Consider the following 57,671-nt stretch of genomic DNA (forward strand, 5'->3'; position numbering starts at 1 on the left):
TATATTAATAATCATATTATACTATATTAACGCGGTAATTTATAAAAGTAATCCGAACTAAAAAAAGGTTGCCGATACTTTCTCGACAACCTGAAAACCACCTTTAATAGGTGGTTTCATTTGTGTATTTGGTAAAGGGGGATTGTGTCCGGCCAGCGTCCAGTTTCCCTAGTTAATCAAGCTATTTTCCGGCGTAACGGCGAAATCATAGAAGACTCCTTTATGGTTGATCGATGCCGTAACAGTCGGATTCCCCTTTTTCGTAAACGTATATACGTTATATTTGGACGAAACATTGTATCCGGTCAAATCGAGGTTGAAAACCTTTTTCATCAGCGGGTTGGCAGCAGCAATCGCCCTTTCTTTTGTAAAGAACGGTTTGGCAAACACCTTGGGAATATCTTCGTCCGCGGTATAGTTCCCATCTCTGAACTCACTGATCATGGTCGCTGCCACTACTTTCCCTGTTTTCGCCCCTATGACGATTCTGTATTTTCGTTCGGTATCCATGAAAATCCATACTTGATCCAAGCGTTCTTGCGATTCTTTCACTAGTGTTACGTCAGGGAGCAGAGCCGATGTTTTACCGCTGGAAAGAGACTTCAGCGTCTTTTGCGCTGTATCGACCACATTGGGGTTCATTTGCTCGTTTGTATAATTCAATGTCGCAGCGTTGACCTTCCCAGTGGCAGCGTCAATGCTGACCGATGCATTTTGCCCTTTGAACAGCCAAATGTTTTCTTTTTCCAAATTGATCCGTTCTACCCAATCAATTGTAAAGGTATGCTGATTATCCATTCCTTTTAACGTGCTCGTAGCTGTATTTTGCAAATCAGCAGCTACTTCGCTCCATTTTAATTTCACGGATACGGATACAACCTTACCCTCCTGCTTGGTAACGAGCACCTCACCTCTGTTGTTTTTGGCCGCAATCACCCAGCAATCTGCCGTTTCTCCCATAATCTCGTCCAGTTCGATCGGCACGCCACCAGCCTGTTTTTGCATCGCTTGTTTCGCCGCTTCTACGACATTTTTGTTTAACTGAGCAAGGGTTTTCATTTCTGGCTCTACTGCTGGCGTCTGACCAGCTGCATATGCTGGCGCTTGTGTGTTTGTAAATGGAGATGCAACGGATAACAGCAAGGCAATCATACTTGTCACCGCTAGTGTTTGTTTTTTCATAGGTCATGCTCCCTTTCTGCATTCAAATCACTTATTTGATCCAGCTAAAGAGATTTTGTGACAGTCACCCGAGTGTCAAACAGTCTGTAGTTGAATAACGTAACAGTGTTATGTTACATTGTTTTTGGAGGTGCTTCACTTGGACACAAATCATATCTCGAAGAAGGACCTGCTGGAGCTAACTGGCATTTCGTACGGACAATTGTACCGTTGGAAACGAAAGAACTTGATTCCAGAGGAGTGGTTCATTCGCCGAGCGACTTTTACAGGGCAAGAAACCTTTTTCCCACGTGAACAGATTTTGGCTCGAATCGACAAGATTCTGAACATGAAAGACGACCTATCGCTGGATGAATTGGCGGACATGTTTTCACCAAGTATGAGTGGAACGTCGTTGACCGCAGATGAATTATTGGCACGAAACATTGTTTCAACTACTTCTTTAGAAGTGTTTAACGTTTTTCTCGGGAGCTTACGGACCTTTACCTTCCAGCAGGCACTATACGCCTATGTGTTGGAAAAGCTTTTGGCAGCTGGAGACTTGAGTGTAGAAGAAGGCGGCGGATTGCTACAGGTACTGGCTAGCCACTATCCCAAATTCGAAGGGAAGCCGTGTGAGCTGATCTTTATGCGCAAGATGGGGATTTCCACGTTCGTGTTGGTGTCTGGCTCTACCGAATTGTATTTTGATAGCGGAGTAAAGGTAGTGACGCGGCTCATTCTAGCCAATTGCATCGAGGAATTAAAAGGAAAATATTTGTAGGGGGAGACCATACCATGCAGAACGAGAACAATAACAAGCCAGATTTGATCTTTCATGGAGCAGTGAATGCTACGGGTGGCGTTTACAACAAAGTAGATGTGCAGGGTTACGGCAAGATTAATGGCGACGTAGAGTGCGAGTCGCTTCATTGTGCGGGACATGTCAGTATCACGGGAGATCTCACTGGATCATCGGCAAGAGTAGAGGGCAACGCGACGATTAAAGGCAAAGTGAAAATGGATACGTTATCCGTATATGGTCAGCTTGATGTTGCGGACGACTTGAATTTTACGAGTCTAAAGGTCGGTGGCAATGTCAAAGTACAGGGCAATATGGCAGGCGAGGATGTAAAGGTTCTCGGATCATTGAAAACCGCAGGGGATTGCGAAGCGGAAGTATTTCGGGCAAACGGTGCGTTTAGTATCGGAGGACTGCTGAATGCAGGGCGAATCGAGGTACTTCTGCATGGCAGCTGTGAAGCAAAAGAAATGGGCGGAGAGCACATCGAGGTACGTCGAACAGGGAATAGCACCTTGGGCAAGTTATTAAAGCATTTTCTCAACAATACCTTGTCCGTAGAGACGATTGAAGGTGACGAAATCTATTTGGAAAACACAAAGGCCAAGGTCGTTCGCGGCAACAAGATCGAGATTGGACCAGACTGCGAAATCGACCTGGTCGAATACAGCACAGAATGTAAGCAAGACCCGAGCTCACAGATTAAGACTAAGACACAACGGTAAGGCTGACAAGGAAAAATTAACATTTGGAACTGCATGCAAGTGTTTACATACATGCAGTTCCTATTTATAATGAGGTTGGAAAAAAATGATAATGCAAGTAATTGCTTGCTTGGCACGGAGGTGCGTTATGGATCACCCAGATATAGAACAGAAGCTGGGGGGGAGAGGCGAAGAGGAACAGGAAACCCGTGAGCGAATTTTATCAGCCGCACGTCAGCTAATGGCACAAAAGGGATACAAGGGAGCGACTACACGCAAGATTTCTGAGCTTGCAGGGGTGAATGAGGTGACGGTATTTCGTCACTTCAAGAACAAGGTAGGCATCTTGACAGAGCTCCTGAAAGAAATCATGGATGTCCGGGAGCAGCTGGAGCAAGGGTTGCAAGGCGAGTTTTCTGATCTCAAGCAAATGCTAGTCAGCTACGCACGTACGTATTACGGCTTATTGGTCGAGCGCAAAGAAATTTTCATGATCTGCATGATTGAAGCGGATAACCACCCGGAAGTCGTGCAGATGTTCAGCAGCCTGCCGATGACCGCAGTCGAGGTATTGTCCAACAAGCTCCTAGCGTTTCAGGAGCAAGGGCATTTGCCAAAGGCAGATCCGTTCACGGCAGCTCTTATGTTCGTCTCCACTTTCTTCTATGCCTTCATGGCGAAGTATCGGGTCAATCTCGATATCGGAAGGGCAGAAGAAGAGCTTTTTGAAAATGCTTCTGAAATCTTGCTACAAGGCATCAAGCGATAAAAAACAGCATAGCTACATAGGGGCGGAGGAAGTCATGAAGAGAAGATGGCTTGTATCTGTAATGATGATCGGACTATTGGCAACGACGGCTTGCAGCGAGCAACAACCTGCTTCGGCACCTCAGAAGGAAGTGAAGAATGTCGTCGTTGCACAAGTGAAGAAGGAGCAGGCTGTAACCGTCACGGAGTTGTCTGGTACACTGGCTCCTTTGGAGGAAGCACTCGTCTCTTTTGAAGTAGGCGGTCGTATCGTGGAGATGAACCGGAAAGAAGGAGATACGGTTAAAGCAGGAGATGTGCTTGCCCGTGTGAACGCCCAGGATTACTCGCTCCAAGTCGCCTCTTCAAACGCTGCTATGCAGCAGAGTGCGGCAAATCTTAGCAAGGTAACGAATGGAGCGAGAGAGCAAGAAGTGACGCAGGCGCGATTACTGGTGGAGAAGGCAACAGTCGCTCTGCAAAAAATGCAGGATGATTTCAACCGGATTGAAAAGCTCTACCAGCAAAACGCCATCTCCAAAAGCGAGTTTGAAAGTGCACAAAATGGACTGACGATTGCGCAAAAGGATTTGCAAAACGCACAGCAGTCCTATTCGCTGGTTACTCAAGGGGCTCGTGTAGAAGACAAACAGCTGAGTCAGGCTGTTTTCAACCAGGCGGTCATCGCCAAAGAAGTGGCAGCCAATACGCTTGCCAAAACGCAGCTTCGCTCGCCGATTAACGGGACGATCATCGCCAAGCTCTCGTCTGCGGGTAATTTGGTCGGTTCAGGTAGCCCGGTCTATCAAGTCGGCAACATCGACACATTAAAAGTCGTATTGCCTGTTCCTGACCGTGAGATTTCTGCCTGGAAAGTAAGCGATACGATCTCCTTAGACCTGTATGGACAAAAACGGGATGGCAAAGTGACAAAAATATTTCCTGCCACGAACCAAAATACCGGAACGATTGGCGTAGAGGTCCAAATCGCCAACCAAGCTCGTGACTGGTTTGCTGGTCAGGTGGTGAAAGCGACCAAAACGGTAACGGGGCAGGAAGGTGTCTACGTACCAGTAGAAGCAGTCATCAGTAGAGGAAAAGATGACGCGCATGTCTTCGTCAATGCCGGCGGCAAGGCTGTCAAAACAAGCGTAGTCATCGGGCAGATTGTAAGTGACAAGCTCGAGATCAAGAACGGATTAAAAGAAGGAGACCAACTGATCGTCAAAGGGGTGGACCGTTTGTTTGATGGTGACCCAATCGAGGCGGCAGGAGGTACACAACCGTGATCAAGTACATCGTACAAAAGCGCAAAATCACGCTCCTGTTTTTCAGCATGATTGTACTTGTAGGCTCCCTCAGCTTTTTTCAACTGCCTAAGCAAGAGATGCCGGATATTATCGTGAACATGGCGACGATCACGACCGTTTACCCGGGAGCTTCGCCGGAAAAGGTCGAGCAGGCTGTTACGAAAAAGCTGGAAGAGAAAATCAATGAATTACAGGGACTTAACTATATATCTTCCTCATCTTCCCTCGGAGTTTCTTTTATCATGGTGGAAGCAAAGAGTGACGTAGACCCGAAGCAAAAATGGGATGAATTGCGGAAGAAGGTAAAGGACGCAGAGGCTGATCTGCCAGCCGATGCGAAACAACCGATCATCAATGATGATTTGAACCGTACGTTTGTCCAATCGTTTGCGGTCACTGCTGACACACGTGAGGAATTGTACAGCATGCGTACCATGCTAAAATCGTGGAAAGAACAGCTGCGTACCATTCCAAACGTAGCGGATGTACTGGTGGAAGGTCTACCGGAGCAGGAAGTCCACATCGAGGTTGATACGCAAAAGCTGAGCCAGTACGGGCTCACGTGGAGTCAGGTGATGATGGCTGTCAAAAAGGAAAATGAAAAAATCCCGCTTGGCGACCTGACCACAGAAAAACGAACCTACCAGCTCAAGCTGGCGGAAAATACAGATGTCGAAGAACTGAACAAAGTCATTATCTCCCGTTCAAAAGAGGGCTTCCCGATCTATCTGAAGGACATCGGATCGGTCAAAATGACGACGGAGACGGTGAAAACGACTTCGTATTTCAATGGGAAGCCTTCGATCACAATCAGCGTCAATGCAGAGACGGGAAGTGATGTGCCGTCCTTGCAGAAGCGCGTAGACGAGATGATGGTGACTCTGGATAAAACACTTCCGGCAGGGTCCGAGAGACACTCGATTTATAGTCAAAATGAACGCGTCGATGAGCTTTTTAGCGACTTAACCCGGGAAATGATGATTGCCATCGTTGCTGTTTTGGTGGTGTGTGCACTCGGATTGAACCTGATCACATCGTTGGTAGTAGCGATGGCGATTCCAATTTCCTTGGCTGTGGGGCTTATGTTCCTGCCATCTCTAGGTATTTCACTCAATATGATCTCGATCGTTTCCTTGATTATTGTGCTGGGGATCTTGGTCGATGACGCCGTGGTGGTCAATGACAATATCGAGCGGAGACTGTCTGTCCTGGGCGAAAAACCAATGGCTGCGGCGGTTAATGGTGCCAAGGAAGTATCGATTTCGATCACGACCGCTACGCTGGCTACGATTGCGTCGTTTGCGCCCTTGATGTTTTTGAGTGGCAACGTCGGGCAGTTCATTCGACCGGTTCCCGTAATTATTTCGATGACGATGCTGGCGTCGATGGTCATGTCGCTGACGATCATCCCGATCTTTCGCCAATGGTATGAGCAACGTAGAAAGGCTGGCGTAGAAGGGTATCGTAAGCCCGCTGGACTGTTGGGGAAACAATTGTTACAGCTGACCAAGTGGTATGCGAGCAAGTTCATGCCGAAAATTTTGAAGCGACCGCTTTTGGCAGGAATGATTGGCGTATTGATTGGAACGGCAGCATATGGATTGATACCGCTCACTCCGGTGGAATTGTTCCCGAACGATGATCGCCCGCAGTTTCTCATCGATATCCGTCTCCCCGTAGGCAACAGTCTGGAAGAAACAGACCGAGTGGTGCGTGGGACGGCAGACTGGGTGTTGAAGCAGCCTGGTATCGAGACAGTATCTGCGTACGCGGGAGGTAGTGCACCGAAAATGTTCGGTGGAGATACAGCTGCCGGAAGCGGCATTACCGTCGGACAGCTAGTGGTTCGTTATAATGAAAAAGAGACCCATCTCGAGAACATGCTGGAGCCGTGGACGGAGGAATTCAAAAAGCTGTATCCGGAAGCGAGTATCTTAACGAAGCAGCTGGAGGCAGGTCCTCCGGTTGGAAAACCAGTCGTGATTCGTTTTTATGGAGAGGATATTGAGACGCTGCGCTCTCTTTCTGCACAAGCAAAAGAAAAGGTTGCTGGATTAGAGGGAACGTACAATGTGCAAGACGATTTCGGGGTAGAACGCTACACCTTGGAATTTGTCGTCAATAAAGAGCTGATGGAGCAAAAGCTCGTCAACTACACGGACTTGTCCACGACATTGCGTCTGGTGAGCGAAGGCATTACCGTCAGCGAGTTTGATACGGGCTCAGACCTGATAGATATGAAGCTGTTCTTGCAAAAAGGCGAGGAAGACCCTGCATTGCTGTTCCAACGACTCAGCATCGCCAATGCGCGTGGAGAACTGATTCCGTTGTCACAGCTCGCGGAAGTAAAACCGACTTTTAGTACACAGACGATCCCGCATCGCGATTTGTCGCGGAGCGTGACAGTTACCAGTGATCTGAAAGGTAGAACGGCGACAGAAGTAATGGCAGAGATCAAACCGATGCTCGATAGTTTGTCCTTGCCTGAAGGATACCGCTATGAGATTGGCGGCGAGACTTCTGAGCAGACTGATATTTTTATCGACATGGGCAAACTCTCGATTCTTGTCGTTTTCCTGATTCTGATTTTGATCGCGATGCAATTCTATTCCTTGACCATTCCTGTACTGGTTACCAGTACGATTTACCTCGCTGTATCGGGGAGCTTGATCGGCTTGTTCGTGACCCAGACGCCACTAGGCTTTATGACGATGATGGGGATTATTGCTTTGGCGGGTATCGTGGTGCGTAACGGGATCGTTTTGATCGAGTTCATCGAGGAGGCACGTCATACAGGCATGGAGCTGAAGCAGGCGGTTATTTCTGCGTGTGAGGCACGACTACGGCCTATTCTTATAACCTCGCTTACAGCGATTGCAGGTATGATGCCGTTAGCTATTTCAGGTGACGTTTTATTCAAACCGCTTGCGGTCACTATTATTTCCGGCTTGGCGTTCTCGACACTTTTGACCTTGATCGTCGTACCGTCCTTCTATACGGTTCTGACGCAGCACAAGATCAAAAAGCTGGCGAAAAAGGCCGCGAAGCGTCCGGATTTGTATGGGCCTGAGGCAGAGACATTATAATGCATGCAGCAGCGGCAAACTCTCCGATTCATTTCGTTCGGGAGTTTGTCGCTGTTTGTTTTAGTAAGCTTTTCTTGCTTTTCGCCAGCCGATGATCAAAAGAGCAAGGACCAGTATGAGAAAAACGAGTACACCTAAAGCCCAGATCGACTGTAGCAGCATGCTGTGGTTGACCAGCCAGGGAATCTCCTCCAGAGGCATGTTTTTCATTTTGGGGAGAGAAGGGATGATCATCGCGTCTGCATAAATGTGCAGGACGATCGGAGCTAGCAGTCCCCAGCGAAGTGCTGCCCATGCCCACAAAACACCAATGAGAAACGATTCCAAAAGAGCTCCTAGACCATGCCCGGGTACGTGATAGTAGGCGAAAATCATCGAAGGAATGAGAAGATAGCTCAACCTCGCACCAGTGGGCAGGTCTGTGCTCCTTCGATAGATGAGTGTTAGCAAGAGAAACGGGATGCCGCGAAAGACAAGCTCCTCCCACAAAGGATTATGCCAGGTGGCAAACACAAGCAGATTTGCTTTGCCAGCGAGTGATTGTGCGCCGATTTGCTGCGTGGTAGACCATCCGCTAATCGCCTGAAAGGCAGCGCCGGCCGCTTTTGCCAATAAGAGACCGACAAGGATGAACAGAAATGCTTGGCCCAATTTTTTCTTTTGTACAAGCCATAAGATTCCGCAAGCGTAAATCAGAGAGATAACACCAAAAATGAGCCAGCCAGGAAGCGGGACAGCGACCTTCCAATCGGTTTTCGGCCAGAATAGTAGAGATACAGAAACAGTTTGTCCTAAAAAACCTGAGGCGAGAAATTGTCCCCAGGAGGCAAGTAGGGGCAGAAAGAGTAGAATCATCAATAAAAGGAGTAAAAGTGGGTTTTTGGTTATGTATCGAAATGTATTTGTCCACATTTGCGAAAAACCTCTCATTCCAACCATTTTTTTCTATATAATCCTACATGCCATTTACTCGGTCTAGATTGATATGGCATTCTTCAGATTTTTGTAAGAGTTTGATTGAGCAAGAAAAGGTATCGGACGTATGATATGATAGTGTCAAATTCACTGTCAGTAATAGATAGAAAGCAGTACAGGAAGGGAGTGTCCAGGATGCAACAGCCCCAGCTTCTTCATGAAGAAAAGGTATTCAAAGACCCTGTTCACCGCTACGTCCACGTGCGGGACAAATTCATTTGGGATTTGATCAACTCGGCAGAATTCCAACGTTTGCGCCGAGTCAGGCAACTGGGCACCAGTTTTTTTACCTTTCATGGTGGAGAGCATAGCCGCTTTAACCACTCGCTTGGTGTATATGAACTGATGCGCAGAATTTTGGAGACGTTCGAAGGACGAATCCAGTTAACCTATGAAGAAAAGTTATTATGCCTATGTGCGGCTTTGCTCCACGATGTGGGCCACGGTCCGTTTTCCCATTCGTTTGAAAAGGTGTTCAAGTATCACCACGAGGATTGGACGCGTGCCATTTTGCTTGGAGATACGCAAATCAACCGAATTCTTCGTCGGTTTGATGATAGCTTCCCGAAGAAATTGGCAGAAGTGATTAATAAGACATATGACAATAAACTGATCGTAAGCCTCATCTCCAGCCAGCTCGATGCCGATCGGATGGATTACTTGCTGCGTGATGCCTACTATACGGGCGTCAATTACGGCAATTTCGAGATTGAGCGAATCTTGCGTGTCATGCGGCCGCAGGAGGATGGCATTGTCTTTAAATTCAGCGGGATGCATGCTGTCGAAGACTACATCATGTCTCGCTATCAAATGTACTGGCAGGTCTATTTCCATCCCGTGACACGGAGTGCCGAAGTAATCTTGTGCAAAATTTTTCAACGGGCGAAGCTCTTATTCTCCCAAGGCTATCCGTTCATGCAGGAGCCTGTCATGTTGCTGCCTTTCTTGCAGGAGAAGGTAGAGCTCGCTGACTATTTGGCGCTGGATGAGTCCATTATTCTTTTCTATATGCAGCTCTGGCGCAGAGAGCAAGACCCTGTGTTGAAAGATTTGTGCGCCCGTTTTTTGGACAGGAATCTCTTTAAATACGTCGAATATAATCCGAGGGATTTCCGCTTGCTGTCTGAGTTGAAAGAACTATTTCAATCTGCCGGAATTGATCCGATGTATTATTTGGAGGTAGACACGACCTCCGATCTTCCGTATGATTTTTACCGTGCCGGAGAAGAAGAGGAGCGCATTCCGATTATGCTCCAAATGCCTTCAGGCGAACTGGTCGAGCTGTCACAGAAGTCAGAAATTGTACAGGCCATTAGCGGAAAGCGGCGCTTTGATTACAAGCTGTACTTTCCATTGGATAAAGTCATGGCTTTGCCGGGGGATCTCTCCCGTAAGATTCGAGAACGTCTGGGAGTGATGGAGGATGCTTAATCGTCACGCCAAGATCATACGCCTGATTGAGATAGTCGGCGAAGTGAGCGGGCGAAAAAAATTGCAAAAGATGGTGTACATAGGAAAACATCTGGAGATGGATTTCGATGAGCGCTACGAGTTTCATATGTACGGTCCATATTCGGAAGAGCTGACGCTCAGAGTAGATGAGCTGTGCAACATGGGGCTTCTGGATGAGCAAATGGAGAGTAAAGGTGCTATTCATATGTATCGTTACTCTTTGAACGAAACCGGTCATGATTTTCTCAAGTTTCATGAGGTTGACTTCGGTAGTGGAGAACGTGCGATTTTGCGTATGAACGAGGAGAATTCCCGTTTTCTCGAGCTGGTTTCTACGATTCTGTATTTCAACCATCTGCCCTATGAGGAAATGAAGGGCAAAATCTTTACGTTTAAGAGCAAGCAGCGCTACACCGAAGAAGAGATTCAAAAAGGGCAGGCGTTTATTGAAGAACTGCGTGCGCTGATGAAGGAAGACGGCGGCAGTTCACTTATGCAATAGAGAACATCATACGAGGAAAAGCACGGCGTACGAACTTGCAAGAGTTGTGGTACGTCTTTTTTTTATACATGTCAGCCAGTCCAATGGGGCTGGCTTTTTTTGTCTCAGTTCGGAGCTGCATAATACGGGCATCGTTCTTTGACAAGTGTATACGTATGAAACATTTTGATTCGCGAAAGGGTGATGGACGTGAGTAGAAGCAAGCAATGGTGGCTGTGGATCGTGCTCGGTGTTGTTATGCTTGCCGTCGGTATAAGTGCGTGGGGTACAGCCAGTGCACAAGAAGTAAGAGTGGTGTACGTCTATAGTGATAGCTGCGGATATTGTACGGAGTTCGGGCCGACATTCGAGAGAGTTGTGAAGGCATATCCACCCGAAATGATCCAACGACTGGATATCCATAAGCAGAAAGAGCTGGATGAAGCGTCGCGACTAGGTGCAGAGGCAACCCCCACTGTTTTTGTCGTCGAACAAGGTAAGGTGGTTGATAAGCTGGAAGGGGCGGTGCCCGAGAATACGTTGCGAAGCTTTTTGCAAAGGAGCATCAAACAGACTCTTTCTAAAAATGGATAATATAGGTAAAATATCCGGTAAAGAGGGGGGCGTTCCATGAACAAACGTGCAATGATGTCGTACCTACTAGCATCTGTCCTTGTAACGGCAGGGTTTACTGGAGTTGCTGACAGTCTTACCGTACAAGCTGCTGCGCCAGCGAAGGATTACGCTTCACATACAGCAAAGGCAGCTATTGATTTCGGTGTACAGAAGAAATACTTATGGCTGGATAGCAAGGGGAACTTTTATCCGAATAGTCAAATCACGCAGGGGCAGTTTATCGCGAGTTTAGTAGCCATTCGCGAATTGAAGGAGGTAGCACCCGTGCCGCAGCTCCCAGCAGGGCACTGGGCGAAGATGAGCTATGAGAAGGCGCAGAAGGCGGGGATTTTGGATAATGTGAAGATTGACCCAAACCGTTTACTGACTAAAGAAGAAACAGCATTGCTTGTTTTTAATACATGGGAGCCATTTCGAGGTGAAAAAAGCCCGAATCTAACTAATACTGGTGCATTGGTTACTTGGGGATGGATGAAGCCAGCACCAAATGGACAACCAAAGTTCCGCGAGGATCTGCCAGTGCTTCGAAGTGATGCTGCTGAAATTTTACAATTTATGTGGCAGGATAAATGGCAACTCGAGCAAGGCAGAAAATATGCAGATGAATTCCATAAAAGTTTGAAAGTAGTTAATGGGAAGATTACCGGAAAAGTCCCGAAAGGGGACGGTAACTTTTTGATCAGAGCAATGTTTATCACTATCGGTGATGGAAGAAATGGATTTTTAAATAATGAGTCGTTCTCAGTTTCTGTCAGTACAGTGAATTCCCTTTCTTTCGAAGTAATCAACTCAAAAGACTCAGGAATAGCAGGTGGGTATTGGTATCCCAAACTCCCTAAGCTTGACCGTGAAAATCGAACACAAAAATTCTATCGCTAGTTGAGGATACTAATATGAATAATAAAATGTACAAGCACAGAAAAGCTCTTTTTTCTGTGCTCTCTTTCTGCTTTTTGATAGGATTGATCGGTATGCATCCACCGACGACTGAGGCAGCACCCAATTTACATGGAATCAAAGTCGCGAGTATTGATTCCTACAAGCGACTTGCGCCCAAAAACGGTTTCGACACAGTTTATATCCAAACGATACCTGGAAGACTTGGGGCGTCAATAGCCCAGATAGAGGTTGATAGAAGTGTTGATGGACAGCAAGTATTGTTATTTTCTGATGTAGATGAAAATGCAGATAAAGGGTGGTACTTCGTAGATGAGTCCGAGGCTTATTATTGGATCAATCGTTTTGGAGGAAACCCCAACTTTATTCTCGGTGGTTCTGCTAATGTCTATAGTAAAGAAGTTGCTAATCTAACGAATCATAAATATCCGCCATACCAAGCCTACAATCTCGCAGAATTGGCTGCCACATCAGGAGGTGCAGGTTATACAAAAGGAGACAACCTCGTCCCAGACGGCAAAGGCGGATACATCTCAGTAGGCCACTTCCGAACAACCCCACAACCCAGCGGCAGCATAACCACCGACAAAACCAAATACAACCTCAACGAAACAGTTGAGATCCATGCAAATGCCACGGACTTTTCTTACTATGACCGCGGCATTTTTGTATGGTCTTTAAATGTGATCAACAAGTCAACAGGACGTGGATACAAGAGCATCTTATCTAATCAAGAATTCAACGATCCAAGCACGGCTATCCCCTCAGTAAACGAGACAAGCAGTCCCCCAGGCTACAAGTGGACCTATAAAAATACCGAATATAAGCCTACCGAGCCAGGCGTGTATGAAGTATCGCTAACAATTACCGACCTGCATCAAAGAAGCCGTCAAGGATCAAGCAGCATAAGCGTTTCGAAACCTTACACAGCACAATTCACAGTAGGTGATGTAACTCCACCGGAAAAACCCGATCCCGAAAAGCCTGACCCAGGTCCAGCCTGCTCGATCGGATCAACAAAAACCAAACTGAACATTCAAGTCGTTGGCGACAAGGACATAAAAGACCACAATGCTGTTGCAAGCGGCGGCTCAGATATTGCTGTCGAAAAAAATGCCGATATCACCCTATCTGCCAATAAACCAGGAAAATACACAATGAATGGTTATGACATGAAGCCTGGAGCGAATGGGAATCGGAAGGTCGCAACAGGTAGAGTGGGTAGCTCTGGACGGGTAAAAGTCGTCTACATCAGTGATGATGGAACAGAGTGCTGGGAGAAATATTTGAGAGTAGAGTCGCCAGATGGCGAGGATTCATGCCCTATTGTTACGCTGTCGGCATCGGCAGTAAGAAACGGTGAAACGATTGAGATTATGCCGTTCGATACGCTTACGTTCCAAGCCAAATACACGACCAAACACGGAGATAGCTCGGAGGCATCGCTCAAGTGGGATGTATCACTTCCAAACGGAAAAATCTATACCTTGCCAGTCAAGGAAAATGACAATGGCAGATGGGGACCCTATGATTCCTCTAGTTTAAAGCTTCCGTACGGGAATGTTCATGACCCGTACTATTTTCCATTCGAGCGAGGGAAAACGTACAAACTGAAGCTAAACTTTGATGGGACAAAGTGGGGGGAGCGACCTGAATGCAATTGGGAAATAACGATCGTCGTAAAAGATGCTTCCTGCACAATCGCTGATCAAAAAAAGGTTGCGTTTTTAGTGCATAGCGAACCACCTCTGCCATTTTCTCCTGAAGGGGAAAGCATGAATGGATCAGTCAGCTCAGGCTTTACATTGAAAGACCCCGTATACATCAAGTACTTTACGGAGGCTGGTGATCAATACGATACCAATCTATCGTTTTCCTCGAAGGTATCTGGTACTTGGTATTGGAAGAGCCCCGGAGGAAAAACGGCGTTAACAGACAAGCTTTCGGCGGACGAGCCATTCAAACTCATGTTACCGGCAAGCGTAGATGTTGGCGATGAAATCGTACTGCTGTTCGAGTCCGAGACAGGCTGCACGGGTGAGGTGCGATTCACCATTGAATCTGACCAAAAATGCTGGGATATTCTAGCGTCAGTAGAAATCGATCGAAACAACCAAAAGTGGAGCAAGGATATTCAACGTGGAGAGACCATTGAAATAGCAGCAGATGAGATTCCAGACAAGTATCGATTTCGTATGTTTTTGTCAGACGATAGTCACTTTTCTATGAGATGGTTCGATCCTGCTTCAGGCTCTTGGGAAAGAAAGCGAAACGGAAAATCACTCGATAGCTCAAACACCTCCACAAATAGCCACTGGGTGTATTTCCCGAAGGATGAAAATGGTCTTCTTTTAGAAGGGCTGTACAAGGTGCAATTTTATTCAACCCAGAGTGATGGCTGCGACGGTCATTTTTTTGTGCAAATCGGCAAAGGCGCTCCAAAACCGGATGGAGAGAATTTGCTTATTGTGAAATCGAGCTTTCAAATTGATCCGAAGAGCCCTCGAGCAGCAGGAACCGATGCGACAATTACATTCAACGTGAAGAATGCCGGGAAATTAACGCATGATACGAAATTGGCTGTTCGGTGGGCTAGCTCAGAAAAGGAAACCAGCTTGGATGTGAAGGAATTCAAGCCGGGTGAGGTGCGTAAGATCACGGTTCCGACGAAGTATCCGCAAAAATCCGAGGATTTTATTGCCCATATCAACCCTGCGAAATCCATGCCGGAAAACGAGACGATCTGGACGGACAATCGTGCGACTTGGCCAGTGAAAATAATTGGTGGGGAAGTTCCCGAGCCGCCTGATGGTGGAGACGATTTTGATGGCGGTGAAATTGGCTTAGAGATTTATGACAGTGATGGTCGACAGCTACAAAAACTGCCGCTACATACAGACGGCGTGTGGGAACGTGAGCCTGCTACGATTCGCGTGATCATTGATCAGTCGAAAATAAACGAAGGCTTCCAAAAAACAGAGCAGGAGATCAATCAGAAAATCACGCAATTTAAAGCACAATTGGAGAGTTCAGTCAGTGGGGACGATTTCAAAAACGTAACCGTCACTGCGAGTCCCGGGTGGATTTCAGATGCCAAGGGCATGGCAGTTTATACACCATCGCAGCTTGATCTGAAGCTGACAGGCCCCGGAGCGCCGATGCAATGGCAGGTAAGCAGTGCATCTACAGGCACAGAGGTCGTGTACACAGGAACCACGGTCCCAACGCAGACGACTTGGCGCCAAGTACTCCAATCGCAAAAGTACAAAGCAGAAATCAACGGCTTTGTCATCGTGATGGATTATCAGGTCGATTTTGAACTGTCCTACGAGAGCTGCGCGACGAACGACGAAGATGAAGAGATGTGTGAACCACAGAATGTATCCAAAACAATGACAGGACGCTATACCATTACGGTAAAAGGGGGAGAGCGCTCCTTTGAAGTCTTTGAGCCGAATGCAACAGGCTCGATTCGCCATACAGCCGAATGGGCAGCGTATCATGCCAGAGACCGGTATCCAAATAGCCAGCCACATGATTACTACGCGGGGGAGCGCATTTTGACACAAGTGGAGCTGCAGGATCGACACCGCCATCCTGTGAGCAACCAGTTTCCTGTCGTGACATCTGCGCGGGCGTGGATTTCAGAAACTGGCTTACGCCAAACGCCGTTACAGTCGTTGTTAGCCTTGCAACAAGCGACTCCCCAGCTCTGGAGAGGACCCTCCTATTCCGCTTCCAAGCTAGGAGCTCGTGAAGTGGGCGTAGATACGCCTTTGATGGGGGATAAACAGCATGGCTTCCAAAAGGATGCGAGCTACGCCGTTTATTACACCGTGTCCTTTCGTTTTGACGTAAACAAGGGCTTCTCCTACCAAAATAAAGCCTCCGGGCAAGGGCACGAACTAAAAGATTATCAACTACCCTTCCGTATCATTGCAAATGCATGGGAACGACAAGGAATCCGAAACCATACGACTCAGTAAAAATATTTGCACCCCCTCTCTGTCTTTTTCTACTGTAAAGCTAGAAAAAGGATGAGGGGGATTTTTGTGGGAATAATCACGCGGCGCTTGCTATGTGTACTTCTCCTATTCGCTTTATGCTTGGGAAATACAGTGGAACAGGGCTGGGCAAAAGAACGGGAGATATTCGTAGAGGAAGCGTGGGCATGGATCGACGAAGGAGAGGTGCGTTTTCAGGCACTATTATCGCGCACTCCGGATAAAGTCGAGCTGTCTGTTAATCAGGACAGCGACAGCAAAACCCGTTCTTTTCACGAGGAGTCTCAGATTTCCCTCGCCGTAATGCCTATGGATGATCGTCCTATCCAGGTAACGATGTTCATCGATGATTCAGAAGAGCCGTTACGTAGCTGGGAGATATCGTTGCCTGAACACATAGAGCCGACCGTAGAAAAAATAAAAATCAAAAAGGCGCCTTGGGATGAAATGGCTGCCAATCAGGAAGAACCGTTAGAATTGATCGAAATAGAGCTCGAAGACCAAAACGAAGCTCCGCCAGAAGAGGAAGAACAAGAACAGGAGCAGGAGCAGGATCCCACCGATGAAGAGCTTTCGCGGCTGGCAGAGGAATTTTATGCGCATTTTTCAGGCGAGAATAAGCCAGAAGAGGCGGAACTACGCAATAGAGAAGCTCGCTTTGAGGTAGAGCCGAATGATAGCTTAGGCAGCAAATCGGATTGGCTATTTGATGGAAAGGACAGTCATGGAAAGATTAGCAGCAAAGATGATGTGGATTTTTGGAAAATCAGAGGAACAACAAATGGACAGATGAATATTTCCCTCACAGATATTCAGGCAAACGAAGACTACGATTTGTATGTGTATGATGAGGAGGAGCGGGAGCTTGCTCGTTCAGAGCAGCATGGAAATGAGCCTGAACTAATCGAGGGACTGGCACTGGAAAAAGACAAATGGTACTACATCAAGATCGTTGGAAAGCAGGGCTCGTTTTCGAAAGATTACTACTACCGCTTGCGAGCTGATTTTTTCGCGGATCAAGGAGGGGACAAGGCAGATGGATACGAGCCGAATGACACAATAGAAGCGGCCTACGAGCTAGATGCGTATAAACGAAATATCGTAGGAAATCTTCATTCAAAGACGGATGTGGATTTTTACAGCGTATCTTTTAAGCTCTCCTCTACTGTGGAGGTCTCCCTCAAGGATATCCCTACTGGAATGGATATGGACGTATTTCTGCTCGACGAGGCTGGAAAAGTAGTCGCTAAATCCGAGAAAGCGAAGAATTCGGATGAACATATGATCTTCAATGCCTATCATGGAACCTACAAAGTCAAGGTCATGGCCAGCAAACGCTCGGGATTTACCGCTAACTCGTACAGTCTTTATATAGGAGACAGAACGATTCCGGTTATCTTAATCCCGGGAGTAGGTGGATCGCGACTCGAAGTGGAGCAGAATGGAAAGAGATCAGAAATATGGTTGGGACTTGGCGATAGTCTCATTGGTATTAATGATCCCAAACACCGCAAGCTACTCTCTCTGGAGCCGATCAAGCCAAATAGTGTAGATGTACAGCCAGTCGTCCGTGACGCGACGATCCATCCGGAAAAAGACGATTTTTACGCCATCGAATATCTTTCCTATGCGCCGTTTTTAAAAGAGCTTACCGAACAGTATTACAGCATGGTAAAGGAACTGGAGAAGCAGGGATACAAGAAGCACCGAACCTTATTTGCACTGCCGTACGATTGGCGATACAGCAGCACCCAAAATGCCAAACTTCTAAAAGAAGAAATCGATGCTGCACTAAAGGCAAGTGGGGCAAATCAGGTGCATTTGGTGGCACATAGCATGGGTGGGCTCTTGGTAAAAGAAACACTTCTATCCAATGTGTCCTACCAGCGCAAAGTGAATCGTGTCGTGTATATGGGCACACCCTTCCTTGGCTCTCCACGGGCATATCAGGCCCTTAAGCACGGATACAATTTTTCGATCCCTTGGCTGGATGAGGAAACAGGGAAAGTGATTTCCTCTTATGCACCTGCCGTTTACGAGCTGTTACCCTCCAAAAAATACTTTGAAACAGTTGGCTTCCTGAAAAAGAGTAACATTCAGTACTACACCTACGACGAATTTTTAAAGGACAAAAATATTCGCCTAGACTATGCGCCGCTCGTCAGGCATGGCGGCAGGATGCATGAAAAGTGGGATAACAAAACGATCAATGTTCCACAGTATTCCATTGTGGGTACAGGCCAAGTAACACTGCTCGGTTACTTTTATGATTCTTTTTACAACGAATGGTCCCCGATTCTCGATCCTGGCGTTGGGGACGGTACTGTTCCGTATATGAGTGCCAATTACGCCCAGAAGGATATGAAAAAACGTTACTACGTGAAAGGCGAACATGCCAAGCTGCCAACCATACCAGAGGTCATCGACCAAGTAACGAGATTGCTACAGGGAGATGAGGAATTACAATCAGGATTGCGCAATGCTCCGGATCAAAATGCTGACTACCTGTATTACATCATTGCACAAGATGACAAAAGCTTTCCTGAAGTGACGATACACAAATCCGGCCAGACCTTTACGCTCGACGCCAATAAAAAAGAAGTACGGGAAGACTTGTCTATTGAATATCACGATCGCATCGTTGTCATCCATGTTCGAGATGGTGAAGACCTGGAATTCCAGCCTCCTGTAGCTGTAGAGGGAGAAGAGTCAGCGCGCTTTCTGATTAAACGCTTCTCGTCAGATGATTCGGATCGTTACAAAGAAACAGGCAGACATTACGTGCTCGATGAGAGTGGACTGAAAGAGGTAGAACAGTCTACGGATTCCAATGATGTGTAGCCATCAAAAGCAAAGGGTGTAAGACAATGGATGATAATTGGTTTGTCTGGTTCATACTCGGCCCTTTCGTATTTTCATTGATGTTTGCAGGGCCTTTGCTCGGTTTGCTCATCGCCGCTTTCATTCGCTTCACGCTAGGCTTTCGCGGCTGGTTGATCTTTCTAAGTGTTCTTTTTATCAGCTTTGTGTACTACTTGTTTATTGTTCCCTCTGACACGATGCTAGGTGAACTGTTTGTCATGAAGGTTGCCATGGCGGTCCATACAGCTATCGTGACGATCCTGATCATATGGGGCATCGAAAAAATCATCCAGCTCGTAAACAAAAAACGAAACACCCAAAAGCCCATGGATAAATAACTGGGCACATACGCAAATTGCGTCACAGCACGTTTTTCGAGTAGAATAAAAGGAAGGAGAATGATTGTCTGGAGGGTATTCAAATGGATATTTTTGATAATAAAAAAGGCGGCTTTACCATTATGAGTGGAAAAACCGATGTACACGGAGGTTTTGGTCAAGGTGTACTCGACCTGAATGCTGTGTCCTCGGTCATTATCGATGGGGACGAAGCGTACATTGACATGGGTGCCTTGCATGCCAAAAGTTCTGTAGAAAAGGGCATCAAATGGACGATGAATAAAGAAGAAGTACCAAATGGAAAGCCTTATTGGCTCGTTTGGGTAACAGTCGATCGCAATGAAGCTGGTCCTTATTATGCAGGGGCAACCGCGTGCTATATGGAAATCGATAGGGAAGCGCGTCGGGGCTACAAAATTTTGGCAGATCACGTGAATCGCATGGATTACTCCATGAAGAGACGTATTATGCTGTCCGATCTATCCGAGAAGGAAAAAGCCGCTCTGAAAAAGCTTTTGATTGATAATAACGCGGATATGTTTGAGAATTCCACTGAGGAATTAAAGCAAAATTTGTCCTAAAGTTGGAAATCGTGAACGGTCTGTGAACAAATCGTGAAATCAATTGTTCACACAATTGAAGTCAGGTAAACTTATTTCCATATCTGTGTACATGTACACTAGGTCAACAAACAGGGAGAGAGCCGTCACTCTTTCCCTGTTTGTGTATATAATTTCTTTGATTGATCATAGTTTTTGGGATATCGCGGAACACTAATGAGGATTGAACCAAACTGTTTTGACGGAAGGGGCGGTACCCATTGGGAGAAGATCTCCGTGGTAATGAACAATCGCATGATCATTTTGTGAAGCACGGTGGCGTCCATTTCCGCACACACGTGACTCCGACCGAGATAAACAACTTTGTGCGCAAGCTCCCTGCTGGAAAAAGGGACAGCTTGTTTGAAGTACTGGAACAGCTTGATCATGCCGGTCTGATTACGATCGTCAACGACCATGTTTTTGCCGATGGAGATGGAGTTGTGGGCGGCGGGGACAATCAGAGCACGCAAGGATAATAGGCATACCAAAAAGGACGTACTCGATGAAGAGGAACGTCCTTTTTTTCTTTATTGATTCGGTTTCCACCAACTGCCCATACGCTGCCAGAAGGTCGAAGAATCTGGCGGTTTTAAAGGTGTCGGTGTTTCATTCTTCGGGATGTGATCCGTGCAGTAATCTTGAGGCTCTGTTCCGCTGGCGAAATAAAAGAGCTGTGGATTCGGACAATGCTCGGTCGCCAGTTTTCCAGAAGCGGGATCGATATAGACAGAAACAACACCAGCTGGCATGTCAAAGAGTGCAGGGGGCTGACCTTTGAGCGCACTTTCCATGAACTGGGCCCAGATTTTTTTGGACAGATAGCCTTCCTTTACGTCATCGACCTTTTGGTTTTTGTCGTAACCCACCCATACGGTCGAAACCAGCTGCGGAGTGAATCCGCTCAGCCAAGCGTCATAATCCGTAGAACCTGTTTTCCCTGCTACAGGTCGGTTCATTTCACCAGCAACGCGATATCCGGTACCACCTTGTTCAAAAACACTTTGCATCATATTCACTAAGAGAGCAGACGCGACAGGATCGGCTACCTGTGTTTTCTCTGGTTTTTCTTCGACTAAAATGTTGCCCTCGCTGTCCTCGATAGAGGTAATGGCAATAGGCTTCACTGCCTGTCCCTTGTTGACGATTGCTGCATAAGCTGCGTTTAACTCTAAGGGAGAGACAGGTGAAGTTCCAAGTGCCAGAGAGGGAACTGCTTGCATCGAGCTGGAGATGCCTAATTGCTTTGCCTGATCGACTACTTTTTGCGGCCCGAGAAAATCAATGGTCTTGACGGCATAAATGTTGTCGGAGGTTTTGATTGCTTCACGCATGTTGATCAGTGCGTTTGGATATTTTCCACCAAAATTGCCGGGGATGTACTGCTTATTGTTATCGTAGGTAAAAACGGTCGGTTCGCTCTTCATCAAAGTGAGCGGTGTATAGCCGTTTTGCAAGGCTGACAAATACATGATCGGCTTGAAGGAGGAACCGGGCTGCCTCTTGCCAAGCACGCGATTGAACTGACTCACCTTGTAGTCACGTCCACCTACCATTGCTTTGATATAGCCGGTAGCAGGGTCCATGGCGACAAGGGCTACCTGCAAATTCGTATTGTTCTTCGGTAAGACGGAGGCGACAATATCCTCGGCCTTTTTTTGTACGACTGGATCAAGGGTCGTATGGATTTTCAGACCGCCATGAATAAATTTTTCTTCGTCAATGCCGTATTTATTTTTGACCAAATTGGCGATGTAATCGCGAAAATAAGGTGCTGGCTCAGTTACATTCTCGTTTGTCCGCTGTTTCAGGTTGATTGGTTCCGCGTAGGCTTTCTCTACTTCCTTCGATGTCAGTAGATTGTCACGCTCCATGGCATTCAAAATGAGCTTTTGTCTGGCTTTGGCGCGTTCCAAATCGACAAATGGTGAATAATAAGTAGGACCCTTAGGGATGCCTGCCAGCATGGCGCTCTCTGCGACCGTCAAATCTTTGGCGTCCTTGCCGAAATAGGTTTGGGCAGCAGCTTGTACGCCATAAGCTGAATGACCATAATAAATCTGGTTCACGTACATTTCTAATATTTCATCCTTGCTGTAATTCAGTTCAAGCTGAATCGAAAGCAAGGCTTCTTTGATTTTTCGCTCCCATGTTTTGTCCAAGCTGAGGTACAGATTTCTTGCCAATTGTTGAGTGATGGTGCTGGCACCTTGACGCTTGTCCATGTTAATGACATCGACATAAGCGGCCATAGCTAATCTTTTCCAATCAAAACCGAAATGTTCGCGGAACGAACGGTCCTCGATCGCAATGGTCGCATCAAGCAATGCGGGTGAAATTTCTGCAAGTGGCACAGAAATCCGGTTCTCGCCACGGTGCATCGTATCCAAAACCTCTCCATCGGAAGCGTAAATCGTTGTGGTTTGCTTCACAAACGTTTCCGGGAGTGGTTGTGAGCGTAAGTACAAAATGAGTAGCAAGATGGCAAAAGAGAAACATAATAGGCTGAGAATGGTAAATTTTACAAATTTCTTAGCCCAACGCAAATAGCGCAGCAATGGGGCTTCGCGAATGACTTCCATGTGTGCCTCTCCTCCTTTCTGCGGTTGAATCAATAAAATAGGACATACTACGTTACTAGTAGTATGGGTTGCTTGCAAGCTGGTTAAACTTTCCTCGTTAGAAAAATATCTTGCAATTTGGAAGACAGCTACTATAATTTTCTTGTTATATTGTATTTTCATGCGGTTAATTGAAGGAGGTTACATAGCCATGAATATGGAATTGTGGTACACCGAAAAACAGACGGAAAATCACGGGATAACAACGAAAATTACAGAGACCCTATACAGTGAGAAATCCGAGTTTCAACAAATCGACGTAATTAATACGAAGCAGTTTGGTCGCATGTTAGTGCTCGACGGCATGGTTATGACTACCGATGTCGATGAGTTTGTCTACCATGAAATGATTTCTCATATCGCGTTGAATACGCATCCAAACCCGAAAAAGGTTCTGGTTGTGGGCGGCGGCGATGGCGGTGCTATTCGTGAAATCGTAAAGCACGCGTCTGTAGAAAAAGCAGTTCTGGCTGAAATCGACGGTGGCGTCATTGAGTCTTGCAAAAAATATTTCCCTGAGATTGCGAGTGCATTGACAGGCAATCCGCGTGTAGATGTACAAGTAATCGATGGTATTAAACATATTCATGACCACAAAGGTGAGTATGATGTGATCATGGTTGACTCTACAGAGCCAGTTGGCCCGGCTGTAGGTTTGTTCGAAAAAGGTTTCTACCAAGGCATTCACGATGCTTTGAAACCAGACGGTATCATGGTTGCTCAAACGGAATCTCCTTGGTTCAACCGTGAACTGATCAAGCGCGTGTTCAAAGACTTGAAATCGATCTTCCCGGTTACTCGTCTCTACACTTGCAGCATCCCTACTTATCCATCCGGACTGTGGAGCTTCACCATCGCTTCCAAGCAACACGATCCGTTGGAAGTAGATCCAGCGAAAATCAAAGATTTGGGCACTAAATACTACAATGCGGAAGTTCACCACGCTGCTTTCAAACTGCCTAACTTTGTGGCTGAGCTGACCCGCGACTAATCGGGGGAGAACTACACCTATGCGTTTTGACGAAGCATACTCTGGAAATGTCTTTATCCGTAGTCACGGGAATTACGAAGAAAGCCAAGCGGTTATTTACGGTATGCCGATGGACTGGACAGTGAGCTTCCGTCCGGGCTCTCGTTTTGGCCCTTCTCGTATTCGTGAGGTTTCCGTTGGTCTGGAAGAGTACAGCCCGTACTTGGACAGGCTGTTGGAAGACATCAAATACTTTGATGCTGGCGATATTCCCCTTCCTTTCGGAAACGTGGAAGGTAGCCTGGATGCGATCCGTACATTCGTGGCAAAAGTATTGGCAGATGGCAAATTCCCATTGGGTCTGGGCGGAGAGCACTTGGTTTCCTGGCCAGTATTCCAAGCGGTTTATGAAAAGTACAAGGATATGGTCGTATTCCACTTTGACGCGCATACAGACCTGCGTGACAACTACGAGGGATACGAATACTCTCACTCCACTCCGATCAAAAAGGTATGCAACCTGATCGGCGGTAAAAATGTATATTCGTTCGGAATCCGCAGCGGGATGAAGGACGAGTTTGAGTGGGCAAAAGAAAACATGCATCTGTATAAATACGATGTACTGGAGCCAGTGAAGCAAGTGCTGCCTACCATCGGCAACCGTCCGATCTACCTGACGATTGACATCGATGTATTGGACCCTGCGCACGCTCCAGGAACAGGTACAACAGAAGCAGGTGGCATCACGTCTCGTGAGCTGCTCGATACCATCCACTTCATGGCAAACAACGGTGCGAATGTCATCGGTTGTGACTTGGTGGAGGTTGCTCCTGTGTATGACCACAGTGAAATGACGCAAATCGCGGCGTCCAAATTCGTTCGCGAGCTGCTCTTGAGCTTTGTAAAATAAGATATCCGCTAAATAAGCCCTCGGTTTTGCAAAAAGACCGGGGGCTTTTCTTATTGGTGGTAGACGTTCAGTTTTATTAATAAACATTTTTGTTTGCAAAGTATGTAATTGTCAGTACAATCATAATAGTGAGATGATTTAGTTCGACGGAGGTTTTCTTACAAAGGAGTTGTTTGCATGAGAGAAGTATTTGCCTACGCACCATTTCGAAAGCTGTTCTTTTCCAATCTATTCTCCGGCTTTGGGCAAGGCATGACGATGATCGGGATTGCCTGGTTCCTCGTGGAAACGACAGGCTCTGCTCAACTTTTGGGCTCCACCATGTTTACTTCTGCCGTACTAATGTTTTTCATTGGGCCGTATATCGGGACGCTCATCGATCGATATTCCCGCAAAAAAATGCTGCTGGTAGAAAACTTGATCGGATTTAGCGTACTTGGCATGCTTGCGATCTGGGGCTTTTTCGGAGAGTACACCGAATGGATGCTGATTGTTATCTATTTGACGACGACCTTTATGTACCAAATTCATTACCCGACGCAGTCCGCACTGGTTCAGGAGACATTTGAGCCCAAGCACTACAACAGCATCAACAGTCTGCTCGAGATCGAAGGACAGACTGCATCCGTTCTTGCTGGCGCGTTTGCGGGGATTTTGCTTAGCTCCTACGGGCTGCATGTGGTGATTATTTTCAATGCGATTACCTACTTGTTCGCCTTTACCTTGCTGTCTAGCATGACGTATACCTTCACGCTGGAAAAAGAAGCGAAGCAAAACCAGGGGGTCGGGTGGACAGAGCAGCTGATGGAAAGCTGGCGGTACATCCGGCAAAAGAAAGGATTCCTGTTGTTTGGGATATCCGCACTCATGCCCTTCATTGCTGTTATGGCGACGAATTTATTGAAGCCTGTTTACATAAGCCAAACGCTGCAGGAGGGTGTCTCGGTTTATTCGCTAGGAGAGGTCACGTATGCAACGGGTGCCGTGGCAGCAGGTTTACTCGTTGCTATCGTCGTTCGCAAGATGGGGCAGCTGGCAGCTATGATCGGCAATACGTTGTTGTTCGCGATTGCCATTGTCGTCATGATTGCTTTACCGTATGGCTGGGCGCTGATTGCGGCGTACACGTTTTACGGGTGGAGTAACGCTTCTGTGCGCTTGATTCGGCAATCGCTCTATATGACAGTTGTGCCGAAGCATCAGATGGGGCGGGTTATGAGCTTTTTCAACTCAATCGGCATGATGATGCGTTTGATCCTTATCGGTTTGTTTACGGCTATGATCGATTACACGGGGGCAGGAGTCGGGTACTTGGTGTTGGCGGGTCTACTGTTGCTTGCGGCGATCGGGATTGCTGCTACCATGAGATACCTGCTGGCGGATGCCAAAGCAGAGGCGGCGGTTGCCACACAGGAGCGATGAAGGGTAGAATGTAGGGATAAATGGGAAGCGAAAGAAAGTGGAGTGTGGAAGCAGCATGCAAGACATACAAGTGAAGTTGACGGCACGGCATCATGTCGAAGGAAACTGGGAAGAAACGACCCACAGCTACGAAGGTAAGAGCGTACAAAAAGCATCCGCGTGGTACTTGACCTACAAAGAGCAGATGGAAGGCGTAGGCGAAGTAAGCACGACATTGAAGCTGACAGATACGTCCATTACGCTGGTTCGTCAGGGCGGGGTTTCAACCAGACAGCAATTCGAAAAAGGAGCCAGCACCCATTCTACCTATCAAAGTCCCTATGGTCCGTTTGCCATGGAGACGCATACGAACAAGCTGCGAATCCGCTACGAAGCAGAGGTTCCTGTACAGGTAGAAATCGCGTACCAGCTATGGATGAATGAGCAGTACGCTGGTGAGCATGAGCTGAAAATAGAGCTAGGAAAATAAGCCGCCCTTTGCAAGGGCGGTTTTTTGCACGTACAATAGGATTACTTGCGGCTGAAGTGAAAGGGGGATACAGCATGTTTGTACTCGCAAATGGACTAATAGCCGGTCTGGGTCTTGCTGCTTTTTTGGCGCTCGGAGATGGTTTGTTTGATACCAATACCTTTCCCGTTTTAATTGATGTCAGCTATGTACCGGGTATGGAAAACCTGCCCTCTATTGTAGAACTATTGATTCATCTGCTGATTAGTGTGATCGTCGCCTTTTTTCTCATGTACTTTTACCCGCGGGAACGAAAAGCCCGATCGGTACGATACTTGCTGTACTGGATGCTCGGTTTTTCTATCGCGTTTTTCCCATTTAGCCTGTTGAGTCAATCTGCGATGAGTTTGACAGCGTTTTTCATCTGGATATTGGGACATCTATTGTATACCGCAATGCTTGCCATTCAGGTAGGGCGTAATCGATAACATTGTAAAAGTGCCGAATATTCGGCGAAGTGATGATTTTTTGGCAGCATGGATGGAAGGAAGGAGTGAAAGCCAGAATGCCGTTGTCAGATACGGTAGAAATGTTGCAGGCGATCTTGGGTGCTATCGATGAAGGAATTCACGTTGTGGACGCAAATGGCATTACGATTTTCTACAATCACGTCGCAGCCAAGCTCGATGGGCTGACCTCAGAAGAGGTGTTGGGGAAGCCATTGTTGGAGGTTTTTCCTTCGCTTGATCGACAGTCGAGTACCCTGCTTCGTGTCATCGATAGTGGCGAATCAATCTACAACCAGACACAGACATATAAGAACTGGAAGGGAATGCGTGTGGAGACAATCAACACGACACTTCCGGTGAGAGTAGGCAAACGGTTAGTCGGGGCAGTCGAGGTGGCGAAGGATATCGGCAAGCTAAAAGAACTTTCGGAGCGCTTGGTCGATCTTCAGGCCAAGATTAGCAAGCCGAAACGAACAAAACACTCGGTGGATGAAACGACTTTCCATTTCGAAGATATTTTGACGATGAGTGAAAAAATGAAGCGCCTCAAAGAACGCGCTCGAAAAGCTGCGCGGACAACTTCTCCCGTGTTGATATACGGCGAAACAGGGACGGGAAAAGAACTGTTTGTCCAATCCATTCACCACGCGTCTGTCCGCAGCAGCAAGCCGTTTATCGCGCAAAACTGTGCCGCGCTGCCGGCCGCGCTGCTCGAAAGCTTGCTGTTTGGCACGACAAAAGGAAGCTTCACGGGAGCCGATGATCGGCCAGGGTTATTCGAGCTGGCGGACGGCGGTACTTTATTTCTGGATGAACTGAACAGCATGCCGCTCGATTTACAAGCAAAGCTGCTACGAGTACTCCAAGACGGTCAGATTAGACGGATCGGTGGGAGCCAATCGACCAAAGTGGACGTACGGGTAATCGCCGCAGTCAACGAAGCACCTCAGTCGCTCGTGGAGCGAGGAGTCATGCGAACCGACCTGTATTACCGGATCAACGTCGTCTCTTTTGAGCTGCCGCCACTACGCGAGCGCAGAGAAGATGTGGATATGCTGATTGATCATTTCTTGCAAAAGTTCAACCGGATCTTCGGTATGAATGTGCGTGGAATCAGCAGTGAAGTGGCACGTTTGTTTGCTGCATATGATTGGCCGGGGAACGTACGTGAACTGGAACATGTCATAGAAGCAGCCATGAATATGGTGGAGTCGGACATCATTTTGTTGGATCATCTTCCGGCTCATTTGCTGGAACGCTCACAGTCTGAGAAAGATGAAGCGCCAATTTCGGCACAACTCCTGTCAAAGGAAGGCTTTACGCTGCCCGAGATTTTGCGTGAGGTAGAGGAGAAAGTGATCAAAGATGCGATGCAGCAAACAGACGGCAATGTACTTCGTGCTGCCAAGCTCTTGGGCATCCCAAGACAGACGCTGCAATACAAGCTCTCGCAGCGGATGATCCCTCCCTGTTGAGTGCCGAAAATTCGGCAGACTCGTGAAGGATCAAATGGATAAGAAGCGCTCACGAAACGCTCTATTCCTTATTTTCTAAATCTTTTGATTTGTTGGCATGGCACTTGCATCTCTTGTTGGTTGAGTGAAACGAAGAGGTTCACCATAAGACGAGAGGAGACGGGATGCACATGACAGTAGCGACAAAACGTGATTGGCGTTCGATAGAACTTTGGAAGGATGTCACGGACGAGCAATGGAATGACTGGATGTGGCAGCTTACGCACACCATCAAGACGGTCGATGATTTGAAGCAGGTAATCAACCTGACACCTGAAGAGGAAGAGGGCGTACGTATTTCTACGCAAACGATTCCACTCAACATCACACCGTACTATGCTCATCTGATGGATCCAGACGATCCAAGCGATCCGGTTCGCATGCAGTCTGTACCTTTGTCCTCTGAGATGGTTCGTACAAAATACGACATGGAAGACCCACTCCACGAGGATACGGATTCTCCTGTACCTGGTCTGACACATCGTTATCCAGATCGCGTGCTTTTCCTGGTGACGAACCAATGCTCCATGTATTGCCGTTACTGTACGCGCCGCCGCTTTTCCGGTCAGATCGGCATGGGTGTGCCAAAGAAACAGCTGGATGCCTGTATCGATTACATCCGCTCAAGACCAGAAGTCCGCGATGTACTGCTCTCCGGTGGAGACGGTCTGTTGATCAATGACCGCGTACTGGAATACATCATCAGCAGCCTGCGTGACATCCCGCATGTTGAAATTATTCGGATCGGTACGCGTGCACCTGTTGTTTTCCCGCAGCGCATTACCGAAAACCTTTGCAATATCCTGAAAAAATACCATCCGGTTTGGCTCAATACACACTTTAACCATCCAAAGGAAATTACGCCAGAAGCGAAGCTGGCTTGCGAAATGCTCGCTAATGCTGGTGTTCCGCTCGGCAACCAGGCAGTAATCTTGGCTGGCATTAACGATTGTGCGAATACGATGAAAAAGCTGGTGCAGGACCTGGTGAAAATTCGCGTTCGCCCGTATTACATCTATCAATGCGATCTGTCAGAGGGAATCGGACACTTCCGTGCGCCTGTCAGCAAAGGTATCGAAATCATTGAGCACCTGCGCGGCCATACTTCCGGCTATGCAGTTCCGACCTTTGTAGTAGACGCTCCACACGGCGGAGGAAAAATTCCTGTCAGCCCGAACTACATCATTTCGCAAGCGTCCGATAAAGTTGTCCTGCGCAACTTTGAAGGTGTGATCACCTCGTATCCAGAGCCGAAGCAATACCATGAGCATGATGAAGAAAACTGCGAATACTGCATGGCTGCAAAAGGCAAAGCAGTTGGTATCGCAGCACTCATGCAAGACGAGGTAGACAATCTGGAGCCGACTGATCTGCCGCGCAACAAGCGTATCAAAGCAACGAAGGTCAAATCACTCGCAGATGTGCGGTCGGAGCAAAAGACCAAAAAAGAACAGGTTACTGCCGAGACGAAGGAAGCCTCAGGAAAATAAGCAGGATCAACAGCTACCCGTATGAAGGTAGCTGTTTCTTTTTTCGTAAGAATATTTCCAACTCTACGAAGAGGATGGATGATTCGCAACTTGTGTGATAAGATCGAGTTATGCCAATTATGAGCGGTCGCTCAGTATCGTTTCATTTTTCGAAAAAAATAAACAGACTGACTGAATACTCATTCATTTATTTCCATGATTCTGATAAGATGGAAAAAACGATTTCCACGTCCAAAGACAAACTCACAATAGAGGGGAGTAGAAAACATGCTGGCACTCATTAATTTGATCGCCTTTTTCCTGGTTCTCGCTTACGGGCTATATTTAGCCGGGCATGTCGTGTACAGCAGATACTTGTTCATCAAGCTGGGGAAAAAGCCAGATGTGAAAAATGACTTTGGGGCACGCATCAATCTGATGCTGGACAACGTCATTTTCCACAAGAAGCTGCTGAAGGACAAAAAGAGCGGCGTGATGCACGTCGTGATGTTTTACGGCTTCATCACCCTGCAATTCGGAGCCATCGAGCTGATTATCAAAGGGCTTTCGAAAGGCTACGAGCTTCCTTTTGGTAGCGCTCACAAGTACTTCTCTGTCATCCAGGAGATCACGACGTTTCTCATCTTGGCTGCGGTCGGCTACGCTTTTTACCGCCGCTATATCGAAAAGCTCAAGCGTCTGAAGCGCGGCTTCAAATCAGGGCTCGTCCTCTTGCTGATTTCCTCCCTGATGGCGACCGTGTTGCTCTCGCTCGCTTTTGAACAAATTTGGCTCGGACATGAGCCATCGGCGTTCGCTCCGATCTCATCTGTTTTCGCGATCGTCTTCTCTGCGATTGGGGTAGGGCCAACGGGTGCAGCGGTAGGTTTTTACATTTTCTGGTGGTTGCATCTAATCATCTTGCTCAGCTTTGCGGTGTATGTGCCGCAGTCCAAGCACGCGCATTTGCTGTTTGCGCCTGTCAACGTGTGGTTCAAGAAGTTGGACCCGCCAGGCAAGCTGACCAGCATTAACTTCGAGGACGAGACACAGGAAGAATTCGGTGTCGGCAAGATTGAGGATTTTACACAAACGCAGCTCATCGACCTGTACGCTTGTGTGGAGTGCGGTCGCTGCACGAATATGTGCCCGGCTTCTGGAACGGGAAAAATGCTCTCCCCGATGGATCTGATTACGAAAATGCGCGACCATTTGACCGAAAAAGGTGCGTCGGTGACATCGCGTACGCCATGGATGCCGAGCTTCGCTTTTTCGCAGACGACTGCCAACCAGATTGCGATCCAAGCATCTGAAGTAGCGGCGACAGCGGAAGGAGCAACTGCGGTCTATGAGAAAAGCTTGATCGGCGATGTCATTACCGAGCAGGAGCTGTGGGCTTGTACGACCTGTCGCAACTGTGAAGACCAATGTCCGGTAATGAATGAGCACGTAGATAAAATCATCGATATGCGCCGCTACCTGGTCATGACTGAAGGCAGTATGCCAGCAGAAGCGCAGCGCGCCTTGAACAATATCGAACGTCAGGGTAACCCGTGGGGAATCAACCGTAAAGACCGGACGAAATGGATTGAAGGTCTGAACGGTGAGTACGAGGTGCCAACTGTGAAGCAGGTCGAGGAATTCGAGTACTTGTTCTGGGTAGGCTCGATGGGATCATTTGACTTGCGTAGCCAAAAAATTTCGCAGGCTTTTGTGAAGCTCATGCACGAAGCAGGTGTGAAGTTCGCCATTTTGGGCAACGAGGAAAAGAACTCTGGTGATACGGCTCGCCGCATTGGGAACGAGTTCTTGTTCCAGCAGCTCGCCCAAGAAAATATCGCCTTGTTTGAAGCATATGAAGTCAAAAAAATCGTCACCTGCGACCCGCATGCGTTCAATACGTTTAAGAACGAGTATCCGGAGTTTGGGTTGAATGCAGAGGTGTACCACCACTCCGAGCTGTTGGCGGAGTGGGTGAAGGAAGGCAAATTGAAGCCAACCAAGGAAGTCAAGGAGCGCATCACCTACCACGATTCCTGCTACTTGGGCCGCTACAACGAAATTTACGACAAGCCACGCGTGATCCTCGAAGCCATTCCTGGCGTAGAGGTGGTCGAGATGAAGCGCAGCGGCTGCGACAGTATGTGTTGCGGAGCGGGCGGCGGCTTGATGTGGATGGAGGAACATGAGGGCTCTCGTGTCAACGTTACGCGTACGGAGCAAGCTCTGGAGGTCAAGCCGACGGAAATCGCGAGTGCATGCCCATACTGCCTGACGATGATGAACGATGGAATCAAGACCAAAGAGCAGGAAGATCACGTCAAAACACGCGACGTCGCGGAAATTCTCGCAGACGCCATCTAGGTTCATACCATGCGCAAGTCTCGTGCTGATCAAGCGACGAGGCTTGCGCATTATTTTTTTGCAAAAAAACTGTAAGATAGAGGAGCCAGCTGAATCTAAAGGTGTGGGAAGGGAGTGAGGAAGCTGGAGCTTGCAGAAAAAGGCTTAACCAAAACAAAAGAGGCATTATTTGATGAATTGATCCGGCACTATCTGAAAAAGGTGTTGCGACTCGTGTATTTGATGGTCAAGGACCGCAGCTTGGCAGAGGATATCACACAGGAAGTGTTCCTGTTAGCTTACAAAAACTTGGGGAAATTCCGCCAAGAGAGCTCGATGCAAACATGGGTGTACCGAATCGCCGTCAACGAAGCGAAAAAACACCTGCGCTCGTGGTCGTTCCGTCACCTGTTTTTCAAACCGGAAGTGGACATAGAGGTAGTCGAGGGAGCAGAGTCGACCGTTTTGCAAAATGACCTTCGCGCCCGTTTTGCTCATCTTGTCATGAAGCTGCCGCATAGCTATCGCCAGTTGATTGTTCTTCACTACTACGAAGAGTTGTCCGTCGAGGAGATTGCGGTGATTATGGACACGTCCGCAGGAGCGATTTATACGAAAATGCACCGTGCACGTCAAAAGCTCAAAGCGCTCCTGGAAAAGGAGGGGATCGAATGAACCTGGATAAATTGCTGGAGGAATTCAAGGGAACGGCTGACCGGACACTGTTGCGCGGAATGGACGATACGACTGGCTTGGAGGAGCGGATTCGCATGAATATTGAGAAGAAAGGCAAGAAAAGGTTTCGTTTCATCTACCCTGTAAGCGCAGCACTTGTTGCGGTTGTGCTTGTCATTGGGTTTACCCCTTATCTACTGCAAAAGGAAAGTACGAGTACACATACGCCGAACGGAACGTCTGCCGAGCCAGGGACCCATCAAAAGCCCGATCCAAAGGCTCACCCTGCCTCTGATGATCAGGCGATTATGGAAACGGTGGATGAAATCGTCGGTGCCTTGCGTGTTGGGATGACACAAGATCAAATCAAAGACAAAGTTTCGACGACTTACACAGCCATGGATGATTACGGAGCCGGCGGGGACGATGGTGCAGATGAGTATTGGGGCTATTCGATTTTCGCAAAAGAAGGGTATAAACGAAAAGACTGGGCGATGATCGAGACAGAAAGTCTGTTAAAAAGAGACGTGGGCTTGGAGCTGTTAGTTGGATGGAAGGATAAAAAGCTTCATTGGTATACCGTAAGCTATGTCCAAGGCAAAGACGTCTATCTTCTCAAAATGAACAGCAACGGTACTGTTAATGAGGATGTCGTAGATGTCCCCCAGGATGGCACACAAACACCAGTAGCTACGTCCGTATTTGATTTAAAGCCAGAGGAACAGGATCGTTATTACAATTACATGTATGAGAAAAAAGATGAGCTTTTGCGTGGTTTATCTCCAATCGATGTATGGAAGCTGTATGTGACAGCACAGCAAGAGGGTCAGCTCGAAATGCAGTACGCTTTGCATATCGAGGACGATGGATCAGAGAAGCCAACACTGGAGCAATACTTGGAAGATAGGAAGAAAGATCCGGTTGGAGCACGAAATAGCTGGAAGCAGCTGAAAACGATGCGAGAATTGGCAAGTGACATAACGCTTGAGCAAACGTCTGACAAGGAAGCGGTTGTATGGGTGACCTTCAAGGACAACAGGGATAAGGTTGCATATAAAATGCAGAAAAACAAACAAGGCTTCTGGAAACTAAGCTGGATGGCACAACAATAGCAAGAACAGCCTGACTCTCCCAAAAGTCAGGCTGTTCTTTTTTTCATTATAGATTGACTATTCGTACGGAAGACGGCAAAATAAAAGTATGCAAAATGAACGAACGCTCGATCAATTTAGTTTTTATTGATGTGAAACACCATCCGAATGGAGGTCATTCGATGAAAACAGTCATTGTAGGGGCAGCGCGTACCCCGTTTGGTAAGCTTGGCGGATCTTTGAAAGCGCTATCGGCAGTGGAACTCGGCTCCATTGTAATTAAGGAAGCAGTAGAACGCGCTGGCATTTCCGGCGATCAGGTGGACGAAGTGATCATGGGCATGGTCTTGCAGGCAGGTGCGGGTCAGGTGCCCTCTCGCCAGGCGGCTCGCAAGGCTGGTTTGCCGTGGAATGTAGCGAGTGAGACGATCAACAAAGTATGTGCGTCCGGGATGCGTGCTGTGACGATGGGGGATCAGATCATTCGCGCAGGGGACGGCGAAATTATCGTCGCGGGCGGCATGGAGAGCATGAGCAACGCACCGTATGCATTGCCGGATGCACGTTACGGAATGCGGATGGGAGATGCGACGGTTCGCGATCTCATGATGTACGACGGCCTCACTTGCCCGTTTCATCAAGTGGCGATGGCTGTGCACGGCAGCAATGTGGCGGAAGAGAACGGGATTACGCGTGAAGAGCAGGATGCGTGGGCACTGCGCAGTCAGCAGAGAGCTGCTCAAGCGATGGAAAATGGACTTTTTGCCGAAGAGCTAGTATCGGTTTCCATTCCGCAAAGAAAAGGGGAGCCGCTGCAAGTAATCGTGGATGAAGGACCGCGTCCAGATACCACCGAGGAAGGATTGGCGAAGCTGCCTCCCGTGTACAAAAAGGACGGGACGATCACGGCAGGCAATGCTCCAGGAATCAACGACGGAGCGGCAGCGATGGTGTTGATGTCGGATGCAAAAGCGCAGCAACTGGGTATCAAGCCGCTTGCGACGATTCTTGGTCACGCAGAGGTCGGCGCAGATGCACCTTATATCGCGACAACTCCGGGGCTTGCCATTAACAAGCTCCTAGAGAAGACAGGAGTAGCTCTTTCTGACATCGATTTGTTCGAGGTAAACGAAGCATTTGCCGCGGTGATTTTGACCAGTGGCAAAATCGTTGGCTGGGACGCAGAGAAAGTGAATGTAAACGGGGGAGCGATTGCGTTCGGACACCCGATTGGCGCGAGTGGTGCTCGGATCATTATGCACCTTGCTTATGAATTGAAAAGACGAGGCGGCGGCTTAGGGATCGCGGCAATTTGCAGTGGTGCCGCACAGGGTGACGCCATCTTGATTAAAGTAGAGTAAGGGAGGCCTTTTTGCATGAACGTACAAACGATTATGGTCATCGGGGCAGGACAGATGGGCAGCGGGATTGCCCAAGTAGCGGCACAGGCTGGCTTTCGTGTTTATTTGAACGACGTCCAGCAGGCTTTTGTGGAACGCGGCCTGGCTACGATTACGAAAAACTTGTCGCGCAACGTGGAAAAAGGCAAGCTCAGCGAATCGGAAAAGGAAGAGATTCTTGGTCGTTTGACACTGTCTACTGATCTGGCAGATGCGTCTGACGCAGATTTTGTGGTAGAAGCGGTGACGGAAAACATGGCGGTCAAAACGCAAATCTTTTCCAAGCTGGACGAGGTATGTCCACCGCATACGGTGCTCGCGAGCAATACATCCTCCCTGCCAATTACAGAGATTGCCGCAGTTACGAAGCGGCCGGAAAAAGTAATCGGGATGCATTTTATGAACCCCGTTCCCGTGATGAAGCTGGTTGAGATTATCCGCGGCCTGCAAACAGCCGATGAGGTTTATCAGCTGACAGAAGATTTGTCCAAACAAATGAGCAAGGTGCCTGTGAGCGTAAACGATTTCCCTGGGTTTGTGTCCAATCGGGTACTGATGCCAATGCTGAATGAAGCGATTTATTGTGTGTACGAAGGAGTTGCAACACCGGAAGCGATCGATGAAGTCATGAAGCTGGGTATGAACCATCCGATGGGGCCGCTTCAGTTGGCTGATTTCATCGGGCTGGACACTTGCCTCTACATTATGGAGGTACTGCACGAAGGGTTCGGTGATTCGAAATACCGCCCATGCCCGTTGCTGCGCAAGTACGTCAAAGCAGGATGGCTAGGCAAAAAATCCGGTCGTGGTTTCTACGTGTACAACTAGGCAAGGTAGTTCAAAAAGTCGTCTTTTGATCACGAAGTAGTACTGAAAGTGTATGCGACGTCGAAAGTGGCGTTCACCTTCGAAGTCCGGTGCTCATGTAGTTCTCTACATTCCGCTCCTCCTTCTTCAGGTTCTCGCCACTTTCTCGGTGCTGAAATGACGACTTTTTGAACTTTTGCTAGAGAGGACTTTTCGCAGAAAGGTAGGACGGACATGGATTTCCGATTGAACGAAGAGCAAGAGATGATGCGCCGTATGGTGCGAGACTTTGCCCAGAAAGAGATCGCACCTTTCGTCCCTGTAATGGAAGAGACGGACCAGTTCCCGCGTCAGATCCTGAAAAAGATGGGCGAGATGGGGCTCATGGGCATTCCGATCGCCGAAGAGTGGGGAGGAGCAGGAGCGGACTTTATGTCCTACATTTTGGCCATTCACGAGATTTCCAAGGTGAGTGCGACAGTAGGCGTCATTTTGTCCGTGCATACCTCCGTCGGGACGAACCCGATTCTCTACTTCGGTACCGAGGAGCAAAAACGTAAATACGTGACCAAGCTTGCGAGTGGGGAATACCTCGGAGCTTTTGCCTTGACCGAGCCGCATGCAGGTTCTGATGCGAGCAGTATCCGAACCACAGCCGTGAAAAAAGACGATGAGTACATTCTGAACGGAAGCAAAGTGTTCATCACGAACGGTGGAGAAGCAGATACGTATATCGCGTTTGCTGTAACTGATTCTACAAAGGGAACCAAGGGAATATCGGCCTTTATCGTAGACAAGGATACACCGGGCTTCACGGTGGGGAAAAAGGAAAAGAAAATGGGATTACACGGTTCCTATACGACAGAGCTCGTATTCGACAATGCGCGTGTACCGGCTGCCAACCTGTTGGGGCAGGAAGGGGAAGGCTTCTGTATCGCGATGGCGAATCTGGATTCCGGTCGGATCGGGATTGCTGCACAAGCCCTTGGTATAGCCGAGGCCGCAGTCCAGTACGCGACAGAGTATGCGCGGGAACGCAAGCAGTTCGGACAACCGATTGCCAAGCAGCAAGCCATCGCCTTCAAGCTGGCTGACATGGCGACGAAAGCAGAAGTAGCCCGATTGCTGGTATACCGAGCGGCGTGGCTGCGCAGTCAAGGAATTGCTTGTGGAATGGAAGCCTCGATGGCAAAACGCTTTGCTACAGACGCTGCGATGGAGCTCGCCATAGAAGCCGTGCAAATCTTTGGTGGCTATGGCTACACCAGAGAGTATCCGGTTGAGCGTCTATTCCGGGATGCGAAAGTAACGCAGATCTATGAGGGCACCAACGAAATTCAGCGAATCGTTATCGCCAAGCATTTGCTTGCTGATTAATAGAAAGATGAAAAACACATGGGGGAGTGATTCATATGAATTTCCAACTGACGGAAGAACATGACATGATGCGCAAAATGATTCGCGACTTTGCAGAGAATCAAGTAGCTCCGACAGCAGCCGAGCGCGATGAAGAAGAGTGCTTTGATCGTTCCATTTTTGAGCAAATGGCTGAGATTGGACTGACGGGCATTCCTTGGCCGGAACAATACGGCGGAGCAGGTGCAGATTACCTGAGCTACGTCATTGCAGTGGAAGAACTCTCCCGTGTGGATGCCTCCATCGGTGTGACACTGTCCGCACATGTTTCCTTGGCGAGCTGGCCGATTTACAAATTCGGGACAGAGGAGCAAAAGCAAAAGTTTTTGCGTCCATTAGCAGAAGGTAAGAAGATGGGTGCGTACTGTTTGACCGAGGCGGGATCTGGCTCCGATTCTGCTGGAATGCGCACGACAGCCGTACGCGATGGTGATCACTACATTATAAATGGCAACAAAATTTTCATTACCAATGCGGGAGAAGCAGAAATCTACATCGTATTCGCGGTCACCCAACCAGAGTTGAATCATAAAGGCATTACGGCTTTCATTGTTGAAAAAGGCATGGACGGCTTCACGATGGGGAAAAAGGAGAAAAAGCTGGGTATCCGTTCCTCACCAACACTTGCGGTCAATTTTGAAGATGTGCGCGTGCCGGTAGAAAATAGACTGGGCGAAGAAGGCCAAGGCTTCAAGATCGCGATGATGACGTTGGACGGTGGAAGAAACGGTATCGCCGCTCAAGCATTGGGAATTGCACAAGGTGCATACGAGCATGCGCGGAACTATGCCAAAGAACGCAATCAGTTCGGCAAACCAATCGCTTCCTTGCAGGCAATCCAGTTCAAGTTGGCAGATATGGCTACCAAGATCGAGGCATCCCGTTTGCTCACTTACCAAGCAGCGTGGTTGGAGGATCAAGGTCTACCATACGGCAAAGCATCTGCGATGTCCAAAGTGTTTGCAGGAGATACAGCAATGGAAGTAACAACCGAGGCAGTTCAAGTTTTCGGGGGTTACGGCTACACGCGGGAGTATCCTGTGGAGCGCTTCATGCGTGATGCCAAAATTACACAAATCTATGAAGGAACAAATGAAATCCAACGTGTCGTGATCAGTAATTTCCTGCTAAAAGAGTAGGAAGCTGTCCAGTCTTCCAACACGATTACACACATAGAAAAGAAAAGTTTGGCTTTGTGCTCTTACTCGCGTATAATGATCTGCGAATGATACAAAAGTAGAGTGTTTGCGCCTTCTTTTCTATGAGGCGTCTGACCAAACGCTCAGTCGGTTGGAAAGGTGGATTTTGGAGTGTCTGACAAGAGAAAAGCGATACCGTCCCTGGTAAAGGACCCAAAACTGATCGAGAGAAGAAGAGAGCAGATTATTGAGGCTGCCGTTCATCTCTTCATTAATAAAGGTTTTCATAAAACGACGACAAGGGAGATTGCCCGAGCGTCTGGATTTAGTATTGGTACGTTGTACGAGTATATCGAGTCAAAAGAAGACGTGCTCTATCTTGTTTGTGATGCCATCCATGCGGAGATGGAGACGCGTTTGCGTGAAGCGATCAATTTCAACGGAACTGGCTTGAAAACATTAAAGATAGCACTAAAGAGCCTGATCCGCGTGATGGATCAGATGAGCGACCGCGTTTTGCTTATTTATCAGGAAGCCAAATCATTGCCGAAAGAAACACTCCGCTACGTGTTGGGGCGTGAAGAAGCCATTTCGCATATTTTCGTCGAAATCCTGGAAAAAGGGATTGCCGATGGTTCGCTGCACATTGACGAAAAGAACGTCAAGCTGATGGCGGACAATATCATGGTACTGGGCGAAATGTGGGTATTCCGCCGCTGGGCATTGAAAAAGCACTATACCATTGAGGAGTACACAGAGAAGCAGATCGCGCTTCTGCTTCGCGATATCAGTGTCTCCGATTAAGAAGAGAGTTTAAAAAGTCTGGGAAATATAGAGTGCCAAGCATACCTCGCGTCTACCGCGCCTTGATCTGCTTGGCCCTGTTTTTCCTCCTTTTTAAACTTAATTAAAAGGAGAGTGGAACGATGGAAACAGAAGTGTATCGTCCGCAAAACAAGGTTCGCTTTGTGACCGCAGCTAGTCTGTATGACGGTCACGACGCCTCGATTAATATCATGCGCCGTATTTTACAATCGTCGGGAGTAGAAGTGATCCATCTCGGACACAACCGTTCTGTTGATGATATTGTAACAGCCGCTGTTCAGGAGGATGTGCAAGGGATTGCCATCAGTTCCTACCAAGGCGGTCATGTGGAGTATTTCAAATACGTAATTGATCTATTACGCGAGCGGGGAGCAGAGCATATCCGTGTTTTTGGCGGCGGTGGCGGCGTTATCGTTCCACGCGAGATTCGGGAATTGGAAGAGTATGGAGTCTGTAAAATTTACTCGCCAGATGACGGCAGACGATTGGGCTTGCAGGGCATGATCAACGACATGATCAGACATAGCGATTTCCCAACCGTTAAGCAGCTGGAGGAAGAAGTAGCAGGCTTACGTGAGCAAAATCATCAGGCGATTGCCCGGCTTATTTCCGTTGCAGAGTATGCAGTGGAACAGCCCGTATGGACAGAACCTCTCCGTGAAAGTTTAGTGGAAGCTGATTCAACCATTCCGGTATTAGGGATCACAGGTACGGGTGGAGCAGGAAAAAGCTCATTAACCGATGAGCTTGTTCGTCGATTTATTCGCATTTATCCCGAGAAGACGGTTGCGATCTTGTCTGTCGATCCATCCAAGCAAAAATCAGGTGGAGCGTTACTTGGTGACCGCATCCGCATGAATGCCAACTCGACACCGCGTGTTTACATGCGCAGTCTCGCCACCCGCAAATCGGGCATGGAGCTGTCTGCTGCATTAAAAGACGCGATTCAAGTAACCCGTTCTGCCCATTTTGATCTGATTATTGTGGAAACGAGCGGGATTGGTCAGGGGGATGCACAGGTCACAGAAGTGTGCGACGTCTCCATGTACGTCATGACCAGTGAATTCGGGGCACCATCTCAATTGGAAAAGATTGATATGCTCGACTTTGCTGATGTGATCGCGATCAACAAATTTGAACGCAAAGGCTCGGAGGACGCACTTCGCGAGGTTCGCAAGCAATATCGACGCAATCACCAGCTTTTTGAGCTGCCAGATGAGAAGGTTCCTGTGTATGGTACGATTGCGAGCCAGTTTAACGATCCAGGAACGAATGTATTGTTTGCTGCTCTGATGCATCGAATTGTAGAAAAGACTAGTGTTGACTGGTCTGTAGAGCATTTGGATACGACTCCCGTAAAGATTCATAAAACTTCATTGATTCCGACAGAGAGAATCAATTATTTGCAAGACATTGCCAACACGGTCCGCCAATACCGTGCGTATGCCGAAGAGCAGGCGTTGATTGCGCGCAAGCTGTTCCAGTTGCAGGGCGCAAAGGAGACGGTGCTTGCCTCGGGAGATGCTGCAGCTGTTGAGCTGGCAGCGGTGCTCGATAAACAAATCGTTCTGTTTGAAGAAAAGCTACATCCGGAGTGCCGACGTATCCTAGAAAATTGGCCCAAGCTCAAGGAAGCATATCGGAAGGATCAATTCGTCACGAAAATTCGCAACAAGGAATTGGTTACCAAGCTTTTCAGCGAATCGTTGTCGGGTACACGCATTTCAAAAGTAGCCGTCCCTGATTACGAAGATTGGGGCGAAATTTTAAAGTGGTCGTTAAAAGAAAATGTCCCAGGTGAATTCCCGTATACCGCAGGAGTATTTCCGTTTAAACGAGAGGGAGAAGATCCAAAGCGACAATTTGCAGGCGAAGGTACTCCAGAGCGGACGAATAGACGCTTTCACTTCCTGTCTCAAAATGATGAAGCGAAGCGACTCAGTACAGCTTTTGACTCGGTTACGTTGTATGGTGAGGACCCTGACTATCGCCCGGATATTTACGGGAAAATTGGTACGAGTGGGGTCAGTATTTGCACACTGGATGACATGAAAAAGCTGTACGCCGGCTTTGACCTTTGTGCGCCTAGCACTTCTGTGTCCATGACGATCAACGGTCCTGCGCCGATGATTTTGGCCATGTTCATGAATACGGCGATCGAACAGCAGCTGGATGCTTTTGTCCAAAAAGAAGGACGCCAGCCTACCGAGGACGAAGCGAAGCAAATCAGAGCGTACACGCTGTCGACTGTTCGTGGAACCGTTCAGGCAGATATTTTGAAAGAGGATCAGGGGCAAAACACGTGTATCTTCTCGACAGAATTTGCCTTGCGGATGATGGGGGATATCCAGCAGTATTTTATCGACCAGAAAGTGCGGAATTACTACTCTGTGTCCATTTCCGGCTATCATATTGCGGAGGCGGGGGCGAATCCGATTACGCAGCTTGCGTTTACGCTGTCTAACGGATTTACCTATGTCGAGTACTATTTAAGCCGCGGCATGAACATCGATGACTTTGCACCAAACCTGTCCTTCTTCTTCTCCAATGGTCTCGATCCGGAATACAACGTGATTGGACGGGTGGCTCGCCGAATTTGGGCAACCGTGATGAAAAATCGTTATGATGCAAATGACCGTAGCCAAAAGCTGAAGTACCATATCCAGACATCCGGCCGTTCCTTGCACGCGCAGGAGATGGATTTCAATGATATCAGAACGACCTTGCAGGCCTTGATTGCCATTTACGACAACTGTAATTCTCTTCATACGAATGCATACGACGAAGCGATTACGACTCCAACAGAGAACTCTGTGCGGCGTGCGATGGCAATTCAGATGATCATCAACAAGGAAATGGGACTCGCGAAAAATGAGAACCCGCTTCAAGGGGCATTCATCATCGATGAGTTGACTGATCTGGTAGAAGAGGCAGTCATGCAAGAATTCGAGCGGATCAGTTCTCGCGGAGGCGTGCTGGGGTCGATGGAGACTCAATACCAGCGCGGCAAAATTCAAGACGAGAGCATGTATTACGAAATGAAAAAGCATACGGGCGAGCTGCCAATTATTGGGGTAAACACGTTCATTAATCCGAATGCATCTGAGGATGATTACGAGATTGAATTGGCTCGCGCAACGGAAGAGGAAAAAGAACAGCAAATCATAAATCTCCGTGCATTCCAGGAGCGCCACAAGGATGTGTCTGCGGTTGCGCTGCGGCGTCTGCAGGAAGTGGCCATGGCGGGAGAGAACATTTTTGCCGAGCTGATGGAGACGGTAAAAGTAGCATCGCTTGGACAAATCAGTGCTGCTCTGTATGAAGTGGGCGGCCAATACCGCAGAAATATGTAAGACAAATCCCTCGGTAGCGATTGCCGAGGGATGTCTTTGGTTTTGGTGTCGACAAGAATTAGTCAGCCCCTGTTTGAAAGCCTTGCATTTTCGTCTAAAATAAGGAATACTGTATGATAGCCTTCTTATGTTGTACGTTGTACAATCGAAGAAATTGATATCATTTATGAATGACTTATACAAGCCTGCGTCCCCCGAACAGGGCACCGGGTTAGTATTCAAATCAATCGTTTTCATATGGAAAGGACGTGCCCTGAGTGAGTCAATTGTTTGCTCATATTGATTCCGAGAAACTGAGTGAGATGGCGTTAGTTGACATTGCGTATGAAATTTTGCGTGAAACTAACCGCACTTACAACTTCCGCGAGCTGATGAATGAACTGGTTGCAGTGCGCAAGCTGACAGATGAACAACTCATGGCAATCATCGCGCAAGTATACACAGAAATTAACATTGATGGCCGTTTCGTGTGCCTCGGTGACAACGTATGGGGATTGAAACGCTGGTACCCAACCGACACCGTGGAAGAAACCCAAGAGGGTGGCGGAACAAAGAAGAAGAAAATCGTCACGGAAGACGACTTCGACGATTACGATTCCGAAGACGAAGGTGTCGAAGAATACGAGGAAGACGATGTTGTCATCTTTGAGGATGAAGAGGAATTCGTCGACGAAGATTCTGAAATCGAAGAAGAAGAAATCGATGGAGAAATCGACGAGGAAGAACTCGAAGACGAAGATGATGAGATGTTCGAAGAGGGCGGAGAGCTTGCGGAAGAGGAATCTGACGAAGAGCTCGACGACGAAGACGAGAAATAGGTCCTTGACTTCCGCTTAAGGGACAGATAAAATACTCCTTGGGCTTCACATGAAGAAGGATCAAATATGGGAAACTATAAAACAAAAGTGCCCCTACCCCATTTCTTTACGGGATAGGACTCGCTTTTGTTTTTCTTTTTTTTTGGAGCCGTCTTCATTCGATTTTTATAACAACTTAAGGGTGAGGGAAAGAGGGGACGTAAACGATGACGAAGTATATTTTTGTGACAGGCGGGGTTGTATCCTCGTTGGGAAAAGGAATTACAGCGGCTTCTCTGGGCCGACTCTTGAAAAATAGGGGTCTGAAGGTAACCATCCAGAAGTGTGACCCATACATCAACGTTGACCCGGGAACGATGAGTCCGTATCAACACGGGGAAGTTTTCGTAACGGACGATGGTGCGGAAACAGACCTGGACTTGGGCCACTATGAGCGCTTTATCGATATCAACCTGAGCGCTAACTCCAATATGACGACTGGTAGAATTTACTCAACTGTCATCGCCAAAGAACGCCGTGGCGACTATTTGGGAGGAACCGTTCAAGTTATTCCTCACATCACGAACGAAATCAAAGATCGCATTTTCCGTGCAGGTCGCGAAACCGGGGCAGATGTAGTGATTACCGAGATCGGTGGAACTGTTGGAGATATCGAGAGCTTGCCATTCCTTGAATCCATCCGCCAGATCAAAAGTGACATCGGTCGTGAAAACGTCATGTACATTCACGTAACCCTGGTACCATATATCAAGGCAGCAGGTGAAATGAAAACCAAGCCTACGCAACACAGCGTGAAAGAACTGCGCAGCTTGGGTATTCAACCAAATGTGATCGTGACACGTACGGAGCAACCGATGACGCAAGAAATGAAAGACAAGTTGGCTCTGTTCTGTGATATCGATAAAAACGCGGTAGTGGAATGTGTAGACGCTGATAGCCTTTACGATGTACCACTGCAATTGCAAGCACAAGGATTGGACGATTACGTATGCCGCCACTTGGGTATGACTTGCCAGGAAGCGGATATGACAGAGTGGAAATCGCTCGTATCGAAAATCAAAAACCTGTCCAAGACGACTACCATTGCAATCGTTGGTAAATATGTAGAATTGCATGATGCGTACTTGTCCGTAGCAGAAGCGCTGTACCATGGTGGCTATGCGAACGACTCCAAAGTAGAAATCAAATGGGTGCACGCGGAAGAAGTTACGTCAGAAAATGTTGGCGAACTGCTCGGTGATGTAAATGGTATCCTCGTACCAGGCGGCTTTGGCGATCGTGGTATCGAAGGTAAAATTATCGCTACGCGCTATGCTCGTGAAAATAAAGTACCATTCCTCGGAATTTGCCTGGGTATGCAAATCGCTGTGATCGAGTTCGCTCGCCACGTAGCGGGTATGGACGGCGCAAACAGCTCCGAGATCAATCCGAATACAGCGTATCCGGTTATTGACCTCTTGCCAGAGCAAAAAGATATCGAGGACAAGGGCGGTACAATGCGTCTGGGTCTCGGTCCAACCAAAGTGGAAGAAGGCACGCTGACTGAGGCTGCATACGGAAGTACCCTCGTTTATGAGCGTCATCGCCATCGCTATGAAGTGAACAACGAATACCGTGATCAATTGGCGCAATTGGGCTTGCGTTTTGCGGGTACAACTCCAGATGGTCGTCTGGTTGAAATCGTGGAAGTTCCAGAACATCCATGGTATGTAGCGACACAGTTCCATCCAGAGTTCACATCCCGTCCGAACCGTCCGCAGCCACTGTTCCGTGACTTCGTGAAGGCTTCCCTGAACAAATAACATAGGTCGATAAATAGAAAGACGCACCCGCGATGTAAAGTCGCAGGTGCGTCTTGTGCTTTCAAAAGAAGATCAATGAAACAAGGGCGATAGCCAGGCTACCCAGTAGGCGGACGGAATGAGGAGGAATTGAGCCAAAATCGTTCCGATAAAACGTGAGATCATCAGCCACAGGTACATGTCACGAATCGATTGCTGTGTGGTTTTCCCTTGCATTGCTTTTTCTGTCAAAAGGGCAATTTGCGGGTCTACCAGAATCGTCATGAAAATCGTGGCAAAACCGTTGATTAATCCAGAAGACATCAGAACGGTTGCTTTGTAATCCGGGGCTAGTAATGTCGCGTACAACACGGACAGTACGCTGCTTGTGTAGATAGCTGTCCCCAATGCATTTAATAACAGTAATCGTTTGGGAACGCCTTTGATTCGAAACCGAGAGATGGTTTGCCAGCTAGGAATCCGGACATGATGGTGGACACGGCGGATGGTTTCGACAGTCACTGCCGTGCGAATCATTTGCGGAATCGAGCCCGCTAGCTCCAAGTGCGAGATCATTCGTTTCGATATTTGGACAAAAGTGGGAAACAGTACGATAGCCGCCAAGGTTCCGAGCGAGGACGCTGCTATAATCACGTGCAATTGCGTGCTAGGATCAAATTGCTCGATCGCAGCTTGATCCATCAATCCCCCAGTGAATGGTCCTTGAATCAGGTTGGAAGTACGGGAGAGGAGCAATACGATCCCAACCAGAGACATCGCTACAGCTATCCTGCCCGTTTGTACCCCTGCAAAACGGATTCCGTATGTAAGTGTCTCTGTCGTATGGATAATAAATGTTAACAAGCAAATTAGCCACAGAGCATCCATAGTAAGTATCTGGCTCCTTGTGTGTAGGGGAAATTGGTTTTTCCCATTATACTCGAAATGTGGCCTATGGGAAATTTTAAGCAGAGGTTCAGCAAAAAAGGTGAAGGAGTTTCCTGATTTTAGGCGAACCCATAATAATTAAGAAAACGCATTCGTCAGGGGGGAATCAGAATGTTCGACAAACAAGATAAAAAGGTACTGGTTGTGGATGACCAGTATGGGATTCGCATTTTACTGTATGAAGTGCTGGGAAAAGAAGGGTACAAGACCTTTCAGGCAGCAAACGGGAAAATGGCATTGGAAATCGTGGAAAAAGAATCGCCAGATTTGGTTATCCTCGACATGAAGATCCCTGGGATGGATGGTATTGAGATCTTGAAACACATCAAGAAGATCAATCAGGAAATCAAAGTCATTATGATGACAGCTTACGGAGAGCTGGATATGATCAAAGAAGCAACACAACTGGGAGCATTGACCCATTTTACAAAACCATTTGATATCGATGAACTACGAATGGCGGTACATCAGCAATTAGCTTGTTAAGAACTGACTGCTAAGGTCAGGGTACAAGCGTCCCTGTTAACAAATGCCTGTCTGTGGTATAATAAGCCACATGACTGAAGTCTGCTAGAGGAGGATTTACAAAATGCCACTGGTACCTATGACCGCTTTTACCGAAGACGTCAAAAAGCATAAATACGCCGTCGGACAATTTAACCTGAACAATCTGGAGTTTACTCAAGCGATTACGGAAGCCGCGATGGAAGAAAAGTCGCCTGTGATCTTTGGTGTTTCTGAAGGTGCACTGAAATATATGGGGATCGATTATACAGTGGCGATTGCAAAAGTGGCTGCTGAACGCGCAGGAGTTCCTGTTGCTTTGCATCTTGACCATGGTAGCAATTTCGACATGGTAATGAAGTGCATTCGCGCTGGGTTCTCTTCTGTTATGTTCGATGGTTCCCATCATTCGTTTGAAGATAACCTCCGCCTGACCAAACAGGTTGTAGAGGCTGCTCACGCTGTTGGCGTATCGGTAGAAGGTGAACTCGGTACCATCGGCGGGGTGGAAGACGACTTGTCTGTTGACGAGGAAGATGCTACTCTGGCAAATCCTGAGGAAGCAATCCGCTTCTGGGAAGAAACAAAAGTAGACTACGTAGCGATTGCTGTAGGTACAGCACACGGTATGTATAAAGGGGTTCCAAAAATCCGCTACGATATCATCGAAAAAGTAGCGAGCAACATTGGAGCGCCGATCGTTCTTCACGGTGGTTCCGGCGTACCAGACGAAGCGATCATCGAATCCATCCGTTTGGGCGTAGGAAAAATCAATGTAAATACAGAAAGCCAAGTCGCATGCACGGAAACAGTTCGCAAAGTGCTGGCTGCCAAGCCGAATGAGATCGACCCACGCAAATACCTGACCCCTGCTCGCGATGCGATCAAGGAAGTAGTAAAAGGAAAAATGCGCTTGTTCGGAAGTAGCAACCGCGCGTAACTGGGAGGATAATCATGCGTTTTTTGATTGATACAGCAAACGTTGAAGAAATCCGCGAGATTCACGAATGGGGAGTTGTAGCGGGCGTAACGACAAATCCGTCCCTGGTTGCCAAAGAAGGACGCGATTTTGTAGAAACCCTGAAAGAAATTCTCGATATTGTTGACGGTCCGATCAGCGCCGAAGTCATCAGTACAGATGCAAAAGGAATGATCGAAGAGGGAGAAAAGCTCGCTGCTCTCTCGAAAAACATCGTCATCAAGCTGCCGATGACCGCAGAAGGTTTGAAGGCAACCAAGTATTTTGCTAAACGCAAAATCAGAACAAACGTAACACTGGTGTTCTCCGCGAACCAAGCACTTTTGGCTGCGCGCGCAGGTGCGAGCTTCGTGTCTCCGTTCTTGGGACGCCTGGATGATATTGGTCAAGATGGCATGCAATTGATCGAAGACATTGCAGAAATCTTTTCCGTTCACGGTATCGACACCGAGATCATTGCGGCATCTGTGCGCCACCCTGTTCACGTAACGGAGGCAGCACGCCGTGGTTCTCACTTCGCTACCATTCCAGCGAAAGTATTTAAACAACTGATTGCCCACCCACTGACAGACAGTGGCTTGGAGAAATTCCTCGCTGACTGGGCAAGCATGCAAAAATAAGGACACGTGTTGAAAGTCCAAGCACCTTTTCCATTGGGGAAGGTGCTTCTTTCCCGATTACGCCTGAGGAGAGCAAAGCATGGATAAGCTGATCATCAACGGTGGAAAACCGCTCGCGGGGACGGTGACCATCAGCGGAGCAAAAAACAGCGCAGTCGCACTCATTCCAGCAGCGTTGCTGGCAGATGGACCCGTTGTTATTGAGAATCTCCCCCGTATTCAGGATGTAGGTATTTATCACGAGCTCTTGCAGGAAATGGGAGCTGACGTGCTGTTCGAAGAAGATTGGATGGAAATCGATGGACGCGCTATGAGGCTGATGCTCATGCCAAATGGTCGTATCAAAAAGCTTCGTGCCTCGTACTATTTGTGGGGAGCGTTGCTCGCCAAGTTCGGTGAAGCGCAGGTTGGCTTGCCAGGTGGCTGTGATTTGGGCCCACGTCCAGTAGATTTGCATATCAAAGGCTTTGAAGCGATGGGCGCCGAAGTGGAGAACAAAAACGGCGTCATGACCATCCGTGCCCAAAATGGACGGTTGCAGGGTGCGCGAATTTATCTCGATCTGGTCAGTGTTGGTGCGACCATTAATATCATGCTGGCTGCTGCCAAAGCAGAGGGTGTGACAATTATTGAAAACGCTGCTCGTGAGCCTGAGATCGTCGATGTAGCGACCTTGCTCAACAACATGGGAGCAAACATCAAAGGCGCCGGAACGGACATGATCCGCATTCAAGGCGTAGAACGCTTGCGCGGATGCCGTCATACGATTATCCCCGATCGAATCGAAGCGGGGACGTACATGATTGCGGCAGCGGCTACGAACGGCAATGTGATGGTGGAGAATGTTATTCCGAAGCATTTGGAGTCTGTAACGGCCAAGTTGCGCGAAATCGGTGCGCAAGTGGTAGAGCAGGATGACAGTATTCAAGTCATCGGACATGATTCTTATCGATCAATCGATGTGAAAACAAGTCCGTATCCGGGCTTTCCAACGGATCTCCAGCAGCCGATCACGACCTTGCTGACTCTTGCCAAAGGCTCAAGCATCGTGACGGACAATATTTACAGCTCGCGCTTTCGACATGTAGATGAACTGCGCCGTATGGGAGCTTCCTTGAAGATTGAAGGAAGATCCGCTGTCATCGAAGGCGGAAGCAAACTGAATGGTGCCAAAGTGGTAGCTTCGGATTTGCGTGCGGGAGCAGCTTTGTTCATTGCTGGCTTGGCAACGAACGGCACGACAGAATTAGAAGGACTCGAACATATAGATCGTGGCTACGAAAACTTGGTGGGCAAACTGCAAGCCTTGGGTGCCGATATTACTCGGTTAGGCCTGCAAAGCATGGAAAACCACCAGCGTTAACCAATCACCAGGAGAGGAGTCTTCCAGAATGGAACGCAGTTTAACACTTGAACTGGTACGTGTGACTGAAGCAGCTGCTTTGGCTTCTGCCAGTTGGATGGGTCTCGGAAAAAAAGATGAGGCTGACGATGCGGCAACGACCGCAATGCGCAATGAATTTATGAAAGTACCGATGGATGGCATCGTAGTTATTGGTGAGGGCGAAATGGACGAAGCCCCAATGCTGTACATTGGTGAGCGTTTGGGCCAGGGAGTGGCTCCGGCAGTCGATGTGGCTGTTGACCCTTTGGAGGGAACAAATATCCTCGCAAAAGGTACATGGGGAGCGATTTCGGTCATTGCCATTGCAGACCGTGGAAATTTATTGCATGCTCCTGACATGTATATGGAGAAAATGGCAGTAGGGCCTAAAGCGGTCGGCAAAGTCGATATCAACGCACCGGTTCGTGACAACCTGAAAGCGGTAGCGCAGGCACAGGGGAAAGATATCAGCGATTTGGTCGCTATTGTGCTTGACCGAGATCGTCACTCTAAGGTGATTCACGAAATTCGTGAGGCAGGCGCACGTATTCGCCTCATCTCAGACGGAGACGTAGCTGCTGCGATCAATACCGCTTTCCCGGATACAGGTGTAGACATTTTGTTCGGTTCTGGAGGAGCTCCTGAAGGTGTTCTGGCAGCTGTTGCCTTGAAATGCCTCGGGGGAGAAATTCAGGGCAAGCTCTTGCCACAAAATGAAGATGAGATTAAACGCTGTGTCAAAATGGGCTTGACGAACCCTCATCAAGTGCTGTTCATGGATGATTTGGTGAAAGGTGATGACGCCATTTTTGCAGCGACAGGTGTAACGGATGGCGAGTTGCTCAAAGGGGTTCGCTTCCAAGGAACTCGTGCGACGACCAATTCCGTGGTTATGCGTGCAAAAACCGGAACGGTACGCTTCATTGAAGGGAACCACCGCTTAGAACGCAATCCGAGTAACGGTTTGTAAGAAAACAATTTTCGCATTTATATGTTGAGCTAGGTTTTTTCAAGAGTAAATAAAGAGTGGTGGATGTATGTTACTTTCTGAACTAGAAGAAAAGAAGCTGACCGACCTCTATAAGCTGGCCAAGGAATACCATATTCCGTACTACTCCCAGCTGAAGAAGAAGGAATTGATTTTCGCGATTCTTCGAGCACGTGCGGAGCGGGATGGTCTCATGTTTATGGAGGGGGTTCTCGAAATATTGCCGGAGGGCTACGGCTTCCTCCGCCCCATTAACTATCTCCCCAGCTCGGAAGATATCTACATCTCCCAGTCGCAGATTCGCCGTTTTGATCTGCGGATGGGGGATGTGGTATCAGGAAAAGCAAGACCACCGAAGGAGAATGAACGTTATTTTGGACTCCTTCAAGTAGAGGCAGTGAACGGAGAAGACCCTGAGACAGCTGCAGAGCGTCTGCATTTCCCCGCATTGACACCGTTGTATCCTCAAACCAAGCTTGTACTGGAGACAGCCCCTGCACGTGTTTCCACTCGCCTGATGGATCTTCTCTCTCCTGTTGGACTGGGTCAGCGTGGATTGATTGTGGCTCCGCCAAAAGCGGGGAAAACCATGCTGATCAAAGAGATTGCCAACAGCATTACTGAAAGCCGTCCGGATATCCACTTGTTTGTCTTGCTCATTGATGAGCGTCCGGAAGAGGTGACAGATATGCAGCGATCTGTCAAAGGAGAGGTAGTTGCCTCGACTTTTGACGAGTTGCCTGAGAATCACATCAAAGTTGCTGAGCTTGTCTTGGAGCGTGCGAAGCGACTGGTTGAGCACAAAAAAGACGTGGTGATCCTGCTGGATTCCATTACACGTCTCGCGCGTGCCTACAACTTGGTTATTCCTCCAAGTGGTCGAACGTTGTCCGGTGGTATTGATCCGGCAGCCTTCCATCGTCCTAAGCGCTTTTTTGGTTCAGCGCGGAACATTGAAGAAGGCGGCAGCTTGACCATTTTGGCTACGGCTTTGGTTGAGACTGGCTCTCGTATGGACGATGTGATCTATGAGGAGTTCAAAGGAACCGGAAACATGGAGCTTCATTTGGATCGCAAGCTGGCCGAGCGCAGAATTTTCCCGGCGATCGATATTCGCCGTTCGGGTACGCGCCGCGAAGAGCTTCTGCTCACCAAAGAAGAGCTGGATAAGCTGTGGATGATCCGGAAGAACATGAATGAAACAAATGAGTTTGTAGACTCCTTTATTAAAAAGTTGGCAGATACAAAAACAAACGAAGAATTTTTGCAAACCCTTGAGTCTAAGCAACAGGGCAGAGGGAAAGCAGCTAGCACGACGGTGAGTTCATGATGACTCACCGTCATTTTTTTTGTGGCGTTGGCATACCGTTAGGAAGGGAGCTGGAAAAGAAGGAGGAGATGCTTAGTGGAGTACGTGCAAGTTAGCGCTCCGGTGGAGTCACAGATGGAAGCGAAAAAAGCTGTCGTGGAGCAGGCGCTATTTCAAGCGTTTAATCCCTATGCCAGTCTGGCTGCACCTGCACCAGCAACGAAAGGAAATTCAGTGATGTACGCTGTTCGGCAAGGAGATACACTATCCGGTATTGCCCAGAGCTACGGTCTTTCTTTAAAAAATCTGGTAGAGGCTAATAGCCTTACGAATCCCCATCTGTTAAGTGTGGGCATGAAGCTAATCATCAAGCGTGATGAAGTCGGACATATGGTGAAACGCGGAGAAACACTGGATTACATAGCAAGGCGGTACGGTGTAAGTCGGGAATCGTTAATCGAACGAAATCCACTGCTAAAATGGCTGTCGGACAACCTGTATGTAGGGCAGGTCGTGTACGTCCCCATCGCTAAAGGCAATCCGATGTTGAGCAATGATCCTCAGCAGAAGCGAAGTGCCGTTCAAGCGGCAAGTCGGCAAGTCATTACAAGGATTCGCGGGGGTCTAAGTTGGCCTGTCAGAGAAGCAACGCTTACAAGCGGATTTGGGGCGCGTTGGGGAAAAGAACACAAGGGTGTGGATTTGTGGAATGAACAGGAATCAAAGACCCCGATCTTGGCAGCGAGGGCAGGGGTTGTTGTGGAGGCAGGCGCCAACCGATCAGGGTATGGGCGGATGGTCGTGATTGATCACGGAGATGGCTTGCAAACCTTTTATGCTCATATGCGTCTCTTGCTCGTGTCACCTGGTCAAACCGTAGATGCGGGTGAGATATTGGGATACATGGGGCAAACGGGTAACTCTACGGGCTACCATTTGCACTTTGAAGTGCGCCAGGATGATGTGCCGATCAATCCACTTCCCTATCTTGGCAGGTAACCCTATACAATTTACATTGCTTTTTCAATGCGATACAATGGGCAAAGCAAAGAAGCGAGGCGATTTTCCCATGTATTTAGTTTACGCAGATGAAAAAGGCAATGTATACGACCACCCAGGTCTTTTTGCAGTGGCTCGTAACGGAGATATATTGACAGAAATTCTGGAAGAAGAACTGATCCCGCTCCCGGAAGGATCGACGTTGGTCAGTTTGCCGGACACCGAGCCGATCGGAATGGACCCTGACACAGGTGAAATGGTCAAGTTGGATGGCTGTACAGCAGTAGGCGCACTTGTGCCACAAGGAATTACAAGGCTATTGCTGCCAGGCTACGTGAAAACGAACAAGGAGAGCAAGCTGCCTTTGTTTGGCTATTCCGCAGTCGTTTGGAAGGATAACCGTTTCTGGGTAACGGGTCGGGCTAGTGACGATATCTACAAATGGGACCCGTTGAATTTCCCGATGGATGAACTGCGCCAGCGAGTGGCAAAGACGTTGGAGACGTTTCCGCAAAACCGCATTTTGAACCACTTGTCTCACTGTGCGTTGGAGTACGAATGCTTGACGGCCTCCAATAACTTTTTCAACCGCTGGGAAGGCAGCTTGCCTGTTTCCTATACCTGTAATGCCGGTTGCTACGGCTGTATTTCCGAGCAACCAGATGACAGTGGATTCCCTTCTCCACAGACGCGGATGAATTTCAAGCCGACAGAGGACGAGCTGGTGGAAGTCATGCTGCATCACCTGAAGTCACCGGAGAGCATCATCAGCTTCGGACAGGGCTGTGAGGGTGAGCCTTCTACGATGGCTTCCTTCATTGTTCCTGCCATGCGTCGTGTACGGGAAACGACAGATATGGGCTTTATCAACATCAATACGAATGCGGGCTTGACGGATCATATCAAAGGCATTGTCGATGCCGGGCTTGATCTGATGCGCGTAAGTATTATCAGTGCGATTGACGAACACTATAATGCCTACTACCGCCCGCGCAACTACACGTTGGAAAATGTAGCGCGTTCTGCTGAGTACGCTGCATCCAAGGGTGTGTATACGTCGATTAACTACTTGTGCTTCCCTGGCGTGTTTGACCGCGAAGAGGAAATGGAAGCGATGATCGAGTTCATCCGCAGAACAGGCATTAAGCTGATTCAGCTGCGGAATCTGAATATCGATCCAGAGAGTTATCTGGCGATGATTCCAAAGGCACAAGGCGAAGTATTCGGCATGAAGCAAGCCATCGAGATTTATCAGCAGGAGCTGCCAGATGTGGTGATCGGTTCGTTTACACACATTCCTCCAGATCAGCTCCAGCGTAGGAAAAACATGGCTTAATCGGCCAACCAGTTGCATTTCGGCAGTGATTCATGCTACTATCTGATATGTGTTTATATAACTCTGTTTCGGCAAACGATTCAGGGCGGAAAGAGGTGTAGAAGAGATGAAACAAAACATTCATCCTAAGTACAACGTAGTAACCGTTAGCTGCGCATGTGGTAACGAATTTGAATCCGGTTCCGTGAAACAAGTGCTGAAAGTGGAGATCTGCTCCAACTGCCATCCTTTCTTCACAGGAAAACAAAAATTCGTTGATGCAGGCGGCCGTGTAGACCGTTTCAAACGCAAATACAATCTGTAATAATCAGAATGTATGGGAACAACCAGGTAGAGCAATCTGCCTGGTTTTGTCTTTTTCTGGCACTGATTTTTTCGGGAGGACAAAACGATGACTGCCATAGTCTGGTTCCGTCGGGATCTGCGTTTACACGACCACGCTGCTCTGCACGCAGCCATGCTCGCAGGCGATCCGATTATTCCTGTTTATATCGTGGAGGATTCGCTTTGTCGTTCTGTGACTGCAGGAGATAAGCGACTGCATGCGCATTTTGCCGCGATAGCTGCACTCGGCGACGCTTTGGCTCAACTGGGAGGACGCCTCTTGATTCGCCACGGCAACCCACAGCAAGTGCTTTGTCAATTAGCGCAAGAGACGGGTGCAAATAAGCTGTTTTTCAATCGCGATTATGCGCCAGAGGCTCGCAAGCGAGACGAGCTCGTGTCAGAAGTGTTGAGCAGTCAGGGCGTGCTTGTACATACATGCAAGGATCTGATTTTGCATGAGCCAGGGGAAATTATGACGAAGCAGCGTACACCGTATGCCGTTTTTACGCCTTATCGCCGCGTTTGGCAGACGCTCCCAAAAGACCGACCGTTCCCTCAGCCGACAAGATGGAATCTATTTGATCGGTTGAAGGAGTTGGCGAGTGAGCCAGTTCCTGCTGTGGAGGCGTTTGGACGAAAACGACCGATCGGCCCCGAGTGGGAAATGGAACAGTTCGGGGAGCTGGCGGCACGTAAACGATTGCAGCAATTTTTAGATGGTGACATTTATACGTATAAAGAACAACGCGACATGCCAGGGGTGAACGCGACCTCCCGGCTGTCATTTGCCCTAAACGCAGGTACTCTGTCTATACGGACGGTGTATCATAGTGTACAGGAAGTGCTTGCTTCCGCGCGGGGTGAACAGGTTCCCTCGATCGAAGCTTTTCTTACGGAACTCATATGGAGAGAATTTTATCAGCAGGTGCTTTATTTCCATCCACACACGACTGACCATGCCTACCTGCCACAATTTGAGAAGGTAGCTTGGGAAAACAGGAAGGACCTATTTACCCGTTGGTGTCATGGGGAGACGGGCTACCCGATTGTCGACGCTGCCATGAAGCAGTTGAATGAGACGGGATGGATGCACAATCGGCTGCGGATGATTACTGCCTCTTTTTTGACAAAGGATTTGCTTGTGGATTGGCGTTGGGGAATGGCCTACTTCGCACAGCAGTTGGTCGATTTCGATGAAGCAGCAAACATCGGGGGCTGGCAGTGGAGTGCTTCGACTGGTACCGATGCGCAGCCGTATTTTCGGATTTTTAATCCTGTCACACAAGGGGAAAAGTTTGATCCAGACGGGGGTTTCGTCAAAAAATATCTTCCCGTTTTGCGTGAAGTACCTCTACAATATATTCATAAACCGTGGGACATGCCGGAGCAAATCCAAGAGCAAGCAGGCTGTAAGATTGGCTTCGACTACCCGATTCCTTGTGTGGACCATGCACAAAGAAGAAAGCTGGCCATGGCCTTGTTTCAGGAGGCAAAAGACCGCCATGCAAAGACTGAGTAACAACTTTTAGGCAAAGGGAGATAGAGACGTGGCACAACTATATTTTCGGTATGGAGCGATGAACGCTTCCAAATCCATTCAATTATTGACCGTTGCCCACAACTATGAGCAATCGGGGAAAAAAGTAGTAGTGTTTACTCCAGCAGTTGATGATCGCTATGGCGTGGGAAAAGTTGCTTCGCGTGTGGGAATTAGCCGAGAAGCAATTCCGATTAGCGAAGAGACCGATCTGTATCAAATCGTAGAGGCAGAGTCAGTCAAGCCGCATTGCGTATTGGTTGACGAGGCTCAGTTCATCAGCCGCCACCATGTGGATCAGCTCGTCAGGATTGTAGACAAGCTGGGCATTCCCGTAATCGTCTATGGCTTGTTGAAAAACTTCAAGAATGAGCTCTTCCCTGGCAGTGCTGCCCTGTTGTGCGAGGCTGACAAGGTCGAAGAGATTAAAACCGTTTGTGTTTATTGCAATAAAAAGGCGACTCATATTCTCAAGTTCAAAAATGGACAACCCGTCTACGCTGGGGAGACGATTGAAATTGCTGGAAATGATACGTACAGCAGCGTCTGTCGCAAGCATTACTATACGCCTCCAGTTGCCGAATAAAGAAAGCATAAGCCACCCCCTATTTGTCCCGTGCATGAGCCCAAGAGGCGATGCGCAGACTAAGCAAAACAGGAGGTGGCTTTTTCATGCGGACACAGCCTATTTGGCGAAGCTCGTTGGTCATTCTGGGCTTGGTGGCACTCACTTCTGCCCTCACCGTCGGCTGCGGAGGAAATACAGCTAAGCAACAGGGTTATAGTACGGATATGAGGAATACGCAGCACAATATGAAGGTCAGAGGGGATCAAAGCGGCCATACGCTGCAAGGTCGTACTCCTGTTGCTGCAGATCGAGACCCGCTAATGGGGCGCAATCAAAATCCGAATATGGTTACCGGTCAAACGAATGTGCGCAATACGCCAGTCGAAGTGACCAATATGGAGAGGATGGCCATGTCGGTGAAAGGTGTAGAAAATGCTCGCATCACACTCAGCGATGCCAATGCATATGTTACTCTTGACCTTGTGCATAACATCACTGCGAATCAAGCGCGTACCATCGAGCAGCAGGTCATTTCACTTCTTCGTGAAAGAATTCCAAACTACGATTTTCACTTAACCTCGCATGACGGTTACCATCGCTGATAGGT

Annotated in this window: 48 protein-coding genes; 44 read left to right on the top strand and 4 right to left on the bottom strand. The window is 48.1% G+C overall.

All coding sequences use genetic code 11. The features are described 5' to 3' along the window. Nucleotides 1-168: 168 nt before the first annotated feature. Nucleotides 169-1,182, bottom strand: a complete 1,014-nt coding sequence (locus ACFVS2_RS29630) for a hypothetical protein (RefSeq protein WP_390239943.1) — start codon at nt 1,180-1,182, stop codon at nt 169-171. A 139-nt stretch (nt 1,183-1,321) separates the two neighbouring features. On the opposite strand from ACFVS2_RS29630, the gene ACFVS2_RS29635 reads away from it, so the two are divergent. From ACFVS2_RS29635 to ACFVS2_RS29655, 5 genes are all read left to right on the top strand, one after another. Continuing rightward, nucleotides 1,322-1,945 (top strand): YhbD family protein, encoded by a 624-nt coding sequence (locus ACFVS2_RS29635; protein ID WP_173619757.1) that lies wholly within the window; start codon nt 1,322-1,324, stop codon nt 1,943-1,945. A gap of 14 nt (nt 1,946-1,959) precedes the next feature. Beyond that, on the top strand, nt 1,960-2,688 hold the full coding sequence (locus tag ACFVS2_RS29640) for a bactofilin family protein (RefSeq protein ID WP_390239945.1): 729 nt from the start codon (nt 1,960-1,962) through the stop codon (nt 2,686-2,688). Nucleotides 2,689-2,815: 127 nt separating this feature from the next. Then, nucleotides 2,816-3,436, top strand: coding sequence for a TetR/AcrR family transcriptional regulator (locus ACFVS2_RS29645; protein ID WP_390239947.1), 621 nt, complete (start codon nt 2,816-2,818; stop codon nt 3,434-3,436). Nucleotides 3,437-3,470: 34 nt separating this feature from the next. Beyond that, nucleotides 3,471-4,703, top strand: a complete 1,233-nt coding sequence (locus ACFVS2_RS29650) for an efflux RND transporter periplasmic adaptor subunit (protein ID WP_390239949.1) — start codon at nt 3,471-3,473, stop codon at nt 4,701-4,703. Then, entirely contained in the window at nt 4,700-7,810 is a 3,111-nt protein-coding gene (locus ACFVS2_RS29655) for an efflux RND transporter permease subunit (RefSeq protein WP_390239951.1), read from the top strand. The genes ACFVS2_RS29650 and ACFVS2_RS29655 overlap by 4 nt, the downstream gene beginning before the upstream one ends. Nucleotides 7,811-7,870: 60 nt before the next feature. Here the strand turns inward: ACFVS2_RS29655 and ACFVS2_RS29660 are convergent, their stop codons facing one another. Continuing rightward, complete coding sequence (locus tag ACFVS2_RS29660; protein ID WP_390239953.1) at nt 7,871-8,722, bottom strand: CPBP family intramembrane glutamic endopeptidase; 852 nt, start codon at nt 8,720-8,722, stop codon at nt 7,871-7,873. A 198-nt stretch (nt 8,723-8,920) separates the two neighbouring features. Between ACFVS2_RS29660 and ACFVS2_RS29665 the strand changes: the two genes are divergently transcribed. The 9 genes from ACFVS2_RS29665 (at nt 8,921) to ACFVS2_RS29705 (ending at nt 20,533) form a co-directional block, all read left to right on the top strand. Beyond that, complete coding sequence (locus tag ACFVS2_RS29665) at nt 8,921-10,216, top strand: HD domain-containing protein (RefSeq protein WP_015893687.1); 1,296 nt, start codon at nt 8,921-8,923, stop codon at nt 10,214-10,216. Continuing rightward, nucleotides 10,209-10,739, top strand: coding sequence for a YwgA family protein (locus tag ACFVS2_RS29670; protein WP_007724796.1), 531 nt, complete (start codon nt 10,209-10,211; stop codon nt 10,737-10,739). The genes ACFVS2_RS29665 and ACFVS2_RS29670 overlap by 8 nt, the downstream gene beginning before the upstream one ends. A gap of 183 nt (nt 10,740-10,922) precedes the next feature. Then, nucleotides 10,923-11,312: a thioredoxin family protein gene (locus tag ACFVS2_RS29675; RefSeq protein ID WP_390239955.1), complete on the top strand. Its 390-nt coding sequence runs from the start codon at nt 10,923-10,925 to the stop codon at nt 11,310-11,312. A gap of 36 nt (nt 11,313-11,348) precedes the next feature. Continuing rightward, the gene (locus ACFVS2_RS29680) at nt 11,349-12,233 is read left to right on the top strand and encodes an S-layer homology domain-containing protein (protein ID WP_390239957.1); all 885 of its coding nucleotides are present in this window, start codon (nt 11,349-11,351) and stop codon (nt 12,231-12,233) included. A 92-nt stretch (nt 12,234-12,325) separates the two neighbouring features. Further along, a complete protein-coding gene (locus tag ACFVS2_RS29685; protein WP_390239959.1) occupies nt 12,326-16,237 on the top strand; it encodes an ABC transporter permease in 3,912 nt (1,303 codons plus the stop codon). Nucleotides 16,238-16,303: 66 nt separating this feature from the next. Next, on the top strand, nt 16,304-19,096 hold the full coding sequence (locus ACFVS2_RS29690) for a lipase/acyltransferase domain-containing protein (RefSeq protein ID WP_390239961.1): 2,793 nt from the start codon (nt 16,304-16,306) through the stop codon (nt 19,094-19,096). Between the two features lie 26 nt (nt 19,097-19,122). After that, on the top strand, nt 19,123-19,455 hold the full coding sequence (locus tag ACFVS2_RS29695) for a hypothetical protein (protein WP_390239963.1): 333 nt from the start codon (nt 19,123-19,125) through the stop codon (nt 19,453-19,455). Nucleotides 19,456-19,538: 83 nt separating this feature from the next. Then, on the top strand, nt 19,539-20,036 hold the full coding sequence (locus tag ACFVS2_RS29700; RefSeq protein ID WP_069851084.1) for a YwhD family protein: 498 nt from the start codon (nt 19,539-19,541) through the stop codon (nt 20,034-20,036). A gap of 239 nt (nt 20,037-20,275) precedes the next feature. Then, nucleotides 20,276-20,533 (top strand): hypothetical protein, encoded by a 258-nt coding sequence (locus ACFVS2_RS29705; RefSeq protein ID WP_048035133.1) that lies wholly within the window; start codon nt 20,276-20,278, stop codon nt 20,531-20,533. Between the two features lie 51 nt (nt 20,534-20,584). On the opposite strand, the gene ACFVS2_RS29710 is transcribed toward ACFVS2_RS29705, so the two are convergent. After that, nucleotides 20,585-22,636: a transglycosylase domain-containing protein gene (locus ACFVS2_RS29710; protein WP_390239966.1), complete on the bottom strand. Its 2,052-nt coding sequence runs from the start codon at nt 22,634-22,636 to the stop codon at nt 20,585-20,587. 196 nt (nt 22,637-22,832) lie between these two features. Between ACFVS2_RS29710 and speE the strand changes: the two genes are divergently transcribed. The 18 genes from speE to ACFVS2_RS29800 all read left to right on the top strand — a co-directional run bounded on the left by speE (nt 22,833) and on the right by ACFVS2_RS29800 (nt 45,586). Then, a complete protein-coding gene (gene speE, locus ACFVS2_RS29715) occupies nt 22,833-23,666 on the top strand; it encodes a polyamine aminopropyltransferase (protein ID WP_026043396.1) in 834 nt (277 codons plus the stop codon). Nucleotides 23,667-23,685: 19 nt separating this feature from the next. Next, nucleotides 23,686-24,555, top strand: coding sequence for an agmatinase (gene speB / locus ACFVS2_RS29720; protein WP_390239968.1), 870 nt, complete (start codon nt 23,686-23,688; stop codon nt 24,553-24,555). A 177-nt stretch (nt 24,556-24,732) separates the two neighbouring features. Then, nucleotides 24,733-25,977: an MFS transporter gene (locus tag ACFVS2_RS29725; protein WP_007724779.1), complete on the top strand. Its 1,245-nt coding sequence runs from the start codon at nt 24,733-24,735 to the stop codon at nt 25,975-25,977. 55 nt (nt 25,978-26,032) lie between these two features. Then, on the top strand, nt 26,033-26,446 hold the full coding sequence (locus tag ACFVS2_RS29730) for a YwiB family protein (RefSeq protein ID WP_390239970.1): 414 nt from the start codon (nt 26,033-26,035) through the stop codon (nt 26,444-26,446). 74 nt (nt 26,447-26,520) lie between these two features. Beyond that, nucleotides 26,521-26,913 carry a hypothetical protein gene (locus ACFVS2_RS29735; protein ID WP_390239972.1) on the top strand — a complete coding sequence of 131 codons (393 nt, stop codon included), beginning with the start codon at nt 26,521-26,523 and terminating at the stop codon, nt 26,911-26,913. 77 nt (nt 26,914-26,990) lie between these two features. After that, nucleotides 26,991-28,409, top strand: a complete 1,419-nt coding sequence (locus ACFVS2_RS29740; RefSeq protein ID WP_390239974.1) for a sigma-54 interaction domain-containing protein — start codon at nt 26,991-26,993, stop codon at nt 28,407-28,409. 164 nt (nt 28,410-28,573) lie between these two features. Beyond that, nucleotides 28,574-29,938 (top strand): lysine 2,3-aminomutase, encoded by a 1,365-nt coding sequence (gene kamA, locus ACFVS2_RS29745; RefSeq protein ID WP_390239976.1) that lies wholly within the window; start codon nt 28,574-28,576, stop codon nt 29,936-29,938. Between the two features lie 267 nt (nt 29,939-30,205). Beyond that, nucleotides 30,206-32,281 carry a heterodisulfide reductase-related iron-sulfur binding cluster gene (locus ACFVS2_RS29750; protein WP_390239978.1) on the top strand — a complete coding sequence of 692 codons (2,076 nt, stop codon included), beginning with the start codon at nt 30,206-30,208 and terminating at the stop codon, nt 32,279-32,281. 114 nt (nt 32,282-32,395) lie between these two features. Continuing rightward, nucleotides 32,396-32,935 carry a sigma-70 family RNA polymerase sigma factor gene (locus ACFVS2_RS29755; protein WP_173623315.1) on the top strand — a complete coding sequence of 180 codons (540 nt, stop codon included), beginning with the start codon at nt 32,396-32,398 and terminating at the stop codon, nt 32,933-32,935. Continuing rightward, a complete protein-coding gene (locus ACFVS2_RS29760; protein ID WP_390239980.1) occupies nt 32,932-34,047 on the top strand; it encodes a hypothetical protein in 1,116 nt (371 codons plus the stop codon). Before ACFVS2_RS29755 ends, ACFVS2_RS29760 begins: the two co-directional genes overlap by 4 nt. A 161-nt stretch (nt 34,048-34,208) precedes the next feature. Then, nucleotides 34,209-35,387, top strand: coding sequence for an acetyl-CoA C-acetyltransferase (locus ACFVS2_RS29765; protein ID WP_390239982.1), 1,179 nt, complete (start codon nt 34,209-34,211; stop codon nt 35,385-35,387). A 15-nt stretch (nt 35,388-35,402) separates the two neighbouring features. Further along, complete coding sequence (locus ACFVS2_RS29770) at nt 35,403-36,254, top strand: 3-hydroxybutyryl-CoA dehydrogenase (RefSeq protein ID WP_390239984.1); 852 nt, start codon at nt 35,403-35,405, stop codon at nt 36,252-36,254. Between the two features lie 213 nt (nt 36,255-36,467). After that, nucleotides 36,468-37,610 (top strand): acyl-CoA dehydrogenase, encoded by a 1,143-nt coding sequence (locus ACFVS2_RS29775; RefSeq protein WP_390239986.1) that lies wholly within the window; start codon nt 36,468-36,470, stop codon nt 37,608-37,610. A 35-nt stretch (nt 37,611-37,645) separates the two neighbouring features. Then, complete coding sequence (locus ACFVS2_RS29780) at nt 37,646-38,788, top strand: acyl-CoA dehydrogenase (RefSeq protein ID WP_390239988.1); 1,143 nt, start codon at nt 37,646-37,648, stop codon at nt 38,786-38,788. Nucleotides 38,789-38,959: 171 nt separating this feature from the next. Beyond that, entirely contained in the window at nt 38,960-39,592 is a 633-nt protein-coding gene (locus tag ACFVS2_RS29785) for a TetR/AcrR family transcriptional regulator (RefSeq protein ID WP_017252398.1), read from the top strand. A gap of 122 nt (nt 39,593-39,714) precedes the next feature. Continuing rightward, nucleotides 39,715-42,966, top strand: coding sequence for a fused isobutyryl-CoA mutase/GTPase IcmF (icmF, locus tag ACFVS2_RS29790; RefSeq protein ID WP_390239990.1), 3,252 nt, complete (start codon nt 39,715-39,717; stop codon nt 42,964-42,966). Nucleotides 42,967-43,223: 257 nt separating this feature from the next. After that, a complete protein-coding gene (gene rpoE / locus ACFVS2_RS29795) occupies nt 43,224-43,784 on the top strand; it encodes a DNA-directed RNA polymerase subunit delta (RefSeq protein ID WP_390239992.1) in 561 nt (186 codons plus the stop codon). A gap of 206 nt (nt 43,785-43,990) precedes the next feature. Beyond that, complete coding sequence (locus ACFVS2_RS29800) at nt 43,991-45,586, top strand: CTP synthase (protein WP_173619731.1); 1,596 nt, start codon at nt 43,991-43,993, stop codon at nt 45,584-45,586. A gap of 72 nt (nt 45,587-45,658) precedes the next feature. Here ACFVS2_RS29800 and ACFVS2_RS29805 read toward each other — a convergent pair whose 3' ends face one another. After that, nucleotides 45,659-46,453: a lipid II flippase Amj family protein gene (locus tag ACFVS2_RS29805; protein ID WP_390239994.1), complete on the bottom strand. Its 795-nt coding sequence runs from the start codon at nt 46,451-46,453 to the stop codon at nt 45,659-45,661. Between the two features lie 171 nt (nt 46,454-46,624). On the opposite strand from ACFVS2_RS29805, the gene ACFVS2_RS29810 reads away from it, so the two are divergent. The 12 genes from ACFVS2_RS29810 to ACFVS2_RS29865 all read left to right on the top strand — a co-directional run bounded on the left by ACFVS2_RS29810 (nt 46,625) and on the right by ACFVS2_RS29865 (nt 57,666). Further along, entirely contained in the window at nt 46,625-46,999 is a 375-nt protein-coding gene (locus ACFVS2_RS29810; RefSeq protein ID WP_007725537.1) for a response regulator, read from the top strand. Nucleotides 47,000-47,102: 103 nt separating this feature from the next. Beyond that, a complete protein-coding gene (fba, locus tag ACFVS2_RS29815) occupies nt 47,103-47,957 on the top strand; it encodes a class II fructose-1,6-bisphosphate aldolase (RefSeq protein ID WP_007725536.1) in 855 nt (284 codons plus the stop codon). 14 nt (nt 47,958-47,971) lie between these two features. After that, the gene (fsa, locus tag ACFVS2_RS29820) at nt 47,972-48,616 is read left to right on the top strand and encodes a fructose-6-phosphate aldolase (protein ID WP_007725535.1); all 645 of its coding nucleotides are present in this window, start codon (nt 47,972-47,974) and stop codon (nt 48,614-48,616) included. A 79-nt stretch (nt 48,617-48,695) separates the two neighbouring features. Next, entirely contained in the window at nt 48,696-49,979 is a 1,284-nt protein-coding gene (locus tag ACFVS2_RS29825; protein ID WP_390239997.1) for a UDP-N-acetylglucosamine 1-carboxyvinyltransferase, read from the top strand. 28 nt (nt 49,980-50,007) lie between these two features. Beyond that, nucleotides 50,008-50,970 carry a class II fructose-bisphosphatase gene (gene glpX / locus ACFVS2_RS29830; protein WP_173619727.1) on the top strand — a complete coding sequence of 321 codons (963 nt, stop codon included), beginning with the start codon at nt 50,008-50,010 and terminating at the stop codon, nt 50,968-50,970. A 67-nt stretch (nt 50,971-51,037) separates the two neighbouring features. Then, nucleotides 51,038-52,318 (top strand): transcription termination factor Rho, encoded by a 1,281-nt coding sequence (rho, locus tag ACFVS2_RS29835; RefSeq protein WP_017252384.1) that lies wholly within the window; start codon nt 51,038-51,040, stop codon nt 52,316-52,318. Nucleotides 52,319-52,393: 75 nt separating this feature from the next. Then, nucleotides 52,394-53,296, top strand: coding sequence for a peptidoglycan DD-metalloendopeptidase family protein (locus tag ACFVS2_RS29840; RefSeq protein ID WP_390239999.1), 903 nt, complete (start codon nt 52,394-52,396; stop codon nt 53,294-53,296). A gap of 70 nt (nt 53,297-53,366) precedes the next feature. Further along, nucleotides 53,367-54,632 carry a radical SAM family protein gene (locus ACFVS2_RS29845; RefSeq protein WP_390240001.1) on the top strand — a complete coding sequence of 422 codons (1,266 nt, stop codon included), beginning with the start codon at nt 53,367-53,369 and terminating at the stop codon, nt 54,630-54,632. 106 nt (nt 54,633-54,738) lie between these two features. Next, nucleotides 54,739-54,936, top strand: coding sequence for a 50S ribosomal protein L31 (gene rpmE / locus ACFVS2_RS29850; RefSeq protein WP_007725524.1), 198 nt, complete (start codon nt 54,739-54,741; stop codon nt 54,934-54,936). 87 nt (nt 54,937-55,023) lie between these two features. Further along, nucleotides 55,024-56,478, top strand: a complete 1,455-nt coding sequence (locus tag ACFVS2_RS29855) for a cryptochrome/photolyase family protein (protein ID WP_390240003.1) — start codon at nt 55,024-55,026, stop codon at nt 56,476-56,478. A gap of 28 nt (nt 56,479-56,506) precedes the next feature. After that, nucleotides 56,507-57,082 carry a thymidine kinase gene (locus ACFVS2_RS29860; RefSeq protein WP_390240005.1) on the top strand — a complete coding sequence of 192 codons (576 nt, stop codon included), beginning with the start codon at nt 56,507-56,509 and terminating at the stop codon, nt 57,080-57,082. 86 nt (nt 57,083-57,168) lie between these two features. Beyond that, entirely contained in the window at nt 57,169-57,666 is a 498-nt protein-coding gene (locus tag ACFVS2_RS29865; protein WP_390240007.1) for a sporulation protein, read from the top strand. Nucleotides 57,667-57,671 lie beyond the last annotated feature (5 nt).

It is taken from the genome of Brevibacillus sp. NPDC058079 (assembly GCF_042885155.1).
GTDB lineage: Bacteria > Bacillota > Bacilli > Brevibacillales > Brevibacillaceae > Brevibacillus.

Coding starts and splice junctions, on each gene's coding strand:
- ACFVS2_RS29855 (WP_390240003.1), top strand. CDS start 55,024: ATGACTGCCATAGTCTGGTTCCGTCGGGATCTGCGTTTACACGACCAC.
- ACFVS2_RS29845 (WP_390240001.1), top strand. CDS start 53,367: ATGTATTTAGTTTACGCAGATGAAAAAGGCAATGTATACGACCACCCA.
- ACFVS2_RS29645 (WP_390239947.1), top strand. CDS start 2,816: ATGGATCACCCAGATATAGAACAGAAGCTGGGGGGGAGAGGCGAAGAG.
- speE (WP_026043396.1), top strand. CDS start 22,833: ATGGAATTGTGGTACACCGAAAAACAGACGGAAAATCACGGGATAACA.
- ACFVS2_RS29670 (WP_007724796.1), top strand. CDS start 10,209: ATGCTTAATCGTCACGCCAAGATCATACGCCTGATTGAGATAGTCGGC.
- ACFVS2_RS29725 (WP_007724779.1), top strand. CDS start 24,733: ATGAGAGAAGTATTTGCCTACGCACCATTTCGAAAGCTGTTCTTTTCC.
- rpmE (WP_007725524.1), top strand. CDS start 54,739: ATGAAACAAAACATTCATCCTAAGTACAACGTAGTAACCGTTAGCTGC.
- ACFVS2_RS29640 (WP_390239945.1), top strand. CDS start 1,960: ATGCAGAACGAGAACAATAACAAGCCAGATTTGATCTTTCATGGAGCA.
- rho (WP_017252384.1), top strand. CDS start 51,038: ATGTTACTTTCTGAACTAGAAGAAAAGAAGCTGACCGACCTCTATAAG.
- ACFVS2_RS29735 (WP_390239972.1), top strand. CDS start 26,521: ATGTTTGTACTCGCAAATGGACTAATAGCCGGTCTGGGTCTTGCTGCT.
- ACFVS2_RS29805 (WP_390239994.1), bottom strand. CDS start 46,453: ATGGATGCTCTGTGGCTAATTTGCTTGTTAACATTTATTATCCATACG.
- ACFVS2_RS29770 (WP_390239984.1), top strand. CDS start 35,403: ATGAACGTACAAACGATTATGGTCATCGGGGCAGGACAGATGGGCAGC.
- ACFVS2_RS29810 (WP_007725537.1), top strand. CDS start 46,625: ATGTTCGACAAACAAGATAAAAAGGTACTGGTTGTGGATGACCAGTAT.
- ACFVS2_RS29800 (WP_173619731.1), top strand. CDS start 43,991: ATGACGAAGTATATTTTTGTGACAGGCGGGGTTGTATCCTCGTTGGGA.
- ACFVS2_RS29660 (WP_390239953.1), bottom strand. CDS start 8,722: ATGTGGACAAATACATTTCGATACATAACCAAAAACCCACTTTTACTC.
- ACFVS2_RS29760 (WP_390239980.1), top strand. CDS start 32,932: ATGAACCTGGATAAATTGCTGGAGGAATTCAAGGGAACGGCTGACCGG.
- ACFVS2_RS29650 (WP_390239949.1), top strand. CDS start 3,471: ATGAAGAGAAGATGGCTTGTATCTGTAATGATGATCGGACTATTGGCA.
- ACFVS2_RS29740 (WP_390239974.1), top strand. CDS start 26,991: ATGCCGTTGTCAGATACGGTAGAAATGTTGCAGGCGATCTTGGGTGCT.
- ACFVS2_RS29710 (WP_390239966.1), bottom strand. CDS start 22,636: ATGGAAGTCATTCGCGAAGCCCCATTGCTGCGCTATTTGCGTTGGGCT.
- fsa (WP_007725535.1), top strand. CDS start 47,972: ATGCGTTTTTTGATTGATACAGCAAACGTTGAAGAAATCCGCGAGATT.
- ACFVS2_RS29685 (WP_390239959.1), top strand. CDS start 12,326: ATGCATCCACCGACGACTGAGGCAGCACCCAATTTACATGGAATCAAA.
- ACFVS2_RS29665 (WP_015893687.1), top strand. CDS start 8,921: ATGCAACAGCCCCAGCTTCTTCATGAAGAAAAGGTATTCAAAGACCCT.
- ACFVS2_RS29775 (WP_390239986.1), top strand. CDS start 36,468: ATGGATTTCCGATTGAACGAAGAGCAAGAGATGATGCGCCGTATGGTG.
- ACFVS2_RS29780 (WP_390239988.1), top strand. CDS start 37,646: ATGAATTTCCAACTGACGGAAGAACATGACATGATGCGCAAAATGATT.
- ACFVS2_RS29765 (WP_390239982.1), top strand. CDS start 34,209: ATGAAAACAGTCATTGTAGGGGCAGCGCGTACCCCGTTTGGTAAGCTT.
- kamA (WP_390239976.1), top strand. CDS start 28,574: ATGCACATGACAGTAGCGACAAAACGTGATTGGCGTTCGATAGAACTT.
- glpX (WP_173619727.1), top strand. CDS start 50,008: ATGGAACGCAGTTTAACACTTGAACTGGTACGTGTGACTGAAGCAGCT.
- ACFVS2_RS29730 (WP_390239970.1), top strand. CDS start 26,033: ATGCAAGACATACAAGTGAAGTTGACGGCACGGCATCATGTCGAAGGA.
- ACFVS2_RS29680 (WP_390239957.1), top strand. CDS start 11,349: ATGAACAAACGTGCAATGATGTCGTACCTACTAGCATCTGTCCTTGTA.
- ACFVS2_RS29700 (WP_069851084.1), top strand. CDS start 19,539: ATGGATATTTTTGATAATAAAAAAGGCGGCTTTACCATTATGAGTGGA.
- fba (WP_007725536.1), top strand. CDS start 47,103: ATGCCACTGGTACCTATGACCGCTTTTACCGAAGACGTCAAAAAGCAT.
- ACFVS2_RS29865 (WP_390240007.1), top strand. CDS start 57,169: ATGCGGACACAGCCTATTTGGCGAAGCTCGTTGGTCATTCTGGGCTTG.
- icmF (WP_390239990.1), top strand. CDS start 39,715: ATGGAAACAGAAGTGTATCGTCCGCAAAACAAGGTTCGCTTTGTGACC.
- ACFVS2_RS29630 (WP_390239943.1), bottom strand. CDS start 1,182: ATGAAAAAACAAACACTAGCGGTGACAAGTATGATTGCCTTGCTGTTA.
- ACFVS2_RS29750 (WP_390239978.1), top strand. CDS start 30,206: ATGCTGGCACTCATTAATTTGATCGCCTTTTTCCTGGTTCTCGCTTAC.
- ACFVS2_RS29825 (WP_390239997.1), top strand. CDS start 48,696: ATGGATAAGCTGATCATCAACGGTGGAAAACCGCTCGCGGGGACGGTG.
- speB (WP_390239968.1), top strand. CDS start 23,686: ATGCGTTTTGACGAAGCATACTCTGGAAATGTCTTTATCCGTAGTCAC.
- ACFVS2_RS29695 (WP_390239963.1), top strand. CDS start 19,123: ATGGATGATAATTGGTTTGTCTGGTTCATACTCGGCCCTTTCGTATTT.
- ACFVS2_RS29675 (WP_390239955.1), top strand. CDS start 10,923: ATGGACGTGAGTAGAAGCAAGCAATGGTGGCTGTGGATCGTGCTCGGT.